The organism is Pectinatus haikarae (assembly GCF_015732185.1).
In the GTDB taxonomy this organism is placed as follows: Bacteria; Bacillota; Negativicutes; order Selenomonadales; family Selenomonadaceae; genus Pectinatus; species Pectinatus haikarae.
This window is the reverse complement of record NZ_WIQM01000004.1, coordinates 287,192-344,862: the sequence shown is the minus strand read 5'-3', so window position 1 is coordinate 344,862 and position 57,671 is coordinate 287,192. Positions and strand designations below refer to the sequence as shown.

At 39.9% G+C, this 57,671-nt stretch carries 52 protein-coding genes (2 of these 52 running past the window's edge); 36 read left to right on the top strand and 16 right to left on the bottom strand.

Going from position 1 to position 57,671, the window contains the following annotated elements:
* The 3 genes in view from I6758_RS02825 to nrdG are tightly spaced (at most 35 nt apart) and all read left to right on the top strand, a layout consistent with a single transcriptional unit that may run on beyond the window.
* Positions 1–360, top strand: the final stretch of a protein-coding gene (locus tag I6758_RS02825; protein WP_196603683.1) for an anaerobic ribonucleoside triphosphate reductase. Its footprint begins 1,914 nt before the window's first position; the window shows 360 of its 2,274 coding nt (coding positions 1,915–2,274); its start codon lies beyond the left edge, outside the window; it ends in the stop codon at positions 358–360.
* A 35-nt stretch (positions 361–395) separates the two neighbouring features.
* Positions 396–680 carry an anaerobic ribonucleoside-triphosphate reductase gene (gene nrdD / locus I6758_RS02820; RefSeq protein ID WP_196603682.1) on the top strand — a complete coding sequence of 95 codons (285 nt, stop codon included), beginning with the start codon at positions 396–398 and terminating at the stop codon, positions 678–680.
* The gene (gene nrdG, locus I6758_RS02815; protein WP_196603681.1) at positions 667–1,170 is read left to right on the top strand and encodes an anaerobic ribonucleoside-triphosphate reductase activating protein; all 504 of its coding nucleotides are present in this window, start codon (positions 667–669) and stop codon (positions 1,168–1,170) included. The genes nrdD and nrdG overlap by 14 nt, the downstream gene beginning before the upstream one ends.
* A 52-nt stretch (positions 1,171–1,222) precedes the next feature.
* Here the strand turns inward: nrdG and I6758_RS02810 are convergent, their stop codons facing one another.
* From I6758_RS02810 to ispE, 11 genes are all read right to left on the bottom strand, one after another.
* Entirely contained in the window at positions 1,223–3,967 is a 2,745-nt protein-coding gene (locus I6758_RS02810; RefSeq protein ID WP_196603680.1) for an AAA family ATPase, read from the bottom strand.
* On the bottom strand, positions 3,967–5,097 hold the full coding sequence (locus tag I6758_RS02805; RefSeq protein ID WP_196603679.1) for an exonuclease SbcCD subunit D: 1,131 nt from the start codon (positions 5,095–5,097) through the stop codon (positions 3,967–3,969). Before I6758_RS02805 ends, I6758_RS02810 begins: the two co-directional genes overlap by 1 nt.
* A 162-nt stretch (positions 5,098–5,259) precedes the next feature.
* Complete coding sequence (locus I6758_RS02800) at positions 5,260–6,141, bottom strand: CheR family methyltransferase (protein ID WP_196603678.1); 882 nt, start codon at positions 6,139–6,141, stop codon at positions 5,260–5,262.
* Positions 6,142–6,273: 132 nt separating this feature from the next.
* The gene (locus tag I6758_RS02795) at positions 6,274–7,512 is read right to left on the bottom strand and encodes a radical SAM protein (protein WP_196603677.1); all 1,239 of its coding nucleotides are present in this window, start codon (positions 7,510–7,512) and stop codon (positions 6,274–6,276) included.
* Positions 7,505–8,122 (bottom strand): aminoacyl-tRNA hydrolase, encoded by a 618-nt coding sequence (gene pth / locus I6758_RS02790; protein WP_196603676.1) that lies wholly within the window; start codon positions 8,120–8,122, stop codon positions 7,505–7,507. Before pth ends, I6758_RS02795 begins: the two co-directional genes overlap by 8 nt.
* A 52-nt stretch (positions 8,123–8,174) precedes the next feature.
* On the bottom strand, positions 8,175–9,959 hold the full coding sequence (locus I6758_RS02785; RefSeq protein ID WP_196603675.1) for a GGDEF domain-containing phosphodiesterase: 1,785 nt from the start codon (positions 9,957–9,959) through the stop codon (positions 8,175–8,177).
* Between the two features lie 215 nt (positions 9,960–10,174).
* Positions 10,175–10,990: an undecaprenyl-diphosphate phosphatase gene (locus tag I6758_RS02780; protein ID WP_196603813.1), complete on the bottom strand. Its 816-nt coding sequence runs from the start codon at positions 10,988–10,990 to the stop codon at positions 10,175–10,177.
* Between the two features lie 194 nt (positions 10,991–11,184).
* Positions 11,185–12,159 (bottom strand): ribose-phosphate diphosphokinase, encoded by a 975-nt coding sequence (locus I6758_RS02775; RefSeq protein ID WP_196603674.1) that lies wholly within the window; start codon positions 12,157–12,159, stop codon positions 11,185–11,187.
* 76 nt (positions 12,160–12,235) lie between these two features.
* Entirely contained in the window at positions 12,236–13,603 is a 1,368-nt protein-coding gene (glmU, locus tag I6758_RS02770; protein ID WP_269140320.1) for a bifunctional UDP-N-acetylglucosamine diphosphorylase/glucosamine-1-phosphate N-acetyltransferase GlmU, read from the bottom strand.
* On the bottom strand, positions 13,600–14,322 hold the full coding sequence (locus I6758_RS02765) for a GntR family transcriptional regulator (protein ID WP_196603673.1): 723 nt from the start codon (positions 14,320–14,322) through the stop codon (positions 13,600–13,602). Before I6758_RS02765 ends, glmU begins: the two co-directional genes overlap by 4 nt.
* Positions 14,323–14,334: 12 nt before the next feature.
* Positions 14,335–15,201, bottom strand: coding sequence for a 4-(cytidine 5'-diphospho)-2-C-methyl-D-erythritol kinase (gene ispE / locus I6758_RS02760; RefSeq protein WP_196603672.1), 867 nt, complete (start codon positions 15,199–15,201; stop codon positions 14,335–14,337).
* A 426-nt stretch (positions 15,202–15,627) separates the two neighbouring features.
* Here ispE and I6758_RS02755 point away from each other — a divergent pair, with 426 nt between their 5' ends.
* From I6758_RS02755 to I6758_RS02745, 3 genes are all read left to right on the top strand, one after another.
* Positions 15,628–17,826, top strand: a complete 2,199-nt coding sequence (locus I6758_RS02755) for a heavy metal translocating P-type ATPase (protein ID WP_196603671.1) — start codon at positions 15,628–15,630, stop codon at positions 17,824–17,826.
* A 98-nt stretch (positions 17,827–17,924) separates the two neighbouring features.
* The gene (locus tag I6758_RS02750; RefSeq protein ID WP_196603670.1) at positions 17,925–18,134 is read left to right on the top strand and encodes a heavy-metal-associated domain-containing protein; all 210 of its coding nucleotides are present in this window, start codon (positions 17,925–17,927) and stop codon (positions 18,132–18,134) included.
* Positions 18,135–18,169: 35 nt separating this feature from the next.
* Complete coding sequence (locus I6758_RS02745) at positions 18,170–18,844, top strand: hypothetical protein (protein WP_196603669.1); 675 nt, start codon at positions 18,170–18,172, stop codon at positions 18,842–18,844.
* 73 nt (positions 18,845–18,917) lie between these two features.
* Here the strand turns inward: I6758_RS02745 and dhaM are convergent, their stop codons facing one another.
* Positions 18,918–19,319 carry a dihydroxyacetone kinase phosphoryl donor subunit DhaM gene (gene dhaM, locus I6758_RS02740; protein ID WP_196603668.1) on the bottom strand — a complete coding sequence of 134 codons (402 nt, stop codon included), beginning with the start codon at positions 19,317–19,319 and terminating at the stop codon, positions 18,918–18,920.
* A 234-nt stretch (positions 19,320–19,553) separates the two neighbouring features.
* On the opposite strand from dhaM, the gene I6758_RS02735 reads away from it, so the two are divergent.
* The 3 genes from I6758_RS02735 to rpoN are packed head-to-tail and all read left to right on the top strand — an operon-like array spanning position 19,554 to position 22,613.
* Positions 19,554–19,916, top strand: a complete 363-nt coding sequence (locus I6758_RS02735) for a VOC family protein (protein WP_196603667.1) — start codon at positions 19,554–19,556, stop codon at positions 19,914–19,916.
* Positions 19,917–19,951: 35 nt separating this feature from the next.
* Positions 19,952–21,238 carry a hexokinase family protein gene (locus I6758_RS02730; protein ID WP_407947355.1) on the top strand — a complete coding sequence of 429 codons (1,287 nt, stop codon included), beginning with the start codon at positions 19,952–19,954 and terminating at the stop codon, positions 21,236–21,238.
* Positions 21,239–21,248: 10 nt separating this feature from the next.
* Complete coding sequence (gene rpoN / locus I6758_RS02725; RefSeq protein WP_196603665.1) at positions 21,249–22,613, top strand: RNA polymerase factor sigma-54; 1,365 nt, start codon at positions 21,249–21,251, stop codon at positions 22,611–22,613.
* 116 nt (positions 22,614–22,729) lie between these two features.
* Here rpoN and I6758_RS02720 read toward each other — a convergent pair whose 3' ends face one another.
* On the bottom strand, positions 22,730–23,947 hold the full coding sequence (locus I6758_RS02720) for an IS256 family transposase (RefSeq protein WP_196603811.1): 1,218 nt from the start codon (positions 23,945–23,947) through the stop codon (positions 22,730–22,732).
* Positions 23,948–24,083: 136 nt separating this feature from the next.
* Entirely contained in the window at positions 24,084–24,926 is an 843-nt protein-coding gene (locus tag I6758_RS15125; protein ID WP_196603664.1) for a methyl-accepting chemotaxis protein, read from the bottom strand.
* A gap of 304 nt (positions 24,927–25,230) precedes the next feature.
* Here I6758_RS15125 and I6758_RS02710 point away from each other — a divergent pair, with 304 nt between their 5' ends.
* From I6758_RS02710 to I6758_RS02625, 18 genes are all read left to right on the top strand, one after another.
* Positions 25,231–26,499 carry an NAD(P)/FAD-dependent oxidoreductase gene (locus I6758_RS02710; protein ID WP_196603663.1) on the top strand — a complete coding sequence of 423 codons (1,269 nt, stop codon included), beginning with the start codon at positions 25,231–25,233 and terminating at the stop codon, positions 26,497–26,499.
* Positions 26,500–26,606: 107 nt separating this feature from the next.
* Complete coding sequence (locus I6758_RS02705; protein WP_196603662.1) at positions 26,607–27,872, top strand: SGNH/GDSL hydrolase family protein; 1,266 nt, start codon at positions 26,607–26,609, stop codon at positions 27,870–27,872.
* Between the two features lie 25 nt (positions 27,873–27,897).
* Positions 27,898–28,059: a hypothetical protein gene (locus I6758_RS02700; RefSeq protein ID WP_196603661.1), complete on the top strand. Its 162-nt coding sequence runs from the start codon at positions 27,898–27,900 to the stop codon at positions 28,057–28,059.
* A gap of 128 nt (positions 28,060–28,187) precedes the next feature.
* A complete protein-coding gene (locus I6758_RS02695) occupies positions 28,188–28,961 on the top strand; it encodes an IclR family transcriptional regulator (RefSeq protein WP_196603660.1) in 774 nt (257 codons plus the stop codon).
* 203 nt (positions 28,962–29,164) lie between these two features.
* Positions 29,165–30,682, top strand: coding sequence for a UxaA family hydrolase (locus tag I6758_RS02690; protein ID WP_196603659.1), 1,518 nt, complete (start codon positions 29,165–29,167; stop codon positions 30,680–30,682).
* A gap of 23 nt (positions 30,683–30,705) precedes the next feature.
* Complete coding sequence (locus tag I6758_RS02685; protein ID WP_196603658.1) at positions 30,706–31,485, top strand: SDR family oxidoreductase; 780 nt, start codon at positions 30,706–30,708, stop codon at positions 31,483–31,485.
* Between the two features lie 17 nt (positions 31,486–31,502).
* The gene (locus tag I6758_RS02680) at positions 31,503–32,756 is read left to right on the top strand and encodes a sugar MFS transporter (protein WP_196603657.1); all 1,254 of its coding nucleotides are present in this window, start codon (positions 31,503–31,505) and stop codon (positions 32,754–32,756) included.
* A 12-nt stretch (positions 32,757–32,768) separates the two neighbouring features.
* Positions 32,769–33,890: an L-rhamnose mutarotase gene (locus tag I6758_RS02675; protein ID WP_196603656.1), complete on the top strand. Its 1,122-nt coding sequence runs from the start codon at positions 32,769–32,771 to the stop codon at positions 33,888–33,890.
* Between the two features lie 5 nt (positions 33,891–33,895).
* Complete coding sequence (locus tag I6758_RS02670) at positions 33,896–34,789, top strand: dihydrodipicolinate synthase family protein (protein WP_196603655.1); 894 nt, start codon at positions 33,896–33,898, stop codon at positions 34,787–34,789.
* Between the two features lie 291 nt (positions 34,790–35,080).
* Positions 35,081–36,874: a BglG family transcription antiterminator gene (locus I6758_RS02665; protein ID WP_196603654.1), complete on the top strand. Its 1,794-nt coding sequence runs from the start codon at positions 35,081–35,083 to the stop codon at positions 36,872–36,874.
* Between the two features lie 15 nt (positions 36,875–36,889).
* On the top strand, positions 36,890–37,357 hold the full coding sequence (locus tag I6758_RS02660; protein ID WP_196603653.1) for a PTS sugar transporter subunit IIA: 468 nt from the start codon (positions 36,890–36,892) through the stop codon (positions 37,355–37,357).
* A gap of 60 nt (positions 37,358–37,417) precedes the next feature.
* On the top strand, positions 37,418–38,284 hold the full coding sequence (locus I6758_RS02655; protein WP_196603652.1) for a ketose-bisphosphate aldolase: 867 nt from the start codon (positions 37,418–37,420) through the stop codon (positions 38,282–38,284).
* Between the two features lie 18 nt (positions 38,285–38,302).
* A complete protein-coding gene (locus I6758_RS02650; RefSeq protein ID WP_196603651.1) occupies positions 38,303–38,629 on the top strand; it encodes a PTS fructose transporter subunit IIB in 327 nt (108 codons plus the stop codon).
* A complete protein-coding gene (locus tag I6758_RS02645) occupies positions 38,629–39,720 on the top strand; it encodes a PTS fructose transporter subunit IIC (protein ID WP_196603650.1) in 1,092 nt (363 codons plus the stop codon). The genes I6758_RS02650 and I6758_RS02645 overlap by 1 nt, the downstream gene beginning before the upstream one ends.
* A 92-nt stretch (positions 39,721–39,812) precedes the next feature.
* Positions 39,813–40,502, top strand: a complete 690-nt coding sequence (locus tag I6758_RS02640) for a D-lyxose/D-mannose family sugar isomerase (protein WP_196603649.1) — start codon at positions 39,813–39,815, stop codon at positions 40,500–40,502.
* A 456-nt stretch (positions 40,503–40,958) separates the two neighbouring features.
* Entirely contained in the window at positions 40,959–41,837 is an 879-nt protein-coding gene (glyQ, locus tag I6758_RS02635; protein ID WP_196603810.1) for a glycine--tRNA ligase subunit alpha, read from the top strand.
* Entirely contained in the window at positions 41,837–43,882 is a 2,046-nt protein-coding gene (gene glyS, locus I6758_RS02630; protein ID WP_196603809.1) for a glycine--tRNA ligase subunit beta, read from the top strand. The genes glyQ and glyS overlap by 1 nt, the downstream gene beginning before the upstream one ends.
* 175 nt (positions 43,883–44,057) lie before the next feature.
* Positions 44,058–45,449: an amino acid permease gene (locus I6758_RS02625; protein WP_196603648.1), complete on the top strand. Its 1,392-nt coding sequence runs from the start codon at positions 44,058–44,060 to the stop codon at positions 45,447–45,449.
* Positions 45,450–45,530: 81 nt separating this feature from the next.
* Here the strand turns inward: I6758_RS02625 and I6758_RS02620 are convergent, their stop codons facing one another.
* On the bottom strand, positions 45,531–45,671 hold the full coding sequence (locus I6758_RS02620; RefSeq protein WP_196603647.1) for a hypothetical protein: 141 nt from the start codon (positions 45,669–45,671) through the stop codon (positions 45,531–45,533).
* Positions 45,672–45,840: 169 nt separating this feature from the next.
* On the opposite strand from I6758_RS02620, the gene pheS reads away from it, so the two are divergent.
* The 3 genes from pheS to I6758_RS02605 are packed head-to-tail and all read left to right on the top strand — an operon-like array spanning position 45,841 to position 50,519.
* Complete coding sequence (gene pheS, locus I6758_RS02615; RefSeq protein WP_196603646.1) at positions 45,841–46,866, top strand: phenylalanine--tRNA ligase subunit alpha; 1,026 nt, start codon at positions 45,841–45,843, stop codon at positions 46,864–46,866.
* A gap of 21 nt (positions 46,867–46,887) precedes the next feature.
* Complete coding sequence (gene pheT, locus I6758_RS02610; protein ID WP_196603645.1) at positions 46,888–49,323, top strand: phenylalanine--tRNA ligase subunit beta; 2,436 nt, start codon at positions 46,888–46,890, stop codon at positions 49,321–49,323.
* A gap of 59 nt (positions 49,324–49,382) precedes the next feature.
* Positions 49,383–50,519, top strand: coding sequence for a glycerate kinase family protein (locus I6758_RS02605; RefSeq protein ID WP_196603644.1), 1,137 nt, complete (start codon positions 49,383–49,385; stop codon positions 50,517–50,519).
* 315 nt (positions 50,520–50,834) lie between these two features.
* On the opposite strand, the gene I6758_RS02600 is transcribed toward I6758_RS02605, so the two are convergent.
* On the bottom strand, positions 50,835–51,005 hold the full coding sequence (locus I6758_RS02600) for a hypothetical protein (protein ID WP_196603643.1): 171 nt from the start codon (positions 51,003–51,005) through the stop codon (positions 50,835–50,837).
* A gap of 462 nt (positions 51,006–51,467) precedes the next feature.
* On the opposite strand from I6758_RS02600, the gene I6758_RS02595 reads away from it, so the two are divergent.
* From I6758_RS02595 to I6758_RS02570, 6 genes are all read left to right on the top strand, one after another.
* The gene (locus tag I6758_RS02595) at positions 51,468–52,514 is read left to right on the top strand and encodes a galactitol-1-phosphate 5-dehydrogenase (protein ID WP_196603642.1); all 1,047 of its coding nucleotides are present in this window, start codon (positions 51,468–51,470) and stop codon (positions 52,512–52,514) included.
* A 211-nt stretch (positions 52,515–52,725) separates the two neighbouring features.
* A complete protein-coding gene (locus tag I6758_RS02590; RefSeq protein ID WP_196603641.1) occupies positions 52,726–54,666 on the top strand; it encodes a BglG family transcription antiterminator in 1,941 nt (646 codons plus the stop codon).
* Positions 54,667–54,671: 5 nt separating this feature from the next.
* Entirely contained in the window at positions 54,672–55,139 is a 468-nt protein-coding gene (locus tag I6758_RS02585) for a PTS sugar transporter subunit IIA (protein ID WP_196603640.1), read from the top strand.
* 38 nt (positions 55,140–55,177) lie between these two features.
* Positions 55,178–55,453: a PTS galactitol transporter subunit IIB gene (gene gatB, locus I6758_RS02580; RefSeq protein WP_231038468.1), complete on the top strand. Its 276-nt coding sequence runs from the start codon at positions 55,178–55,180 to the stop codon at positions 55,451–55,453.
* A gap of 28 nt (positions 55,454–55,481) precedes the next feature.
* Positions 55,482–56,858, top strand: a complete 1,377-nt coding sequence (locus I6758_RS02575; protein ID WP_196603639.1) for a PTS galactitol transporter subunit IIC — start codon at positions 55,482–55,484, stop codon at positions 56,856–56,858.
* A gap of 87 nt (positions 56,859–56,945) precedes the next feature.
* Positions 56,946–57,671: the 5' portion of a tagatose bisphosphate family class II aldolase gene (locus I6758_RS02570; protein ID WP_196603638.1), read on the top strand. The gene runs 132 nt beyond the window's last position; the window shows 726 of its 858 coding nt (coding positions 1–726); it begins with the start codon at positions 56,946–56,948; its stop codon lies off the right edge, out of view.

Here is a 57,671-nt window from a genome sequence, read left to right as displayed (position 1 = left end):
ATTCCCGGCGTGACTGATCGCGATTATTATACCAATTCTTTCCACATACCGGTTTATTATCCGATCAGTGCCTATAAGAAAATTCAATTGGAAGGACCATATCACAGCTTGACTAACGGCGGACATATAAGCTATGTTGAGATGGACGGCGACCCACTTAAAAATTTAAAAGCATTTGAAACAATTATCCGCTGCATGCATGACAGCGGCATAGGATATGGTTCTGTCAATCATCCCGTTGACCGTGATCCTATCTGCGGCTACACGGGTATAATAGATAATGTATGCCCCAAGTGCGGCCGTACAGAGGAAGAACATATGCATCATATAGTCATTCCCCGTACGGAATGTCTGTGCTGATTTGAAAAATATTAAATAAAAAGGATGTGCTGATCATGTTACTAAAAGGCATTGAAATCAACTTAAACGGCTTAGCCGGTATATCTGAGGAAGAAATCGTAAGTTATATCGACCGTATAGAAAATCAATCTTCTAAAAGATTGAAGTATCTTTCTATAGCAGATGACGGCAACGGCAATGTCGCACTTGATTATAAGCTGCGGCCTGCAAAATTTGAACGAATCCGCCGTATTACCGGCTATCTTGTCGGCACTACCGACCGTTTCAACAATGCGAAACGTGCAGAAGAGCATGACCGCGTAAAACATGGGCTTAATTAAGATTGCCGGCACTGTTGATGATTCTGTAGTTGACGGTGAAGGCTACCGTTTCACTATTTTCACACAGGGATGCCCGCACAAGTGTCCCGGCTGCCATAATCCGCATACACACGATCCCAGCGGCGGGAAATATGCTGATCCCGATGCGCTGCTCACGCAGATCTGCAAGAATCCTCTGTTATCAGGTGTGACTTTCAGCGGCGGCGAACCTTTTCTTCAGGCCGGCGAGCTTGCCCTTCTTGCGGAAAAAATCCATGCGGTGCCTCTTAATATCACTACCTATACAGGCTACACGCTGGAGCAGCTCACAGCTATGCATAACAAGGACATCACCCGATTGCTTTACCTTACCGATATTCTTATAGACGGTCCATTCTTGCTTGAGAAGCGGGATCTGACTTTATCCTTTCGCGGCAGCAGCAATCAACGTATCATCGATATGAACGAAACCAGAAAAAAAGGAACTATTATTTTAAAAAATTTTACCTGAAAAACAAACAGGAAGCCCGTCAGAAAAATATCTGACGGGCTTCCTGTTTGTTTTAATTTATCACTTCCGCCCGGCTGCCCCCGTATGGCATTTTACTTACTTTGATCTGCTTGTCGATGCGCTGCTTCAATTCACCGACATGAGATATTATCCCGATCAGTTTATTGCCTTGTGCGAGAGTATTAAGCACACTGACTGCATGTTCCAAAGATTCTTCATCCAATGAACCAAAACCTTCATCGACAAACATAGTATCCAGCTGTATGCCTCCCGCCGATGATTGAATCTCATCGGATAACCCCAAAGCCAAAGACAGCGATGCCTTAAACGCCTCTCCTCCTGACAGTGTCTTTATACTGCGCCGGCTGCCATTATAATGATCTATGACATCCAATTCCAGTCCGCTCTGACTGCGCATATCCTGAGCTGCCGTTTTTCTTATCAATTCATACTGTCCCGCGCTCATGACCATAAATCTGGTATTTGCTCTTTCTATTATTCTGTCAAAATACTGCATCTGTATATACGTTTCCAGCGTTATTTTACTCTTTCCGCTTTGCATACCGACAACAGTCTGAGCTAAATCAAGCTGCCAGATATACTGTTCGGTCAGCTCCTCATAACTGTCCTTTTGTTCAATAATATCTTTCAGTGCCTTTTCATTTGCTGCCATCCGTATATGTATCAGCTGCTGATTTTCTGTCAATTCTTTTTTGGCTTGCGTGAGACTTGCGCGCATACTCTTCAATTTTTCCAGATCGAGCGTGCTGCTTTTTTCAAGCTGCCCGCGCAAAACTGTAAATTTAGCTTTTTCACTGCTTAAAAAGTTCTCTTTTTCCGCAAATTTTTTCTGAGCCTCATTCATTTGCTTTTCTAATAAGACTGCATGCATTTCTTTGTTTTCCAGCATTTTTACTGCTTCGGTCTTATCTTTGTAAGTGAGCAGTTTAGCCTTTTCTGTCTTTTTTTCCCCGATATTTTCTATATTAGCTGTCAAAACAGCTTTTTTCTGCTGATATTCTTTTGCTTTTTCACCGATATCATCATATTTTCCAGACAGCAGCGGCAGCTCTCTGTCCAGTTTTTCTTTTAATAATACTTCTTTTTGCAGCTTATCCATTTCCTGCCTGATAACTGTTCTTTCTCTGTCTGCATTCTTTTGTGATTCTGCCGCCTGTTCTTTTATCCTGCCGCGTTCCCGGCAGCCAAGAAGCTGTTCTGCTTTTTTAATTATCTGTCCGTCGAGCGCACTTAGCTGTCCCTTCAGATCACCTGCCCGCATACTGAGCTCAGACACTTTTTTATCCGCCATCTGTCTCTTTTTTTTAATGATATCCAGTTGTTCCTTGTCAGGTGCATTTTCCACCAAAACTGCCGGCTGCGGATGCTGCACAGATCCGCATACAGGGCATGGTCTGCCGTCTTGCAGAGCTGAGGCTATTATTCCTGCCTGTTCATCCAAATATGCTTTTTCCATCTTGTCACATTCCGCATGAATAACTTTTTGGCTGCCCTGTTCAGCCTTATATGCTTCACATGCTTTTTTATATCTATTGAGCAGTGCATTATAATCTGCCGTATTTACCAAAAGTTCCTGCAGATCTTCCAACTGTTTTTGCAGTATTCCTTCTCTGTGCCTGCATTGTTCTTTTTTCAACATCGCCTCCTGTAAAAGGCTCTGCTGTTTTTTCCCTTCTTCTATCTGCTTACTGAGAATTTTCAGCTGCCTGCATTCTGCCTCTTCTTTCTGTGCCATCACTGTCAGCTGAGAAACATATTCTTTTTCCTGTACTAAAACGGCATCATACTCATCGTATGTGCCCATATTATCCTTTATACCGGCTATAACCTCTATTGCCGCCGCATATTCCTTATCATATCTTTCTTTTGCTTCTTTATAATTTTTTTCCAGCTGTTGTGCAAAAGGAATATTTTTTTCTATCTCCGTCTTGCACAAGGCCATTTCCTGTTTTATCTTTTCCATAGAGGCAGCATAACCCAGCTGGGAATTATTCTGAGCTAGTTTTTCCTCGTTATCTGCTATTTTTTTACTTATCTGTTCTGCAGTTTTTCTATCTTTATTCGTGTATTCACTAATTTTACTGATAAGCTCAGACAGTAACGGTGAATCCTCCAAAACTGCATTTTCTGCCAGCTGGATATTTTTTTTATCGTGTTCTATATCTCTTTTTATACTTTCCAGCTTTTTTGCTGTTTCTTCCGCTTCCTTTTTTAATTTTTCCTGAAGAAAACGATATAATCCTGTATTGAATATCTTGCGGAAAATATCACTGCGTTCTTTTGTCGGTGAAAGTAAAAGCCGCAAAAAATCGCCCTGGGCGATCATAGCTATCTGAGTGAATTGTGCTCTGTCGAGGCCTATCAGCTCTGCCACAGCCTGCGTCACTTCTTTGACACCGCTTACTATTTCCCCGTCTGGAAGGAACAGTTCCGCCGCAGGTTTTTCCACAACTATTTTACTGCCTCTTTTGGCCGGACGCTCATATTCCGGATTGCGCCGCAGTCTGTAGTCGCGATTTCCATAACAAAATATAAGTTCTACATAAGTTTGCGTATCGGTCGAAGCATATTTACTGCGAAACATATTCGTCTCCCGTACAGGACCGCTGGCCTCTCCGTACAGCGCATAAACCAGAGCATCAAAGATAGTAGTTTTCCCCGCACCTGTGTCACCGCTTATAAGATAAATCCCTTTTTTACCTAATTTACTAAAATCTATATCCACTTCACCCGCATAAGGTCCAAAGGCTGACATAACAAGTTTTTTCGGCAGCATCAGTGTTCCTCCCATATTTGTTCTATCAATTTCTCGGCAAAATTCCGCTGTTTTTTACTGAATGGTTTATTATTTTGCAAGGCATAGAACTCACTGAGCATATCAATAGGCAGTTTGCTTTTTTCTGTATTTGCCGTGATGATATTATTTGTCTGCGTTCTTTTATTATCATAATCTATTTTCATTATATTCGGATAAATTGTACGTAATTTACCTATCGCGTCCGGTATTTCATTTTCGTCTGTCAGAGTAACTGCTAAATAATCCTCTGTATCTGTGCCTTCATAATTTTCCCTTAAAACCAAATCTGCATAATTTCCCCGTATCCTGCGCATATCATGTAAAGGCTGCAAATTTCTTGCACTGATATCCACCTTACCTTTTTCTTTTATATTCACAATTGCAAGAGTTTTTTTGTGCCCGCATTCAGAAAAGGAATATTTTAAAGGTGTTCCTGCATAACGTACAAATGCACGCCCGATCTGCTGAGGTCTGTGAATATGTCCAAGAGCGGCATAATCAAACGGGTAAAATATTTCTGCCGAAATATTATCCAGACCGCCTATGCTTATTTCCTCTGAATCGCTCGTCTGTGCCCCCGTAACAAATTGATGTGCAATTATTATATTGCGCGCCTCCCGGTCAATGCGCATTTTCTCCACAGCTGTCCTGACAGCATCATCATATGTCCTTATGTCTTCTTCCGGCCATGCTTTTTTTGCATATACAGGTTTCAAAAATGGCAGCATATATATATTGACTGATCCATATTCATCTTGAATTTTTATTGGTGAAAATATTCCTGTAAATACCGGAGATATATATACACCGCTTTTATTCAGGAGTCCTGTACCGAAGGACAACCGCTCTGCCGAATCATGGTTGCCGCTTATAATAAATACCTTCATTTTCAACTCTGCAAGTTCAGTAAGAAATTTATCCAAAAGACGCACTGCCTCAACGGGAGGCAGTGGTGTATCATAAATGTCACCGGCAATAAAAACAGCCTCTGGCTTCTCCTTCTGCAAAATATTTACCACTTGTGTCAATATGTATTTTTGATCTTCAAGCATAGAAAAATTATTTATTCTTTTCCCTATATGCAAATCAGCTAAATGGGCAAATTTCATAAAAACCTCCACATAAAGAAAGCTCTTATCTAAGCCGCAATTCCCGGCCTAAATAAGAACCCTTTTTTCACCAGGCAATCTGTCTCCTGATCTTATTATAACATAAACTTAGGAAATATCGGTCAATCTGAGGAAGGTAAGATAAGCCTGTTCTTACAATGGTTACAATGGCCTTCTATAAAAAAACGGCCTGTGATTTTCATATCCCATATCACGGTAATTCAGTACAGCTTCTGTTCCGCCGACGAATAAAATCCCTCCCGGTTTCAATGCCTTGAAGAATTCTTTATAAAGTTTGTCTTTAGCTTCCTCTGTAAAGTAAATAACAACATTGCGGCACAAAATAAGATCAAAACCTGTTTCAAAAGAATCCTTCAAAAGATTATGCCGCCGAAATTCAATCTTTGCCTTTATCGTCGGACTGACAGCATATCTGCCATCATCCGTTTTTGTGAAATATTTTTGCTTGCGTCCGAGCGAAATAGCTTTCAGTTCATTATCCGAATATACTCCGTCTTTAGCTTTAGCAAGAATATCTACATCCAAATCAGAGGCCAAAATCCGATGACGCGCCCCCGGTGTTTTTTCATCCAGGATCATTGCGATAGAATATGGTTCTGCACCTATAGAACACCCCGCGCTCCATATATTAAGTTTCGTGTTTTTTTGCAGCAGCTCAGGGATAATAACAGATTCCAATTCAGAAAATTTTTCCGGTGTGCGAAAAAATTCAGATACGTTTATCGTAAGGTATTCTATAAAAGAAGCAAACTCATCCTTGTCTTTGACAGCAAAATCAAAATACGATGAAAAAGTAGAATAGCCTTTACGCGTAACGAGATTATTGATGCGGCGTTTCATCTGTGCTTCTTTATATAAATCAAGATCAATTCCGGTCTTGCTTTTCAGCTTTTGTTTAAAAGCGATCCAATCACGTTCATCCACTTGACTGATCCCTCCTTCTAGATTATTTTTTAAAGTATATATCGGCACGCCCCATGTTTCATCGATCTGCAGTGCCTGTTCCCTCTTTTTCGCATCCATGCGTTTTCATCCTCACACTATACATTATAAAACTAATGTAATTTTATCATAAAACATCTGTGAAGGATAGAATGATGCTCCTATTTTGAGGAATTTTTTTAAAGGACAGCTGAATCGTTACACCAATAGCGCCTATTTATTCTGATAATGGCTGAAGCTGCCAATGGACACAGCAGAGAATTCGCCTTTCAGTCCGCCAAAAAACATTTTTGTTCCCAAGGCTGGGGAAAATTCAGGCATTATTTGCGCAAATAAATCCGGGTCTATATTTAAATTTCGCACCTGAATCATATCAACAGAAACACTGCGCAAAAATTTGCGCCATGCGGCAGCCTCGGTCTTACTGTCATTAAAGCCCGGAAAATAAAGCATGTTAAGCGATACATATACATTTTTTTTCTTTGCATACCTGATAGAGTCAATAACATCTTCCAATTCATAATTACAGCGATAATAAGCTTTATAATTTTCCGATACGGCACTTATTATGCTGACACGCATACTGTTAAGTCCCGCATCCGCAAGTCTGGCAATGCCGTCTGTAAAACCGGCGTTAGTATTTATATTTATCTGGCCTTTATCCGTGCGTGCTCTTATCATTTTCAGGGCAGGAACTATATTATCCGCTGCCAATGACGGCTCACCCTCACAGCCTTGTCCGAAACTTACTATGGCATCAGCTGCTCTGGAAAGATGATAGCTTCCTATTTGTGCAATTTCATCAGGCGACGGACTAAAATCAATACGGCTTTGCGGTGACGGACAGCATTCTGCCGCCTGCAGTGATATGCAGCCCAGACAGTCCGCATTGCAGACAGGCGACACCGGTATACCGGCTTCCCATCTTCCGTAAAAAAGATTCTGTGCCGTACAGCAATGCCATTGCAGTGAACAATTTGCCAAATGCTCCACCAAACGATTGCCGGGAACATCACGCTTGACTTTATTTATCAATTCCGGCAGATTATCCGTATTATAACGTGCGGGATCCCATTTACTATTTTCATCAGTATAAATTGCGGCCGCGTACATTTCATCCTTATACAATGCCACCGCTGTATAACCATATAGGGGAAGTGTCTGCGCAGCCTCAGTTTTCTGGAAAGCAGGCATATAAATTCTTGTATAACCCGCCGGCAGAAGTGCTGCCACTGCCTGCCCTGATACGGGGAGAAGTTCACCGTCTTTTTCTCCCACCGGCATCCGATCCGGCAGATACATCAGGTCGGCACTTTCCGGCAGAGGTATCAGATCTTCCCTTCTGAGCGGTATATTTTGATTACCGCTCCTGCCTGCGGCACTTACACCCGGTGCATCGAAAATTTCACCTTCCTCGTCAGCGTACAGAAGTGTTATTTTCGTTTTACTCATCACATTTTGCCTCACTCAAAGCATTCCTTACAGTTTTTTTCTTTTCCTTGCGCGGATTATATTTGTTCATTGCCTTATCAACAGACTCCGTAATTATACATTCAACAGCAGGAATCAGTGTATCAAAGGCCTTTTCCACAGCATTTTGATCTTCGTCTGAAAATTTTGAAAGAACATGATCATTCACTTTCCAATTCGGCAAAGGGCGCCCTATACCTATCCGGACATGAATAAATTCACTGCTTTTTATACACGATATTATCGATTTTATTCCGTTATGGCCGCCGGAGCTTCCTTTTACCCTTATTCTGATCATCCCCGCAGGCAAATCCATATCATCGTGAACGACAATAAGATCTGCCGGAGATATTTTATACCAGTTGAGTGCCGGTGCAACTGCATTTCCGCTCAGATTCATATAAGTCATCGGTTTCAGCAAAAGCACTTTTTCCGCTCCGATCATCGCTGTTGCCAGACTGCCATTGAATCTTTCCTGCCAAACGCCTGCCGATAATTTTTTGGCTAACGCATCTATAAACATAAACCCTACATTGTGTTTCGTTTTTTCATATTCTTTGCCCGGATTACCAAGCCCGGCTATTATTTTCACCGTATTACTCCTCCTGCATGACGGTTTCTCAGCCGCTGCCAAATCATATAATTTAATCGTTGTCAAAAAATTTCCCCATTGATTCAGTCACATCAAAAATAGACATATAGAAAAAACTGCGCCTGTAAAGTTCCGCGACCGTAAACAGCCTTATTTTAAACCAATATCTGCTTTTATCCCTTTTTTCCAAAGCGGCTATCATATCTACCGGCACATTTTCCAATAAAACCTTTTTCATATTCTGCTTTATTTTTTCCTGTGTTCTTTTATCCAAAAAATGGATTATATCAGTTTCAGCATTCTTCCCCAGACCTTTATCCTGTATTATGCGCCCATATTCTTCATTCGTCTGTTGAAGATGCAATTTATCATCTTTGTAAGAATAAATGGCTAATGCTCCCATTATTTTTTCCAGCAGCTGACTGCCAAGAACGTTTTCTTGTATCAGTGCGCTTATATCTATTGGCATATAATTATCATCAGACAAATAATTATTTATAGCATAATCAATGCTTTTCGGATTGCCTATAAGCTCTTCAAAAGCGCTTTGTTCCATAGGCCGATGGTAAAAAAATCCCTGTGCATAAGTACAGCCGATCTTACGCAGAAAATCCACCTGTTCCTGCTTTTCGACGCCTTCCGTTATGATGATCATATTAAGCCAGCGCCCCATATAGACCACTGACTGGATAATGTCCTTGCCTTTTTTATTTTCTGTTTCCAAAAAGCGCATATCAAGTTTTAATATATTCGCTTTTATATCCTTTAATATATTCAAAGATGAATATCCGCTGCCAAAATCATCTATCAATACTATAAATCCATAATCCATGAGCTTAGCCGATAAATTTATTATCTCCTCAGATTTATCGATATAAGCACTTTCTGTGATCTCCAACTCCAATAGCTGCGGATTTACCGCATACTTTTCCACCAATCCTGTCAATACCAAATAGACATCCATATTAGTTATATCTGTGCGTGAAATATTAACAGATATAGGTACTACATTTTCGCCTGAAGCTATACGTGTTTTCAGCCATTGCACTGTTTTTTCCCATATGTGGGTATCAAGTTTTTCTATAAAACCGTTTTTTTCAAACAGCGGAATAAACACCCCCGGCATAATCATTCCCTTTTTAGGATGCCACCAGCGGACAAGTACCTCCGCTCCTGCGATTTTTCCATTGTTCATATTGCATTTAGGCTGAAAATACAGTTTGAATTCACCGTCACTGAGAGCCTGCTCTGCAATCCCCAGCAATTCCTGCTCCTCAAGCATTTTCCCTCTTACACTGTCATTGAAAACAGCCACATGCTGAAAGTAATTCCGTTTTATTGAACGTAAAGCGAAAATAGCCCAATCGCACAGAAAGCTGACCGCTGTATTTTTCTCGGCAGGACAAATACCGATGGCCGGAACAAGTTTCATCGGCAAGGGTGCTTCAGCAAAAATCGCAAAAATATTTTCCAAAAATATTTTTTGTTGTCTTTCTTCCAAACATACAGCAAATATATCACCGCTTATACGGCCGATAACAGCCTCACCTTCTAAACTGTTTTTCAAATGTCCTGCTAAATAATGCAGGATTTCATCACCGATTTTATTGCCATATAAGGCATTAATAAAGCTGAATTTTTCTATATCTATACAAATTATTATATAGTTAACTCTTTTTTGCAGCAGCTCTGCCGTTTTTCTGTAAAAAGTACTCTTGTTATAGATCTGCGTCAATACATCATTTTCTTTGTGATATTCTAATTGTTTCTTATGATATTCTAATTGTTCTTTGAGTGCTTTTATTTGCGAACAAAGATCTGTTTCCTCGTCTGGCATTTCCTATACTCCTTCCTTTTAAAAGCTCTTTGCAACGCATTCATGCCCAAGTTTTTATTTATAGGCGCAGTATCTATGACAAACGTCTGCCGCAGATGTACTGCAAAAGCAGCATTAGGCAAAACGGACAGCTATCGACTGCATAATTTGCCGGCAGATAAAAAAAATAAAAATCTCCATTCAACAGTTGAAAGTGCTTCTTACCTCTACATATTTCAGCCGATTAAAATAAAATATGCGAAAACAATTACTCCTAAAATGATTCGGTACCAGCCAAAAGCTTTAAAATCATTTTTCTTTATATACCGCAGCAAAAATTTTATGGAGGCGATGGAAACAACGAAAGCAACTGCCATTCCCACAAGTAAGATAACAACCTCTTCCAATGAATAGTTCAGTCCGAATTTTACCATCTTTAATAGACTGGCACCAAACATAACAGGGATAGCCAGAAAAAAAGTGAATTCAGCGGCTATATAACGTGAAGCACCGAAAATAATCCCGCCCAGTATAGTGGCACCTGATCGTGACGTCCCGGGGACCAGTGCCAGCACCTGAAAAACACCGATGATAAATGCGGTCTTATAATCAAGTTCTTCCAGAGTATTTATACGCGGCTGTCTATTTTTATTGCAATTTTCCACTGCTATGAACAAGATTCCGTAGAGAATAAGTGTAAAAGCCACCACATGAGAATTCATAAAATGCGCTTCCATATAATTATTAAAAAGCAGTCCGACGACACTTGCCGGTATACATGCAAAAATCACTTTCAGCCACAGAGAAATCGTCTGCGTTTTTTCAATTGCAGTTTTACTGGCGGCAAGCGGATTGAGTTTTTTAAAATTAAGGACAACAACTGCCATGATGGCTCCAAGCTGAATGACCACCAGAAACATATCCATAAACTTAGGATCTACCGGCATTTTTATAAATTCATTGACAAGAATCATATGACCTGTACTGCTTATTGGCAGCCATTCGGTAAGACCCTCAACAACTCCTAAAAGAATTGCTTCCATTATTATCATAAAGTCCAAAGTTTTCCGTTCCTCCTCACAAATTTCAAGCCTATGGAGCAGTGCTTTATTCTCCAGACGATCTGCTGAAATTTGCATAATAATCACTGCAGTTCAAATGCCGCAGGATGTTTTTCCTACTGCACTTTTCAAAAAGGGCCTTTCCTAAAGGAAAGGCCTGAAAATCAGTACATATAACACATTTATCAAACCTTTGTCTGAACAGCATCAGCCATATCAAACAACTTACTTACAGAGGTTTGTGTATAAATGCGTGCGATAGCTTCCCCAATTGCCGGTGCCATAGACAATGATATTATCTTGCTGGAATGCTTGTCTTTTGGCAGCGGTATAGTGTTAGTGATAACCAACTCATCTATAGGTGAATCATCAATGCGCTGAATAGCAGGATCACTCAAAATTCCGTGTGTACAGCAGGCATGGATCGATTTTACTCCCCGCTGTTTCAAAGCTTTAGCTCCTTCGCACAAAGAGCCTGCTGTATCGACTATATCGTCAATTATTATAGCATTTTTATCTTTTACCTCACCGATCAGACTCATGACTTCGGCTTTTCCCGGCATTGGCCGCCTCTTTTCGATAATGGCAATAGGTGCACCCAGTCTGTCGGCAAGGCTGCGGGCGCGTGTTACACCACCCAAGTCCGGTGAGACAACTACAATATCAGAAAGATTTTTTCCGTGGACATATTTTGCAAGTACCGGTGCCGCCGCCAGATGATCAACAGGAATATCAAAAAAGCCTTGAATTTGTCCCGCATGCAGATCGACAGTAACCACTCTGTTGACACCCGCAGTCGTCATAAGATCAGCAACCAGTTTTGCGGAAATAGGTTCACGTCCACGCGTTTTTCTGTCTTGACGGGCATAAGCATAATATGGCACTACCGCCGTAATATTGCGTGCTGATGCTCTTTTACAGGCATCGACCATTATGAGCAGTTCCATAAGGCTGTCATTTACGGGCTGACTGGTCGGCTGAATAATAAACACGTCCTTGCCGCGTATGCTTTCGCTGATCATAACCTGTGTTTCACCATTGTTAAAATGCCCAACAAACGCATGGCATAACTCGACACCAATATAATCGACTACCTCTTGTGCCAGCTGCGGATTGGCATTACCGGTAAGAATACATAGTTTGTCTGTGTCCAAAATCATTAATTTTCCTCCTGCAATTCATATGCATAAATAATTTTTTTATTATAAAAGGACATATTGTCCTTTATAAACATTTCTATTCTCTTTTATCCCGCCATTTAGCAATATTAGTCTGACGTGCTCTGCCTACGGCAAGTTCTCCCTCCGGCACATCTTTCGTAATGGTAGAGCCGGCACCTATATAGGAACCCTTTCCTACTTTAACCGGAGCCACCAGATTGGAATTACAGCCGACAAAAGCATTATCCTCTATGGTTGTTCTGTATTTTTTCTTACCGTCATAATTTACAGTGATACAGCCGCAGCCCATATTTACACCTGTTCCAATATCACTGTCGCCGATATAACTCAAATGGGGCAGCTTTGTTCCTTCTCCAATATTGGAATTCTTGACTTCTACAAAATTACCGATATGTGCTCTGTCAGCAATCTTTGTATTTGGCCGCAAATGCACATACGGTCCCATCGTAACATCCGCCCCGATCTCGCATTGATGTGCATAAGTAAAAGATATCACAGAACCGCTTCCTATGCTGGTATCACAAAAACGGCTGCATGGCCCTATTTCACATTCAGCACCGACTACAGAATCTCCTTCTATCCATGTCGAAGGATATATTATCGTGTCCCGGCCAATTTTGACGTCGCTGTCTACGTAGGTAGTGTCAGGATCCATTATTGTAACACCATCTGCCATAAGCTGTCTATTTTTCCTCTGGTGCAATATTTTTTCGGCCTGAGATAGCTGTTCGCGCGAATTTATTCCCAACGTGGCTTTATAGCTTTCAGCGGCAACAGCCGTTACTTTCTTCCCTTCTGCATGAATTATTTCCAAAACATCCGGCAGATAATATTCGCCCTGGGCATTATCGTGTCCGACTTTGCACAATGCAGCGAAAAGTTCCCCTGCATTAAAGCAGTAAATTCCCGTGTTCACTTCAGTCACTGCTTTTTCCGCAATGCTTGCATCTTTGTGTTCAACAATCTTTTTAAACTCTCCGCCGAAAGTCCGGATTATACGACCATAGCCTGTAGGATCAGGCATAACAGCCGTCAGTACAGAAGCCTGTGCTTCTTCTTTTTGATGCATTTCATAAAAATTACGCAGGATCTTAGCCGTAAGCAGGGGCGTATCGCCGCACAATACCATTACCGTATCATTTTTGTCGATCATTGGTTCTGCCTGACGCACAGCATGTCCTGTTCCCAGCTGTTCCTCCTGAACAACTATCCGCACGCTGTCTCCCACAGCCTGTTCTACTTTTTCACGCCCGAAACCGACAACAACGACGTTATTTTTGGCGCCTGCACCGTTTGCCGCATCAATGACATGCTGCAGCATTGTTTTCCCGCCCACTCGATGCAGCACCTTGGGTAAAGACGAATTCATCCGCGTTCCCTTACCGGCTGCCAGTATTATAGTAGAAAATTTTTCTGCGCTCAATTGTTTTCACTTTCTCCTTCTATATTTTCCATATCCTGTTTTATATCTTTCATACTCTTCAGCAGTGTCTGTTCTGATTTTTCCATATGCTTTTCCGCTGCCTTCTGAGCATCCATGACATTCCCCTGCGCAATAGTATCCACGATACGTCTGTGCTCCTCAAGCGTTTCACGCAGCCGCCCCGGATAGGACATTGATTTAGTACGAAAACTGGTGAGCTGTTCACGCAAATTGGATATTATACCTACCAATCGATTATTGCGGCTTGCTTTATAAAGTAAATCATGAAATTTGGTATCCACTTCAACAATTTTATTCATATCGTTTTCTTCAATATATTCGCCGATTTGAACCAAAAGCCGCTGCAATTCTTCCAGCTCGTCCTCTGAAATTCTTTCCGCAGCCAAACCGCTGGCCAGTGAATCGAGCGCCGTGCGTATTTCAAAAACCTCATTGACATCACGAATGGACAAATTGGCCACATAAGTGCCTCGGCGCGGCATCATTATCACATAGCCTTCCAGCTCCAGCTTTCTGATAGCCTCACGCACCGGTGTACGACTGACGCCAAGCTGCTCAGCCAGGTGTATTTCCATAAGACGCTGACCCGGTTTTAATATTCCGGTCCGTATAGCATTTCTTAAGGTTTCAAAAACAACCTCACGCAGCGGCTGATAGCTGTCCAGCTTTATCGGCATGAGCTTCTTGCTGTTTCCCATAATAACTTCCCCCTATTTATCCGCACTCGCCGGTACTGCCTCATATACTTCCAACTCTTCATACTCACGGCGCATTTTAACTGCAATGCGTCGTGCGGCTGCCGCATCCCCGCATACAGCAAAAATACTTGGCCCGCTGCCCGACATCAAAGCTGCTTTGGCACCATACAAACAAAGCTTTTCTTTGTAAACCGCCAGCTGCGGATAGGTTCCAATAGTGACGCTTTCAAGAACATTACCCAGTGAACCGCAAATTCCATCAAGATTTTTTTTAGCCAATTCCCCCATCATCAGATTACTGTCCGGATGTTTTTTTACCAGCTGCTCCCTGTAATTTTTATACACCCATGCTGTAGATATTCCCAGTTTCGGCTTTATAAGAACAAACGCACAGTTTGGCAGTGATGCTATCGGAGAAATCTTTTCACCTCTGCCTTTAGCCAGCATTGTCCCTCCGACTACACAAAAGGGAACATCTGATCCCAGCTCAGCTGCCAATATACAAAGTTCCCTCGCCGGCAGAGCAAGATCAAAAAGATCGTTCATACCGCGCAGCACAGCCGCTGCATCAGTACTTCCGCCGGCTAGTCCTGCCGCCACAGGAATATTTTTTTCCAGAGATATTTTCACGCCACAGCTTATATTATAAGTACGTAAAAATAATTCGGCAGCTTTATAAATCAAATTATCTTTTTTATCTGACACGCCTTCTACAACACAATCAAGTATTATATCGCAAATATCAATTTTTTCAATTGTGAGTTTATCACTAAGATTTATTGACTGCATGATCATTTCAACCTCATGATAACCATCATCTCTTCTGCCGAGAATATCAAGTGTCAGATTGATTTTCCCATTTGCTGTAATTGTAATCAAAATTTTCCACTCATCCTATGATAAAATCCCTTTTCAGGCAAAACTTATTCTCCATCGAAATACATTGTTTTTCCATGCAACTATGCACATGTATATGCTTCCTATGAAAGAAAATACAATAAGATTGTAACAATTTTTTATTCAAACAGCAATAGTTTGAGTCTTTCTTCTTGACATTATTGGTAATAAATCGCATAATTGAGGTGAAATTAATAATTTAATTTATTAAATTTATTGTTCATAATTATGTTAAATTTATAAATTCAGCATAATAGTATTCTATTATTCCCCAAGTTCAGATACAGTTGTTTTATCCGGGGATAAAAGCTTATTTATCAGTGGTTTCGTTAAATTTTGCATTTTTCGCCACATGCTTCAAAATTTATCGAAACCACTGATTTTATTATAATCGAAGGAGCTATTTCCATGTCTCTGCATACCATCTCACTGGTCGATATAAGCAATGATGCCACGGCAGATCAATTTACAGCTATTATTCAATCTGTCATCGGCGCGAAAATAATAGCATTCGACGCATCTGTTCCTGCCCTGATTGTCAGTTGTTCAGACAATGATCTTGCCGCTGTCGTAGAGCTTCTGCAAAATTCCGGATATTGTGTAGGCGCTCTGCCCAGAGTTCGTTTTTATACTATCAAATATCCGCTGCAAATATTGCTGATTTCTATAACAGCTTTACTTTTTCTAATATATCTGAACCTTGCACAGGCTGCAGCATTGCCTCTGCCTGTGATCATAGATCCCGTTCATGATCAGGGTGCATTTATTACTGCCCGTTTTTTCATTATCATATTTATTATGCTGATCAATATCCAATATTTTTTCGGCAGCACGAAAGGCCCCGCCGGTCTTTTAAGTCCTGACCTATTGATATGTACCGGTATCATAATAGTATTTTTACTTGGTCTATATGAAACTATTCCTGTATTCATGGGCATAAACCCCTCTGTCGGCAATTTCTACGGGGAAACATCGTGCCTCATCATTATTCTTGCAACTGCTCTTAAAGTATGTGAAACCAGCCATATAGAAAGGTTAACTGATTCTTTGCGCCAAGATGCTGATTTTCCTGCCTCTGCTGCTGTACTTGATCTTGATACTGACGAAGAAAAACAAGTTTCTTCATCTCACCTGCAGCCGGATGATATTGTAACGATTAAAACAGGACAGACGATTCCCGCCGATGGGGAGATTTCCTGGGGAGAGGGCAGTGTTGATGAATCGAAGCTTACCGGCAGTTTTGACCTTATTGATAAAGCTCCCGGTGATAAAGTATTCCTTGGAACGATAAACACAAAGGGGACTTTTCATTATCGCGTATCGGCAGCTGTGAACGAGTCCGTATTGCTGCAGCTTACAAAATTGCAAAAAACAGCTGCAAATATGAATACGGATATCGAACATACTACAATAAAAATAGTGAGAGCATCTGCTGTTTTTACTATTTTTTCCAGTCTTTTTGCTGCTGCTCTGGCTATTTACATAAAAGAATCACCTGCATTTATCTTTTCTGTTCTTGCATCAATTCTAGTTGCGGGCTATCCACCGTCTGTCATCAGCTCTGCACGCATCCCTTTTTTATTGGCTGCAAGGCAATGGTATACCTGTGGCATTTTTTTCAAAAATATAAGAATCATTGAACAGATATATCATATAGACACCGTCATACTTGGCAAAACAGGCATACTTACCGAAGGGATGCCTGCTGTTGCTGCTCTGCAGGCAGAAGGCATAACTCCCAAAGTTCTGTTATCTCTCGCGGCAAGCACAGAAAAAGATCTCAAACACACGCTGTCTAAAGCATTACTCGCCTCATCCGTAAAAAATCAGGCTCATCTTCAAAGGATATCTTCCTCACAGTTGATAGAAGGCAGCGGCGCAGAAGCGCTTGTCAACGGAGATATAGTCCGTGTAGGCAAAGCTTCATGGCTAAAGGAAGAAGGCATCAATATCAGCAATGAACTTCAAATGAAGGGGTTTCAAATTTCCAAGGAGGGAAGCACTCCTATTTATATTGCTTTAAGAAAATACTGTCACGGTGTTTTGACAATGACGGATTCTATAAAATATGGCAGTAAGACAGCTCTTGCCCATCTGCACAACATGAAAATAAATACAATGCTTTTCACCGGTGATAATAAAAATACCGCCAAATATATCGCGGACCAGCTGTCTATAACTCAATATAAAGCTGAGCTGCTCCCAGATGATAAGGCACAGGAAATTGAACTGCTGCATACACACGGACTTACTGTAGCTGCCGTTGGCAATGCCGACAATGATTTACCGATGCTGAGGGCAGCAGATATAGGGATATTCCTAGACCACAATGTAAATCCAGCCGCAGTTTCCGCTGCTGACATAATATACCCAGGCGGCAGCTTGCAGCGGGTAGCTGAAACAATCAAATTTTGCAGATATATGATGAAGCATATACATTGTAAACTTATTTGTGCTGCTGTTTTCTTTTTTCTGGTGCTTGCCAGCATATTTATTTTTCCTTATTATTTGGGTTCAGCTGAATTCTTTCCTGCTGCTGCCGCCACTGCCATGACTTTGCTGGGATTCTTAGTAATCAAAATCCCTCTTTTCCTGCATAAGCTTTAAGTTACTCACATCCACAGATGATTTATTTTTCAATATCCAACGGACTGATCCTGCCCGTTAGAATAACTACTTTATCATTATTTCAGGAGGTCTTTATTATGTTGAAAATCTATATTGACGGCATGATGTGTGAACACTGCATATCCTATATCAAAGCAGCCTTGGGTGATCTTGAAGGAATGCATGAGATACGAGAAATAAGTCTGAAAGATAAGTATGCGCTCGTCAGCTGCAGTACTGATGAAGATATTTTGCGTAATGCTATCAAAGATGAAGGATATAGCGTTACTAAAATAGAACAGTGTTAGTAATACAAAATTTTCAGCAAAGGGATTTTATTTTCATGAAAAAGATATTATTGTTTCTGTTTCTTGTCCTGTTTTATGTTCCTACGAGTGCACATGCCGAAATTCGCCAGACAGAAAGCGGCAATGTCGTTGCCAGAGAAAGTGCTTTCACCTATATGCAGGCTCCGGAGCCGCTGCCCGATGCAGCATCAGCCGGTACGAATAAACCATCTTCAGTTAAGCCTGAAAATATTTTTTCTGTTTACGTAAAAACAACACGTTTTTATAATCGCAGTAAAACACATTATCGTTTACTCAGAGAATTGTCTCTTACCTCTCATACTGAGTCTGTTGATTTATTATTTGATAAAGATCAATTGCCCAAAATAGAATATACCAAGGACGGTTCAACTAAAACGCTGCCCCTGAAAAAAGTCACTTATACCAATTCTTATTTCATGTCATTTAAAGTTACGCCTGATTTATTAACTCCGCTTTATGATGCCGACAAAGTGGAAGTAGTATTTCCAGAAATAGTGAACGGCAGCAATGTGGGCTATACCAAAGACAAGAAGGGTAATAAAAAACCACATTACCAAAAAAAAGACTTAAAGAAGGATTCTATATTAACTGAGCAGCGTTATGAACTTCCCAAAAACCTTATAGCCGAATGGCAGCTTGTATTATCTTCCGATTTAACTCCTGGTACTGTCGAAGATACTCTCCAATAGAAATGTATTCCTGTACCTGACATTTCGTACAGAAAATAAATTAAAAAGAATCATGCGTTATGCATGATTCTTTTTAATTTATTTTCTGTATTTTTGATATATCTTTAACTTTGGCTGCTACTTCCAGGATTTTTTCCATAGAACTGCCTAGTGATGCCTCCACTGCCGCTATGACAGCCCCTTCCAAAACAGGTGCATCCGCTATGCAGATTTCCTTTTCATGCAATTTTCTTCTGTTCTTTATCATATCTGCACAAATTATCGCACTGCCCAAATCGACAAATAAAATCACGCCGTGCCCTTCATCAACCGCTTCGATAGCACGTTCTACCTTATCAAGATCTATTCCTAAACATCCGTCATCACAGCCCCCCGTTGCCGCAATCGGCTGCCCCGGTTTTCCCATTTCGACAGCTATTTCTCTGATGCCTTCTGCTGCCTTCAGACTATGTGACACTATCACAATTCCTACCATCTACATCCATCCTTATCCGATAAAATGCAAAACTTAGAATTTTTTAAACAGTATTCCGTATCCTCTATCGGCGCAATACATTTTTCTTTATTATACCACAGTCAGCTTCTACATAAAGCATATTTTTGCTTTTATCACTTTATATGTGTATATATCGCTCAGACAGCAAAATCGATTGTTAATATATATTTAATCTGCTAAAATAATATATATTAACATCAGGAGGCTGACATCATGAATTTTAAATTTACTCACAATAATATCAATGTCTTTGATTTAAAAAAATCAATAGCTTTTTATGAAGCAGCGCTCGGACTCAAGGAAGTGCGCCGCAAAGAAACTCCCAATTTTACACTTATATACTTAGGTGACGGAAAAAGCACACACGAACTGGAATTGACATGGCTTAAAGATCGCAAAGAAAAATATAATCTGGGGGACAATGAAGTACATCTCGCTTTCACTGTGGATAATTTTGACGAAGCACATAAAATGCATGAAGAAATGGGCTGTATCTGCTATGAAAATAAAGGAATGGGCATCTATTTCATAAGCGATCCTGACGGCTACTGGCTGGAAATTCTTCCCATAAGATAAACGGCAGTAAGTTATCATAAAATGGAAAAGAGAGCATGACGATGAAACACAGCTATTTTATGCAGGCAATCAATGAATTTGACATACCGGGAACTGCTCTGGCACAGGCAGCAGCTTGTGTTCGTTACGATATTGAGCAAGGTTTATCCGGTAATCCCAGCTCTTTAAAAATGCTTAGATCTTATATAGGTCTTCCCACCGGCAATGAAACAGGTGAGTATCTGGCGCTGGATTTTGGCGGTACAAATTTGCGTGCTGCCTTAGTGCATTTAGATGGCAATGGTAATTTTAAAATCAGCAAAAAAGTTGCTAAACCATTAAAGTTTTCCGGTCTGTATGATTTTATCGGTTCCGGTTCCAAGGGCAGTGAGCTTTTTGACTTTATTGCATCTGTCATCGACGAAGCGATCGACGGCGATCGAAAGAAAAAATACTATCTTGGCCACACATTTTCCTTTCCCTCAAGGCAGACAAATATATATAACTCCAGCTTGATGACCTGGACAAAGGAATTTGCCACCAGAGATGTCGAGGGAAAAATAGTCAATGATCTTCTTAAAGAGGCACTGCAGAGACAGAATATCGGCAATGTGGAACCTGTTGCAGTAATAAATGATACGGTAGCCGTACTTCTATCGGCAGCCTATAAATCTGCAGACACTTATATAGGCTCTATCTATGCTACAGGTCATAATACATGTTATTTTGAAAGAAGCACTGATTCAATTCCATCACCTATGATCTTAAATCTTGAAATAGGCAATTTTGATAAATTGTCTGTTAATAAATATGACAGCCATCTTGCCGCTGCCTCAGAATATCCTTATCAGCAGCGCTTGGAAAAAATGGTATCCGGGCGCTATCTTGGTAAATTATTTTCCTACTGTGTTCAGGATATATATGATATGCATACATTACCTGCCTTCATCAGTGAGGACCTTTCTTTTGTTCTGAATGTTTCTGATACAGATTTTTCTCCTGTAGTAAAACTTTTCAAAGCCCGCTCCAATATTGATCTTTCTTTGGAAGATGCCCTATTTATCCAAAAACTGGCTGCATCTATAGTAAATCGTTCAGCCCGCCTCACCGCCGCGACCTATTGCGGTATTTTATGGCACATATTTCCAGATACACTTCCGCCGCACAAAATAGTCATAGATGGTTCACTTTTTGAAAAAATGCCCGGCGTAGAAGGCAGCATGTATAAAGCTCTCAATGAAGTGCTCGGTGCTGATGCTGCCGGGATCACTTTAGCGGCAGAAAACGGCGGCTCCATTTTGGGTGCAGCTATAGCAGCGGCTATGAGCAAAAAAAGACAATGAGGACAGCGAAATGAAACAAGATCTGAGTCTCAGCATAAAACAAAAAATGATCATGACGCCGAGAATGCAGCAGGCCGTAAAAATTCTTCAAATGTCTTCGCAGGAACTTCATGAGACCATTGAACAGGAATACAATGAAAATCCTACTTTGGAATTTGCAGAACCTGCCCCTGATATTTCTGCCGACACTCCCGAAAAACTCAATGCCGAGGATATTAAAAAATTAGCTGAATTTCTTGAAGGCGGCAGCACTGCCCATCACACCGCAGCATCCGGTGAAGGCTATGATTTCAAAAGATTGCCGGCGCCCTGCAAAGACCTTGCCGATAATCTTTATGAACAAGCCGGTATGACTTTCAGCAGCGAGCAGGAACATCGCATCGCTGATTATATCATAGGCTGCATCGATGAAAAAGGCTATCTTACAATTTCTGCGGAAGAAATAGCAGCTCTCACCAAAACAGAACTGCAGTCGGTAAAAAACATTCTCAGTATCATTCAAACCTTTGAACCAGCCGGCATAGGCGCCCGTGATCTGTCAGAATGTCTGCGTCTTCAAGCCTGCAGCCTTGGTCTTTATAATGGTCTTGTAGCTGTTATCATCGACAAGTATCTTCACAATCTTGCCAAAAATCAGTTGAAATTAATAGCTGAAAAAGAAAACTGCCCCATTATCGACGTGCAAAATGCCGCTGATACAATAAAACAGTTCGATCCTAAACCGGGTGCAGCATACGGCAATGAAGAAATAGAACATATAATCCCCGATGTTACTGTCCGAAAAATTGATGATAAATATATCATTTTTGTAAATGAATACACCGTTCCCAGTCTGCGTATCAGTGATCTTTACCGCAATACACACAGTATGGACAAACAAACAAAAAAATATGTTGAGCAGCGTGTCAACTCAGCTATATGGCTGATAAACAGCATAGAGCAGCGCAGACAAACCCTTTATAATGTGGCCTCCCAGATCGTTTTCCATCAGAAAACCTTTTTTGACAAGGGTTCCTCTTATCTGCGTCCTCTGTCTATGAAAACGATAGCAGAAATATTAAATATACATGAGTCTACGGTAAGCCGGGCCATAGCCAATAAATATATGGAAACACCGCACGGCATTATAGGCATAAGAAAATTTTTTACCGCGAACGTCGTATCCAAACCCACCGGTGAAGAAGTTATCGCCATCCAAATAAAACAGCTTATTAAAGACTTTATTGACAACGAAGATATTACCAAGCCATTGAGCGATCAGAAAATATGTGACTTACTGAAAAAACAAGGTATAGATATATCTCGCCGAACAGTTATGAAATATCGTGAACAGCTTGGTTATCAGTCATCTCCCAGCAGAAAACAATATAAATAAAAACAATGCCGGATAAACACATCCGAGAGCTCTTCAAGTTTTGTGTAAACACTAAAAGCTAATATAAAATTAATAGTAATATAATTTAAGAGTATTGCTTGTAAAAGTGATGCCCTTTAAACATCTCTTTCTAAAAGGCGTTCTTCAAAATAGATATCTAGCTGTGCCCTTATTTGACTCCAGTCTTGTCGCCGTCCAGTCCATTTTTTAGTAATGTCCATCATTGCTAAATACAACATTTTTAGGAGGCTGTCGTCTGAAGGGAAAATGGTCCTGGATTTAGTGACTTTTCTAAGCTGCCTGTTAAAGCCCTCTATGGTATTTGTAGTATAAATGAGTCGCCTAACGGCGAGTGGATATTTAAAATATGTTGCTAAAACAGCCCATTTTTCATGCCATGATTTATAAATTTTAGGATATTTACTATCCCATGTTTCTTTAAAATGATCAAGCTCAGCTAATGCTGTTTCTTCTGTTGGAGCAGCATATACCAGTTTTAAGTCTGACATCAGAGCTTTTATGTCTTTGTAAGATACATATTTTGTTGAACTGCGTATTTGATGAATTACACATTGCTGTATTTCTGTTTGAGGGTACACTGCTTCAATAGCTTGTGGGAAGCCACTGAGACCGTCAACACAAGCTATTAGAATATCTTCTGCCCCACGATTTTTCAACCCGTTCATTATGGACAGCCAGTATTTTGCACTTTCATTTTCGCCAACATACATGCCTAAAACATCTTTATGCCCGTCCATATCTATGCCAAGAGCAATATAAACAGCTCGTTTTACAATATGCCCATCACAACGAACATGGTAATGAATGGCATCCATAAAAACAACGGCATATACCTCTGCTAATGGTCTTTCCTGCCATTCTTTAACTAAGGGCATTATCTTGTCTGTTATACGACTGATGGTGCTGTCAGATATTTCCAGGCCATATAAATTTTGCATATGAGATTCTATATCACTGGTAGTCATTCCTTTGGCATACATAGAAATAATTTTTTCTTCCATATCCTGAGTGACAGTGTTCTGATATTTCTTTACAATCTGTGGTTCATATTCGCCATTACGATCTCGTGGAACAGCAAGATTCATATCTCCATAACTCGTATGCATTGTTTTATTGGAATGTCCATTTCTGGAATTGTCAGTTTCTTTATTTTTATAGTCATATTTACTGTAGCCAAGAGATTCATCCAATTCACCATCAAGAGCACCTTCCAATAAAACAGACATCATATCCCTCATGACATTTTTAACATCTGCACCATCACGAACATTGGTATTAGTATCCTTTAAATAATTTTTCATCATTTCCCGCATTGCTGCTTTTTGGGTACTTTCATTTTTCCTGCTCATAAATAAAACCTCCAAACTGATTTTATATTACATCAGCTTGAAGGTTTACACAATCTATGAAGAAGTCCCACACATCCGGCATTGTTTTTATTTATTGAGGTCATTTATAGCTTTCCATAAAACCATCCAAATCATCCGCTGCTTTTGTAATATGACCAAGAGTGGCCGTTATCTCCTCTGTTGAGGCAGCCTGCTCTTCACTGATCGCCGCTACCGTTTCTATCGACTTGAATATCTCAGCCACTGCATGATTCATTTCTTCCAGAATAGAATTAATCTGCTCAGTCGCAGTCTTGGACTGATCAGCAAGCTTACGTACTTCCTCGGCAACAACAGCAAAACCTCTGCCATGCTCACCGGCTCTTGCCGCTTCTATAGCTGCATTCAATCCGAGCAAGTTTGTCTGCTGTGCAATATTATTGATAAACTCAATAACTTTTGCGGTTTCACCGCTTTTTCTCTTCAGATTGGTTGCCTCTGTTATCGAACCCTGCCCTGATTTTGCCAGCTCACTGGCACTGTTTGCCACCTGTTCTATTGATTGATAGGCCACCTGCGCGGACTTGGCCACATCCTGAACAGCTTTCAGCAGTTCAACATTTGACTTCATATCTATGCCGCTGCTGACTGTGCCGATTACTTTATTATCAATTCCGTAAATCGGAGAAAAAATTGCTCTTATTGGCACACCATACACATGTTCTTCCGTATCTTCCTCTACGATCGATCTGCTGTTTATACTCTTCTCAATAGCTGTTGTGATCGGTTTTCCCGGTTCAATATCTATGTCGAATTTTTTGCCTTTTTCATAGCTTATATATTTTTCATGATCGGTAAGCGCCACGACCAAATCTTCACGAACAATATTTTTAATATATGGCATAACCACTTTAAATGCATTCAAAATATCTTCATTTGTCTTTATATTTTCCGGATAATTCATTACGATTAGACATCCTCTCTACACAAGTCCCTTATCAATACACAAACTGCTGAATAACACAATTATCGTCTCTTGATTGTAATTTATTCATACAAAAAAGTCAATTTTTTATATTTTTAATACGAAATGATTCTTTTTTTCTCCTTTCATGCATATCCCTAAAAAAGTTATTTTATTCACAAATATACTTGTTATTTTATTCACAATCGTTTATAATAACTTTGTGACAAAAGGTACGTATTTATCGTACCGCACTGCTGCCAATAATTGCAGTTAATCAGATTTTATTCTAGGAGTGGGAAATATGTCAGAAAAAAGACCTCATGTAGTAATTGTAGGCGCCGGATTCGGGGGAATTAAGGCAGCCCAGTTACTCGCTCAGGAAAATGTGGATGTAACATTGATTGACCGCAATAATTTTCATTTATTTCAACCGTTATTGTACCAGGTATCTACCTCTATGCTGTCAATCGACGAAATTGCCTATCCGACAAGAGCATTTTTCCGCAAGCACAAAAATGTCCGTTTCATGCTTGCCCATGTACAGGGTTTTGATGCAGAAAATAAGGAAGTCATCACACCGTATAAACGTGTGAAATATGATTACCTTATTCTCGCCGCCGGCTCAACGACCAATTACTTCGGTATGAATAAGCTGGCATACTCTACCTATGGGATGAAAACCTTACGTGAGGCAATTCATATACGCAATCACGTACTCCACATGTTTGAACGTGCCGAACGCGAAGCGGATCCTGAAGTACGCAAGAGAATGCTTACTTTTGTCTGTGTTGGCGGTGGTCCTACCGGAATCGAAGAAGCCGGATCATTATCTGAACTGGTTCATATTGCCATGAAAGATGAGTATCACGGTCTTGACTTAAATGAAGTTTCTATTATTCTTATTGAAGCCACGGACAAGGTTCTGCCTATGATGCCGGAAAATCTTCGCAACGAAACTGTACGTGTCCTCCGTTCAAAAAATGTCGATGTCCGTCTTAACACACAAGTAGTCGACTGTGACGAAAATACGCTCACATTGAAAGATGGTACGAGCATCTCGACTAATACAGTAATTTGGGCCGCCGGTGTAAAAGCTGTCCCTGTTATAGAAAAATTTGGTTCTGAAGTGGACCGTGCAGGGCGGGTAGTCGTCGGAAAAACATTACAGATCCCCAATCATCCGGAAGTTTTTGCTATAGGTGACTGTTCCCATTTTGAACAAAGCGGTCGTCCCCTGGCAACCATCGCTCCCGTTGCTACACAGGGTTCTGTCGTGTGTGTTGAAAACATAAAGAAACTTATAAAAGGTAAAACCGATTTAAAAGAATTTGTTTATCACGATGTAGGCAGTATGGCCACAATCGGAAGAGGTCAGGCTGTCATGTTTAAAGGCAGCATTAAAATGAAAGGCTTTTTCGCATGGTGTGCATGGATGCTCATTCATCTAATGAGACTGGCCGGTACACATACCAACATGACTGTTGCTTTGAAATGGGGCTGGAATCTTTTATCCGGTATCCGTATCGGACGCATAATCACCAATATTCCTGACAATCGTAATGAACAATAACTACCGCCTTTATTTATCTATAATTTTGTACCAAATCGACTTATTCGGTTTGGTACTTTTTATGTTATAATAAATTTAAAAGTTTTTTAAAGGATGTGCTTTTATCTTTGTTTAAGGCAATATTTGCATTCTGCGTTTCTGTTTTGCTTGCATCGCAGTTTTCTTATACCTGTGCCGCTCTTCCTGCACAAAATGTGGCTGATGGTATAACAGTAAAAGAACAGCCCCTCAAAATAAGTATCTTGTGGTCACCTGTTCCCAATGCGGTTCAATATGAGCTTAATATCAGCAATGCGCTCACAGGTCAGCAGATAACTGCTGTACAGTCCATCTACGCGACAGGATACGAATTGGATACAGGACTTTTACCGGAAACTCCCGATCAGCTGCAATGGCAGGTGCGCGGACTGGATTACAACGGCAATCCCATAAGTGATTACAGTCCCTATAAAGCTCTGGGCAATTCTATTATCAACAGCGACAGACCTATTCCCACCACTCAGTTCGATAAAATGGCTTATACTCCGCTTTATCCCGTTTATTCATGGATTCCCTACCTTCATGCCGCAAAATATACTCTACGCATATATTATGACGATGACAGCAACGTTCCGACACATGACAAATTACTTAATGAATATCAGACCGACGATACATTTGATTTTTATGATCCGGCAGCTTACACACAGGCGGGCAAGTATTATTGGACTGTCCAGGCGCGTGATGCTGATAATAAGCCTATAAGCCGTTGGTCCGCACCATCCTACTTTTCTGTTACCGACAAGAATATAAAGGTAGCCGCATTGGGTGACAGCATAACTCACGGCGGCGGTGCTATCAGCACTCCTCCAGGATATACCATGTACAATTGGCAGACCTATTCCGTCGTACCGATTTTAAACATCGGTTACAGCGGTGATACCACAGGAGCCATGCTGCATCGTTTTTCCAAAGATGTACTGCCTTTCCATCCTCGTATATTAGTCATCATGGGCGGAATAAATGATATACGTGCCGGAATCAGCGCAGATGAAGCTATTCAAAATCTTTCGGCAATACGCAGTTTATGCCTTGACAACAATATAATCCCTGTTATGGTCACTGCCAGTCCCATCTATCCCGAAAAAATGCAGCGTATAGATATCACACCCGCACCTGACTGGCAAAGACAACTTTCCTTATTAAATCATTGGATACTTTCCTATCCCGACTCAATAGACACGTATCTGCTCCTTGCCGATAATCAGGGGCTGCTAAAAAGCAGTTTTACTACTGACGGACTCCATCCTGACGCTGCAGGCAAAAAAATAATCGGCGAAACAATCAGTACTGCGCTGTTAAAAAAATACCCGGTAATCCTCTCTCGGCTATAAATCTTTAAATAAAGAGGCTTAACTGATGGAAAATAATGATGATCTGCAAAATATTGAAAAAGCTATAGAAGCCATTAACAAATTATGCAGCCGCTGCTCTGTCTGCACTCCAGAGTGCCATGTGGCTGCGGCTAAACGGGCCATGGAAGCACTGCGTTACGACCTCCAACAATCATACAATGAATAATATTCCCGCGAATTCAGAGTCTTAATATTTTTACCGTAAGAAAAACAACATTGTTTTTCGCATCTGCTCCTGATATTTCATCATAAAATTATGATTTCTACAATAAAATTTATGAAACGGCGATAAATATGGATAAATTACATATGCCTACACTTCGCGTCTTAGAAGTTTTTAAGGCAATATATGATAATGAAAAGGGACTTACTTTAACTGAAATTTCACGCAGCACCGGCATAGCAAAAGGTACGCTGCATCCCATAGTTGCAACACTTTTAGAAAAAGAATACCTTGAAAGCAACGGCTCATTTATTTCAATAGGCAGAGGGGCTTTTAAGCTCGGATATTCTTACGCTCATTCGCTCAGCTATCTGTATATACTCAAACCGCATATGCGCGAAATCGTCACTTCCTGTGATGAAATATGCCAGTTGGGCATTTTAGACGGGAAAGATGTTCTTTATATAGAAAAAACTGAACCAAAGCAGGCTATACGTATTGAATCATCTGCCGGAAAAACTATTGCTGCTTATGCCACGGCTCTGGGCAAATGCCTCTTAAGTGGTCTGACCGAGAAAAATATCACCATATTGTATCCGGAAAAGCTCTTTTCTTACACAGCAAACACTGTTGCCAGCAGAACTGGTCTCTTAAAAACTTTGCAAGAGGTTCGGAAAAAAGGGTATGCGCATGAAATCGGCGAGACAAATATAGACATTGAATGTCTTGCCGTTCCTATTAAGATAGAAAATAAAATACAGGCTGCCATCAGTGTCAGTCTGCCTATATTCCGCTCCACACCAGAAAAAATAGAACATATTATAAATGTATTACGATTTCACGAAAGAGCCATCGAAACAGAAATATCTTCTCTACCCGGTGGCATAAAATTATTCTCTGATTAATATCTTATTGTATAATACAAAATAAAATTTTTACTAAACAGATCACTGCACGTCGAGTGGTCTTTTTTTTAGTAATGACAGAAAATTGATACTTAACGAAGTTGTCAAAATATTATCTTGACCTATATTTTATGCTTTGATATAATATGTTTGTAATTATATACGAACTAAGTTTTTATATACTAACAAAAGGAAGTGTCTCGATGAAAGCATTGCATGTAAATGTGGCAGATAATGTCGCAACAGCATTAAAGTTTCTGCCAAAAGGCGACATTGCTCTGGACACCGTTCTTCTCCAAGATATAAAGCAGGGTCATAAATTTGCCACGACAGACATTCGCCAAGGGAAAACCATCATTAAATATGGTTCGCATATAGGCGTTGCCGCAAGTGATATAAAAGCAGGTCAGTGGGTGCATATCCACAATCTTGAAAGCGAGCGCGGCCGGGGCGATACCGATTCCAAGGTAAGAAAAATCATACAGAGCCGCCTCATCCATCCCGAGACTGCACACAGCGATAAAAAATATTCGCTTATGGGCTACCGCAGAGGTGATGGCAGTTTTGGTTTTCGTAATCATATCTTAGTAATTCCCAGTGTCCATTGCGCAAACAAAACCGTTGAACAAATAGCTAACTCTATTATTTACAGTGATCTATCCGCCACTCAGGAAACAAACGTAGTTTATGTGACTCATCAGCATGGCTGCAGTGAATTATCCTATGACGCCGCTCAGACAAAATCTGTGATAGTCGGCACAGGCGCAAATCCGAATGTGTATGGCGTTCTGGTAGTGGGACTCGGCTGTGAAGGTGTCCCAGCCGAAGACGTAGCAAAAGAAATCAGTGAACGCGCGCCTTATAAAAAAGTTCACCATCTTGTAATTCAGGAAGTTGGCGGTGTCAATGAAACTATAAAACAAGGTGTGAAAATCGTCAAAAAGATGCTTGCGGAAGCTGTTCAGGGGAAAAAAACCGAAGGTACCCTGGCTGATGTTATTCTCGGTACAGAATGCGGTGGCAGCGACAGTTTTTCAGGACTGAGCGCCAATCCTAGTCTGGGTGCAGTTTCTGATATTGTTATCGAACATGGCGGAAGCGTGATCTTAGCCGAAACTACAGAATTGATCGGTGCCGAACATCTTTTGGCGGAGCGGGCTGAAAATGAAAAAGTAAAAAAAGATATACTTGACACAGTCCGAGGTTTTGAACAGGCTGTTATAGACGCACACGCGGATATTCGTGGTGCCAATCCCAGTCCCGGAAATATTGAGGGTGGACTAAGCAGTATAGAAGAAAAATCATTGGGCTGCATTTATAAAGCAGGCAGCCAGCCGGTAACTGCTGTAAAGGCATATGCCGAACAAATCACAGACAAAGGGCTTACTATGATGAATACTCCGGGCAATGACATTGAACAATTGAGCGGAATGGCCGCGGGCGGCTGCAACATATGCGTATTCACCACGGGGCGCGGAACACCTACCGGCAGTCCTATCGTACCTACTATCAAAGTATCTTCAAATTCTGAAACATTCAGAAAAATGAATGACATGATAGATCTTGATGCCGGTGCTGTCATAACGGGTGAAAAAAACACTTGTGAAATGGGCGAAGAAATATTGGATTTTATCACAGCAGTCAGTAATGGCATGCTGACAAAAGCCGAAATAAATAAACAGAATGATTTTTCTATCTGGCGTCTGGCTACTACAGTTTAAAAAATATAGGGAGGGACTTTTAGATGGATTTACAGTTAAAAGACAAAATAGTTTTTGTTACGGGCGGAGGTAAGGGAATAGGCAGCGGCATCAGTATCGCTCTTGCCAGAGAGGGGGCTGTTCCGATAATTCTTTCCCGCTCAGCAATCACTGCCGATTTCAAAGAAAAGTTGGAGAAATATACCAACAATTATGAATTTATTAAAATTGACTTAAATGAAGCAGATAAAATAAAACCTATTGTTGATGATATCGCGAAAAGACATGGCAGTATTTACGGTATCGTCAATAATGCCGGTGCAAATGACAACAAGGATTTGGAATCTACCTCATGGCAGGAATTTGAAAAAAGTCTGCATGGCAACCTGACCCATTATTACGAGCTTGTCCATTCAGCTGTACAGTATTTGAAAGACAGTCATGGTTCAATCCTAAATATTACTTCAAAAACAGCACTGACAGGTCAAGGCAAAACAAGTGCCTATGCTGCCGCCAAAGGTGCTATTCTTGGGCTGACACGAGAATGGGCTTCAGCTCTGGCAAAGGATCATGTCCGCAGTAATGCTGTGGTAGTCAGCGAATGCTGGACGCCTCTTTATGCTAACTGGATCAAAACTTTTGATGATCCGGAGACCAGAAAAAAAATTATTACCGATAAAATTCCTTACGAACATCGTTTCACCACTATTGAAGAAATTGCTGACATGGCGGTTTTCGTGCTGTCGCCGGTCTCCTCGCATACCACTGCACAGTGGATATTCGTGGACGGCGGTTATGTTCATCTTGATCGGGCCTTGACCTGAAAACGGAGGAAGGAAAAATGGAAAATAAAATAAGCAGCAAAAGTATAAAAATAGCTTTTTGTCTGGTCACTACCTTATTTTTTTTATGGGGTCTGAGTTATGGGCTGCTTGATGTAATGAATAAGAATTTCCAGAACCAGCTCGGCATAACCAAAGCCACTTCCGGACTTTTACAGGCAGCTTATTTCGGCGGATATTTCGTATTTGCCACACCGGCATCGCTGGTAGCAAAAAAGTACGGTTTTAAAGGCGGCATCATCATGGGTTTGTTTTTGTATGCCGTAGGAGCGTTATTGATCATACCGGCAAGTAATGTACACAGTTTTTATATGTTTCTCGGCGCGTTTTTTATTCTTGCCTGCGGTCTTGCCAGTCTGGAAACGAATGCCAATCCATATATAACAAAACTTGGTCACGATGAGGATGCGGCTTTTCGTATAAACGTAGCCCAGAGTTTCAACGGTGTAGGGCAGTTCATCGGCCCGATAATAGGCGGCAGCTTATTTTTGTCCATTGCCAACGGTTCCGATATTGCCGCAAATATGCGCAATGTCCAAATGGTTTATGTCGGAATAGCAGCCATAGTCATATGTTTGCTCATAACTTTTCTGGCAGTAAAACTCCCTGAAGGTTCCGAAATATCCGGGGGTGAAGACGCGGCAAAGGGCAGTGGGACATACGGACAGCTTTTCAGTTACCGTCATTTCCGGCTGGGTGCTATGGCACAATTTTTCTATATTGCGGCACAAGTGGGAGCCGGAGCATTTTTTATAAATTATAGTGTTGAGCATTGGCACGGGTTGTCGGACAGTAAAGCAGCTTATTTTTTTGGTATAGCCTTGATCGCCTTTATGGCAGGCAGAATAGTAACCACTCCATTGATGAAAAAATTCAGTGCCAGTAAAATACTCGGTATATATTCTATAATAAATGTATTTATAATGCTGCTCCTCAACATCACATCGGGCAGCGTAAGCGTATTTTTACTTATTGCTTCTTTTTTCTTCATGTCGATCAGTTTCCCGACTATTTTTGCGTTAAGCATTGTGCATATACCGGAAAATCTCGTAAAAACGGCTTCCAGCATAATCATTATGAGTATCGTTGGTGGTGCTATAATGCCTTTTTTCATGGGACATGTGGCAGATAATTTTGGCACCGCAGCCGGATACCTGCTTTTAGCTCCCTGTTATTTGTTTGTTACATGGTACAGTTTCAAAGGCTGCAGTATCGAACTTGATGCGGCTGAACACCATCAAGTTGAAGTATAAGGAGTGGGCAAAATGCTGGAAATTGTAGACAGTCATTTTCATATCTGGGATTTAAATGTTTTAAATCTGCCCTGGCTTGAAGCTTACCCGTCATTGAAAAAAAACTATACTATGGACAATCTTTGCAAAATCTACGGCAGTCATGATGTGCTTTTCAAAGGAGGTGTCTACGTAGAGGTAGACTGTGATAATACCGCAAAAGAAGATGAATTTATATTCAACCTTAATCACCCTCTGATACTCGCCAAAATAATGCGGGCACAGTTATGCAAAAGCATGCGGCTGCCTTTAGGTGTGGCAGGTGTCAGAGAACCGCTTCACACTGTGCAGTCACCGCGTGGGCGCTGCTTGAAAAAAGATTTTATCGAGGGTCTTGAAATTTTGGCGGACAATGATCTGATTTTTGAAAGCTGCAACCGAGTGGAAGAGCTGACAGATCTGCATAAAGCTCTTTCTTCCGTACCTCAGGTAAAGGCAGTTATCAATCATTGCGGCAATATAACAGAATTTAATACCGATTATCAGCAAATCATGAAAAAGCTGGCAAGCCTGCCAAATGTATATTGCAAAGTTTCCGGTTTTCCCACCGGTGATACAGTATTTCTGAAAAAACTGCTTGATTTTCTGACAAGCATTTTCCGTACCTCAAGACTACTCTACGCTTCAAATTTTCCTGTTATTAGTCTTTATTCATCTTTTGATGAACATTTAAACACATTAAGAAAATATTTTAATGATAATGCCGATTTTTTCAGCAAAAATGCAAAGAAACTATATAAAATCAATAAACCTCAGATCAGGGCCAGTGTCATACGCCTTCGGACTGAAAAAGCATCATATTATAAAAAACTGCATGCCTCTCCTTATCCGAGTGTAAATGAAATGATCAGGCAGTGCGGCATAAACCAATACAAAATCTTCAATCGTGATGATCTGCTTTTTTCAATCATGGAATACTGCGGTGATGACTATGAATACGATATGGAAAAGATGGCACATGATCCCGAAACCATACAATGGTGGAAGGAAACAGATCCATGCCAAACACGCATAGAAGGTGCCGCTAAGGATGAATGGTGGGCTGATATGCAGCCCGTATATGATCTAAACAAAAAAATACCAAAGGGAGACTAAAATTTATGGAGTGCAAATATATATGTCCTATTTTAACGTCAATAAATGAATCTGGCAGTGTGATTTATGAGGATATGCACGTACTATATGACGGACTTGTAGAAGCCGGGATAGATGGTGTTTTAAGCGGCGGCAGTGCCGGTGAATTCTATGCCTTTACCTATGATGAAATCAAGTCACTGCTTCTTGATGCCGTAAAATATATCGATCACCGGGTAATTGTCCTTGCCGGCACAGGACGTATGGCTAAATCCGAAACAATCAGTTTGTCAAATGAGGTTCTGGCAGCAGGTGCCGATGCAGCAATCATAGTAGGACCTTATTACAGTGCCTGCAGTCAGGAAGATGTATTCAATTACTATGATGATATACTCAGCAAAATAAACGGCAATGTTCTCATTTACAATTATGCCGATCGGACAGGCTATGATGTATCCAGCGACACTATTTTACGACTGCTGGCAAAGCACAAAAATCTTGTCGGCGTAAAAGATACCCATCCTGTGCTGCGCCATACCCAAAAATATATACAGGATATCAAGCCCAATTATCCCGATTTCAAAATTTTTACCGGATACGACAATAACTGCATTGCCTCCGTAATATCCGGCGGCAACGGCTGCATAGGAGCTATTTCCAATGTTTATCCCAAACTGTGCCATGAAGTTATAGAATCTCTCCGGCAGGAAGATCTTGAACGGATAAAGCAGCTGCAGCGGCAAATAGATAAATATATGAGTTTCTATGAAATCAATTCCACTTTTAATCCTGTTATGAAATGGGCCATGAAGGAAATGCATAAGCCTATACAGGAATATTGCAAGGAACCCTTGTCTGCACTGACTGATGAAAATAAAAAAAAATTAAGCGCAGCAGCAGATAAATTATGGCGCAGATAAATTTGAAATTAGATTGAACAGTAAACACATCATTGATCTTATTTATATGAAGATCGTCCTGCCGGCTAAACTTTTTACTGAATCAAAATTTATAGTTTATTTATGAACCTTGGCATTTGCATCTGCCAAGGTTCATTTTATGCTTTCATGACGTATATTATAAGTTTCCATATTACTTATAGAAAAAATAGTATACTAATTTATGGAATATATTGTAGAAATATTTTGGTATTTTTGTAATATCAGAAAAATGATATTATAAAAGCACAGAAAGAACAGGGAGAAGATCAGATGGAAAACTTATATGACAGACAAAAAATACTATTAAAGCATTTACTCCAAACTGATAATTTTACACCCGTTAAAGTTTTTGCAAAAATTTTATCATGTTCTGATAAAACAATTCGTAATGATTTAAACTATTGGGAAAATCAAGGCATAAAGATAGAAAAAATATCCGGCAAGGGAATAAGAATAGTTGATACACAAAAACATATGGTAAATACTATATTAAATCAAAAGCAAAGCAGCAATACTCTAAAAGAACGCCGCATGAAAATAGTATTTGATCTGCTTGAAGGGAAACAAATACGCTTATCTATCCAAGGATTATCAGATAAATATTTTGTGAGCAAAACCTCTATTGTAAATGATTTGCAAATGATCGAAACACAACTGGCTGCATATGAACTTAAGCTGCATAAAGATGTTAAGGGAACTTCTCTGGTTGGCTCCGAAACAAATATACGCCGAGCATTAGTAGATATAATAAATCAATTTATAGAAACAAACGAAAATACTTTACCAAACGATTATCCACGAATAAATTATGGTACGCTGCGGGAACTTGAAGAACATTTTGGTCAGGGTAGTGTAAAAAAAATTGAAAATATTATAGAAAAAATAGAAAGTTTCATGAATTACAAAATTATAGAACCTTATTATATAAATCTTGTAACTCATATTTTAATACTGATAGAACGAATACAATACGACAAGACAGTATATGCTGAATTTGGATCAGACCCGCCTCACTATGACAGTAAATTTTATATGGCCGCAAAATTAATGAGGCAATATATAGAAAATGATTTTAAAGTTTTTTTAAATTCTGCCGAGACTTTTTATATTTATCAGTACCTGACATCCTCCGGCGGGATAGTCAGCATAGCCGATTCAAATAATGGTCTTGATGACAATATTTATGTTCAGACAATTGCCACAGACATTATCGAAATGAGTTTAAACATATATCCCTTGAAGTTTTCTTTTAGCCAAAGCTTATATAAAGCTTTGTTACTGCATTTGAGACCCATGCTGAATCGTATAAACTATAAAATTTATATTAAAAATCCTATTCTTGAGCAAGTCAAATCTGAATTTCCTGAAGCTATGATTTTACTAAAACTTATTATGCTTAAACTCCAGATAAAATATAATCTTCCAGAGATCAGTGAAGATGAAATAGCTTATTTGACCGTATACTTTCAAAATGCTGTAGAAGAAATTATAAATAAAAAAAATGTTGTGATAGCCTGTTCCAGTGGAATAGGTACATCGCATCTCCTAAAAAAGCGCATAAAAAAATTTTTCCCAGAATGGAATATTGTAGACGTAATTTCGGCCAAACAAGTTGAAAAAGTCATCACAGACAAACAAATTGATTTAATAATTGCCACTGTAAAGATCAATATAAAAATAGGTATACCAATTGCTTATGTAAGCGCGCTATTCAATGAAGTTGATGATAAAAATCTAAGAAAATCTTTTACGAAACAGTTTCCTATGATCAGTAATGACCAAAAGGATTTTTCCAACGATTTTTTTCATGAACACAAAGAAAAAATACCTATAGAAAAAATTGCTAAGGACGCGTGCATAGTGCAATATACGACTATAGTACCATCCCTGCATGTGGCAGTTTATACAAGTAGTCTAATAACAAAAACAAGAGTTGACATTTATAATCTTGCCATCGCAGAAAACAAATATGACAAAACGATAAATATTTATCTGCCAAATAAAAATGATCTTTCTGAAAACGTTATAAAAAAGATTTATTATTGGATATTGGCAAATAAATAACATGGGGGTCTTTTGATGAGTATAACCAGAGTTGATGAAGTTTTTAATGAACGTCTTATTAATTTAAATATGAATGCAGTTAATAAAAAAGAAGCAATAGAAGAATTAACTAAAAATCTATATAAAGAAGGGCACATCAGTGATTCTAAGATTTTCATAGATGATGTTTATCTCAGAGAAAATGAGGGTCAGACCGGTCTGGGAAATCATATTGCTATCCCTCACGGTAAATCTGATACTGTAAAAATAACTTCTATTGCCTTCGGAAGAACCAAAAATGATTTGATATGGGAATGTCCGGATGATAAGCCAGTGCATGTAGTAATTCTTTTTGCTGTACGCAATGTTGATAAAACGACAGTCCATTTAAAATTATTATCGCAAATAGCAATGGCTCTGGCAGACGATGACATACTGAATAGATTATTAAAAACAAATGATAAAGCAGAGATCATCAGCTTATTATCGCAGGAAATAAGTTAACATTTTAAACTGGTCCTAATTAAACAATTGTTTAAATAAATATAAAAGGGGTTTTTATTTATGCTGATTACCATGAAAGAAATGCTTGAAACAGCTCAAAAAAATAAGTTTGCAGTTCCTGCTTTTAATGCCGGAACGGGTCAATTGCTCACAGCAATGATGGAAAGTGCTGAAGAAAAACAAGCACCTGTCATCATGGCCATTCATCCTGATGAATTAAAGTTTCTGAGAGACAGTTTCATCAGCAGTGTTATTTATGAAGCCAACCATACCAAAATACCTGTGGTAATACATCTTGATCATGGTGCCACCTATGAGCAATGCATTCATGCTATCCGGTTGGGATTCACTTCCGTGATGATCGATGGGTCACTGCTTCCTTTCACTGAAAATATTGCTCTGGCTAAAAAAGTTGTGAATACAGCTCATTCTGTGGGAGTTTCTGTTGAAGGGGAATTGGGAACCATCGGGCAAACAGGCGATTCCATAGAAGGCGGCACCACTAAAATAACTTATACCAAACCGTCTGATGCAAAAGCTTTTGTGGAAAAAACAGGCGTGGATTCTTTAGCCATAGCCATTGGTACCGCACACGGCATCTATCCGAAAGGTTTTGTACCGAAACTGAAACTGGAATTATTATCAGAAATTAAAAATATTATTGATATTCCTCTTGTCTTACACGGCGGCTCCAGCAATCAAAACGATGAAATAGCAGAATCTGTAAAAAGAGGTATTTGTAAAATCAATATATCCAGTGATATTAAATTCAGCTTTATGAAAGGTGTAGAACAATATTTGCAAGAAAAAGGCTTTGAACGAGAACCGAATGTTATTTATCCAACTTGTATCCGCATGTGTCGAAATACAATTGAAGAAAAAATGGCTTTGTTCAACGATATAGATAAAGTAAAATGCTTTTGCTGAGTGAAGGAGAGGATCATAATGAATATCATTGGTGTTGCCGCATGTGTGGCAGGAATTGCCCATACTTACATTGCGAAAAAGAAATTAATTTTGGCAGCTGAAAAGGCTGGACATACTATTCACATAGAAACCCAAGGAACAATTGGCATAGAAGATAAACTTACGGACAATGATATAAAAAGTGCTGATATTGTTATATTGGCAATAGATATTCAGATAAAAGGAAAAGATCGGTTCATCGGTAAAAAAATGGTAGAAGTTCCAACAGAAGTAGCCGTCCATTCACCTACAGCCTTGATAAAAAAATTACAGGAAATTGTTGAATCTGTGGAGGTAAAAAAATAATGGGCAGCCTTCAGATAAGAAAGCATATTATGACCGGCATTTCCTATATGATTCCCTATGTCTGTGCCGCAGGTATGTTAATGGTTATTGGTAATATTTTTGGCGGACGCACAATTACTGATTACAGGCAGGGATTTTCCATTGCCGATGCATTAACAACGTTGGGGGGCGATGGTCTGGGACTATTACCCGTATTTATTTCCACATTTATTGCATATTCTATTGCCGACCGTCCAGGTATTGCTCCAGGTTTTTTATTGGGACTTCTTTGCAGAGCAAATGGATTCGGGTTTTTGGGTGGTCTTTTTACAGGGTATCTTGGAGGTTACTTAGTTAACTATTTGAAAAAATCGATTAAAGTACCAAGCTTCATGGAGGGAATAGTTCCACAAATGATTCTGCCTCTTTTAACGACAATAATTGTCGGATTATTTATGGAATATATTGTGGGAATCGCTATTCTTGCACTAACTGATGGTGTATACACTCTTTTAATGAGTATGCAAAATAGTGGTGGTTCTATCGTTTTACTTGGAGTAATTCTAGGTATTCTTTCAGCTGTAGATTATGGCGGACCTATAAATAAAATAGTATTCGTTTTTGTCATGCAGCTTATGACTCAAGGAATAGGCACTCCCATTTCCGTACTTATATCTGCTTCTATGATAGCACCATTCGGACTTACAATAGGTTATTTTCTGAGCCGGCTTTTTAAACATAATATTTTTTCAAATCAAGAAATCAATGCTTTAAAATCGGCTTTCCTTATGGGATGTTGTCAGATCACTGAGGGTTCCTATCCTATTATTTTAAATGATTTTGTACGTATCACAATCTGCACAGGTATAGGGGCCGCTGTAGATGGTGCACTGGTAATGTATTGGCAATGTGCCTCTACTGTACCTGCCGGAGGTTTTTTTGCATTACCCGGTATAGCTAATCCAGGCTTTTGGCTGCTGAGCCTGCTTATCGGTTCATTTGTGTTTGCTATATGCCTGCAATTTTTAAAAAGAAAGTCTACCGAAGAAACAATTGAAGAAGAACTCGAACAACAATTAGACTTATCTAGCTTAAAAATATCCGGATTATGATTTTCAATTAAAATTTTATACCTTTATAAAAATAATAGCAGTAATGATTTCCACTTATACATTTTCAAGTCAGTCATAAAAGAAAGGGAAAAATGAAACGTTCAGAAATAAATAGTATTATAATATATACAATAGAAGCTGCAGAGTATTTCAAAATTCCATTGCCGCCATTTGCTTTTTATACTGTGAAGAATTGGCAAATGCTGCAGGATAATGAAAAAGAGTTGGTAGATAATATGCTTGGCTGGGATATTACTGATTTTGCCACAGGAAACTTTTCACAGACAGGGCTTACTGTTTTTACTTTTAGAAATGGTAATTACAATATGAAGGACCTCTACCCAAAACCCTATTGCGAAAAATTGCTGTTTGTACGCGATGGTCAAGTTCTGCCATTTCATTTTCATTGGTACAAAATTGAAGACATCATTAATCGCGGCGGCGGGACATTAAAACTCACCTTATACAACTCTGATAAAACAGAGCAATTTTCTAATACTGATGTAGAAACAACCATAGACGGTAAAAAAGTTATCCTTCCTGCAGGATCAGATATTTTCTTAAAACCTGGACAAAGCATTACATTGAAGCAAGGACAATACCATCAATGGCAGGGCGTCCCCGGAACCGGTGATATCGCATTGTTTGAAGTTTCTACTACAAATGATGACAGGGCAGATAATCGTTTTTACAAAGCCCAGTCACGATTACCTGATGTCGAGGAAGATGTACTGCCCAAATATCTTATGTTCAAAGATTACAAAAATCATGTTGGCTTCTAAAATTTATTGAAAGATCAACTGTATAAAAATCTTTTTCCGTAATCCTATCACATTTTTATAGTACTTCTTCATCACTGGTCGGAAAACTCTGAATAAAGTCTCTGCTTCGCGCTTCTTTAATTTAAAAGAATATTTTATCTTTGATTGACAAGTATTATTTTATCTGCTAGACTGAAAATGTTTGGCGATGAACAGTATTATTCGGCTGCAAAATAAAGCGAGGCGTGACAGTGAAAGACGCCGCTGAAACCGGTGGCAGACTGTGAGCATAAAAATTGCATATTAAAAGCGGGCATATTTGCCAATCAGGGTGGAACCGCGGATTATAAAAAAATCCGTCCCTGTGATGTCAACATCACAGGGACGGATTTTTATTTTACTCTCTTCCTGAAAAACAGTAATAATCGCATAATTCTCGCTTTAAAATTTTATTTTATCAAGGAGGTTTTTATTTTGATGACATTTCAGGAAATTATCCTGACATTGCAAAAATTTTGGTCTGACCAGGGCTGTATTTTAGCTCAGGCTTATGATGTAGAAAAGGGTGCCGGCACAATGAACCCATCCACTTTTTTACGAGTATTGGGTCCCGAACCGTGGCATGTTGCATATGTGGAGCCATCCCGCCGCCCTGCCGACGGACGCTACGGAGAAAATCCCAACAGACTTTTTCAGCACCATCAGTTCCAGGTAATTATGAAACCGTCTCCTGACAATATACAGGAACTATATTTAGCCAGTCTGAAAAAGCTTAACATCAATCCTGAAGAACACGACATTCGTTTTGTTGAGGATAATTGGGAATCACCCACACTGGGTGCTTGGGGCCTCGGCTGGGAAGTATGGCTTGACGGCATGGAAATAACGCAATTTACTTATTTTCAGCAGGTCGGCAGTGTTGATATAAAACCGGTAGCCTCAGAAATAACTTACGGTCTTGAACGTTTGGCAATGTATATCCAGGGAAAAGAAAACGTATTTGATATTGTTTGGTCCGGCAATTACACCTATGGTGATGTATTCAAGCAGAACGAATTTGAGCAATCCACCTACAATTTTGAATTGGCCGATACCACCCTTCTCTTCGATTTATTCGACAAATACGAAAAGGAAGCCGTACGTGTGATCAATCTGGGATTTGTCCATCCTGCTTACGATTATGTATTAAAGTGTTCCCATACTTTCAATCTGCTTGATGCCCGCGGTGCTATAAGCGTGTCGGAACGTACAGCATTTATCGGTCGCGTCAGAAACCTTGCCCGCCTGTGCGCAAAATGCTATTTGAAACAAAGAGAGGATCTTGGCTATCCAATGTTAAAACGAGGTGACAAATGATGAGCAAAGATTTATTAATGGAAATAGGCACCGAGGAAATACCCGCCCATTTTATGCCTGCTATTTTACAACAGCTGAAAGAAAAAGCCGAAGAAAAATTCACTGAGCTGCATATCGATTTTTCGGAAACTAAAACTTATGGCACCCCGCGCCGCCTTGCTTTGCTTATAAAAGACTTGGCAAAGAAGCAGTCTGATATTTCCACAGAGCATAAGGGACCTTCCGTAAAAATTGCATTTGATAATGATAATAACCCGACAAAAGCAGCCATTGGTTTTGCCCGCGGCAAAAATATAGATGTTAACGAGCTTACGGTCAGAGACGGCTATATTTATGCTGTAGTCCACGAACACGGCAGCCGTACAATTGATCTTTTATCAGAAATTTTACCGCAATTGATCGAAGGTCTTAATTTTCCCAAAAACATGCGCTGGGGGACCCTTGATTTTCGCTTCGTGCGCCCTATTCGCTGGATCGTAGCTCTTTTTGACAGCGAAGTTATCCCTTTCACAACAGCAAACGTTCATTCCGGCAATAAAACCCGCGGACACAGATTTTTAAGTGACGGTGAGCATATCATAGAAAATGCTTCAGATTACAAAAAGACAATGAAAAAACTTTTTATCATCGTCGATCAAAATAAACGCCGTGATATGATTAAAGAACAGATCAACAGACTCGCCGCAGAAAATAACGGACACGCACAAATAACAGAAGACTTACTGGAGGAAGTAACATATCTTGTTGAGTATCCTACTGCACTTTGCGGTAAATTTGAAGAAAAATATCTTAATTTACCTAAAGAGGCAGTTATCACTCCTATGCGTGAACATCAACGCTACTTCCCTGTCACTGATGCCGCCGGAAAGCTGCTGCCATTGTTTATTACTATTCGAAATGGCGGTGACAATGCCTTAGCAACAGTTCAGCATGGCAATGAACGTGTTCTGCGGGCACGTCTTGCCGATGCACAATTTTTCTTTGACGAAGACAGGAAGAAAAAACTTGTCGATTATTTAGACAAATTGAAAACTGTCGTATTTCAGGAAGGACTCGGCAGTATTTACGACAAAGCTCTGCGTCTGCAGAAATTGACCGCTTATTTAGCTGACGCATGTAAAACCGCCCCTTCTGTAAAAAAATCCGCCGAGCGTGCCGCGCTCCTTGCCAAAGCTGATTTAGTCACCGGCATGGTATGCGAATTTACAGAACTGCAGGGAATAATGGGACGTGAGTATGCCTTGCTCGACAATGAAGGTGACGAAGTAGCCAAGGCCATAGATGAACATTATATGCCACGTTTCGCCGGTGATAAGCTGCCTTCAACCGTTTCCGGGCAGCTGGTCAGTCTTGCCGATAAAATAGATACGATAGCTGCTACTTTCAGCCGCGGCCTCATCCCCACGGGCTCGCAAGATCCTTTTGCTCTGCGTCGTCAGGCATTGGGTATTGTAAATACTATCATCAATGCCAAAATGAATATTTCGCTGAATTCTTTTATAAAAGAATCATTAAACCTGCTTTCTATAGATGAAGATAAGCAGAAAGATTTATCCGCCAATATCATAAATTTTATAAAACTGCGTTTGAAAAATGTGCTGGCAGAGGCAAATATACGTTATGATATTGTAGATTCTGTTCTTAATAATATCAATGATATCTATGCCGTTTATAAGAAAGCTCTGTCTCTTGATAACAAATTAACTTCTGCCGACCTCACCGGTATTGTTCAATCCTTCGTACGAGTCAGCAATATTGCCAAACAAGATGTTCTCAATATTGACGAATCATTGTTCACCTGCCCTGAGGAAACGACATTATATCAAAACTACAGCAAGGTAAAGGATGCCGTCAGACTATCAGGTGATGATTATGATGCTGTTATAGATAAATTGGCACTTCTTTCTGCTCCCATTGATCGCTTCTTCGATGCAGTAATGGTCATGGATAAAGACGAAAAAATTAAAAATAATCGTCTTGCCTTGTTGAAAAATATTGATAATTTGATCAAGGCAACTGCCGATTTCAGTAAAATCGTACTCTAAAACTACTAAATTTATGCTTCAATAAATAAAGCGAACTTCGTATTTACTGTTTTCTCTATGAGCTGTACCGTATTTTCCCTTATTTTGTGCAAATTACGTATTGCTCATCCTGTTGTGCATAGTAAAATGCATCCCGTATTATATTTGCGAAGTTTGCATAAATTAAGGTGAAATGATGGAAGAAAAAAGTTTGCAGCGCAATCTCAAAGCGCGCCACGTGGAAATGATCGCTCTGGGCGGAACAATAGGTGTGGGACTTTTCATGGGATCAGCCAGTACTATCCAGACTGCCGGTCCGTCTGTACTTTTTTGCTACGGAGTTGCCGGTCTTGTTATTTTTTTCATAATGCGCATCATGGGAGAAATGCTTTATCTGGAACCGGTTACCGGATCTTTTGCTTCTTATGGCTACAAGTATATTCATCCCTTTGCCGGATATCTGACAGCATGGTGCTATTGGTTTTTATGGGTAGCAGTCGGTCTGTCGGAAATAACGGCCATCGGCATTTATGTAAAATACTGGCTTCCCTTTATTCCCCAATGGATATCGGCATTCGGCGGCATGCTCATCGTTGCCCTGGCCAATATGGCAGCAGTTAAATATTATGGAGAATTTGAATTTTGGTTCTCCATAATAAAAATAACTACCATTATCGTAATGATAATAGTAGGCTTCGGCGTCATTCTTTTTGGTTTTGGTTATGGCGGACAGCCTCTCGGTTTTGCCAATCTCTGGTCCCACGGCGGCTTTCTGCCAAATGGCATGTCAGGAATGCTCACTGCCCTGTGCATTGTAACTGCTTCTTTTCAAGGGGTGGAACTCGTTGGCATAACTGCGGGTGAAGCGCAGAATCCTCGCGAAACATTAAAAAAAGCCATAAAAGGTATAGTATGGAGAATACTTATTTTCTATATCGGCGCTATTTTTATTGTTATCACGATTTATCCCTGGAACCAGCTTGATATGCTTGGCAGTCCTTTTGTAACGATTTTTGCTAAGATAGGCATACCGGCAGCAGCCGGCATAATCAATTTCGTAGTATTGACGGCCGCTCTTTCAGGCTGTAACAGCGGTATTTACAGTGCCGGACGTATGCTCTATACATTATCAGAAAATAATCAGGCACCAAAATGGTTCGGGAAATTATCAAAATCCGGCATTCCGAAAAATTCCATTATTTTCACGATGACGCTCTTAATTCTCGGTGTCGTTCTAAATTATTTGATCCCCAATTCAAAGTTATTTCTCTATATATACAGCGCCAGTGTTTTCCCCGGCATGATTGCCTGGTTTGTACTGGCGATAGCTCAAAAAAATTTCCGCCGGAAATATGGGAAAAAAGTTATGGAACAGCATCCTTTCAAGTCACTTCTCTATCCTTACAGCAACTGCTTCTGCATAATCTTCCTTATTCTCGTAACAATCGGCATGTGGCTCAATAACGATACGAGGCTGTCACTGATCATCGGCTGGATATTCTGTGCTCTTCTGGCAGTGTATTATTTCTTCAGACTGGCAAAAAAAGAAATCCCCTATAAAGAACAGGAAGCAGAAAAAGCAAATTGACGTCGATTGTCTTCCATTCCTTTTTATGATATACTTTTTGTTAATGCATTGATTTATTTATTACTGCATATCATACAGCTATTATTGACGATGATAAAGAGAGTATGTTCCTTCCTTTTGCACAGAAAGTATTGTTTTAGCTGAGAGCAATGCCAAAAAACCGAACAGAAGTTCACTTTTGAGTCCCGCAGTGAAAATTGAGACAAGCTTTTGGCACGACATTCGCTGTCATGTCTGCAGCTCTGACTTATTTATATAGCAGCGGCGCCGGCGGCGTTAACGCATTTAAAGTATCAATTAGGGTGGTACCGCGAATTTTTACCTTCGCCCCTTGCAGGGCGGAGGTTTTTATTTTATCTGAATATATTCAATTTCATCAGGAGGCATCATTTTGGAACAGCAATTAACCCAAATTAAAGAAGACGCTCTGACAGCCATAAAAGCTGCCGGTGATCTCAACGAACTCAATGAACAAAGAGTAAAGTATCTTGGTAAAAAAGGTTCCCTGACCGCTATTCTGCGCGGTATGGGTAAAGTAAGCCCGGAAGACAGACCGCGTATCGGCCAATTAGTCAACGACGTTCGCAGTGAACTGGAAGCATCATTAGAGAACAGACAGTCTGCCTTAAAGGCCGATGAACTTTCCACTCGTCTTGCAACAGAAAAAATAGATGTGACACTTCCCGGACGCCGCCACGAAATAGGTCATCTGCATCCGCTCACACTGACTTTAAATAAACTTAAAGGTATATTCAGAAACATGGGCTACTCTATAGCGGAAGGTCCTCAGATAGAAACTGATTATTTCAATTTTGAAGCTTTGAATCTGCCAAAAGATCACCCCGCACGTGATATGCAAGATTCTTTCTATATAACTGAAGATATTCTGATGCGCACACAAACATCTCCTGTCCAGGCACGAACCATGCAAGCTCACGAACCCAACAGCCCCATACGCATAATAGCACCAGGCCGTGTTTTTCGCCGCGATGATTATGATGCCACACATTCTCCCATGTTTACGCAGGTCGAAGGACTATGTATAGATAAAAATATCAGTTTTTCCGATCTTAAGGGCACTCTTACGACAGCTATGCGTCAGCTGTTCAGCGATGATCTTGATCTGCGCTTTCGTCCCAGCTTCTTCCCTTTCACGGAACCAAGTGCCGAGGTCGATATAACATGTGTGATGTGTCACGGCAAGGGCTGCCGTGTCTGCAAAGGTACTGGCTGGCTGGAAATTTTAGGTTCAGGCATGGTCCATCCGCATGTATTGGAAATGAGCGGCTACGATCCCCATAAAGTCAGCGGTTTTGCTTTCGGCCTTGGTGTCGAACGCATAGCAATGCTTTCTTATGGAATAGAAGATCTGCGTTTATTTTTTGACAATGATGCACGTTTCTTAAAACAATTTTAAAGGAAAAGGAGATTATCATACATGCAGGTATCCATAAAATGGCTGAAAGATTACATAGATTTCAAGGAAACACCGGAAAAACTTGCTGATATGCTGACAATGGCAGGTGTTCCCGTAGAAAATATAATTGATCCGGGAATCGGACTGGAAAAAGTGGTTACAGGACGTATTGAAGAACTGAAGCCGCACGAAAATTCAGATCATCTGCAGATATGCACTATAAATGTCGGTGCCGATGAAAATATAATAATAGTCACGGGAGCAAAAAATGTGGCACAAGGACAAATCGTCCCCGTTGCCATGATCGGCGCTCACTTACCCAATGGTATGAAAATATCAAAAGGAAAGCTGCGCGGCGTAATGTCCTACGGTATGCTTTGTTCCGCACAGGAATTAAAGCTGGATCTTGAAGCTTTGCCTGACGATCAGAAAACCGGTATATATATTCTCCCGCCAGATACTCTTATTGGTATGCCTGTAAAGGATCTGCTGGGATTGAATGATGTAATTTTAGAATTTGAGCTTACCGCCAACAGAAGCGATTGCTTCAGCGTTTTTGGTCTGGTGCGTGAAATAGCTGCATTAACCGGCAATAAACCAAAATGGCCTGTTATCACGTTAAAAGAAAACTCCTCTGACAAAATAAATGATCTTATCTCAATCGAGATTGCAGACCAAGATCTTTGCCCGCGTTTTTCCTGCCGTATGCTCAAAAACATAAAGGTCGGGCCCTCTCCTGAATGGATGCAGCAGCGTCTTGAAGGCGCAGGGATCCGTTCTATAAATAATGTTGTCGATGTGACCAATTTTGTTATGATCGAACTGGGGCAGCCGCTCCATGCCTATGATTATGATGCGATAAAGGGACACAATCTTATCGCCAGACGCAGTATAGAAGGTGAACTGCTTCACACACTTGATGACACTTCACGCAAAGCAAAAAAAGATATGCTCGTCATAGCAGACACTGAAAAGGCGGCCGGACTCGCAGGTATTATGGGTGGATTTGAAACGGAGATAACTGATAAAACCACCACTGTTGTACTGGAAGCCGCAAAATTTTACGGAGCCGGAATACGTCGCACTGCCCGCTCCTGCGGTCTTATTTCTGAAGCTTCAGGGCGTTTTGAACGCGGCACCGACATAGAAAATACCATCCGTGCACTTGACCGGGCCGCACAGCTGCTCACACAGATGGATGTAACTTGTGCTGCCGTAACAGGTGTCCTTGATGTATATCCGGAAAAGAAAAAACCCGTCACAATAGATTTTACGGCAGAAGCAATAAACAAACATCTGGGAACCGGCCTTGACAGCCGGATTATGGTCGACATTCTTCGAAAGCTTGAAATAAAAACCGAGGAAAAAAATGGCATTATAACTGCCTTTATTCCTTCATGGCGCGGTGATATAAGCTGCATGCAGGACATCTCTGAAGAAATATCCCGCATTTACGGTTTTGATAAAATAGAATCTACACTTCCGTCCGGACTGGCTTTACAAGGAAAGCAGTCGGATAAACAAACTTTTGTGGATAAACTCAAAAATATCATGGTCAGCCTTGGTCTTTGCGAAACTGTTTCCTTTAGTTTTACTCATCCCTCCATCTTGGATAAGCTGAATGTACCTGCCGATCATTTTATCCGCAATGCCATTCCTATCATGAATCCGCTTACCGATGAATATCCGCTTGTTCGTACCTGCCTGCTGACTTCTGTAATGGAAAATCTGACACGGAATTTTTCCCGTAAAAACAATGACATAAAAATATTTGAAATCGGTTCTATTTTTCTGCCGAAGGCTCTGCCTGTCACCGAACTTCCCTCAGAACATTTAGAAATCGCCGGAGCAATATCCGGCCGCAGAAACACCTTCAGCTGGAGTGAAGATAATTCTCTCGCAGATTTTTATGATGCAAAGGGCATTATTGAAGAATTATTGCAAAAATTATCTATCAGTCGATGCACAATAGAAGCCGGAGAACAATTTGCTATGCACCCCGGAAAAACTGCCGTTTTCAAAAAGGGACGCGATACTGTTTTCACTGTGGGTGAACTTCATCCGTCTGTTTCTTCAGCCTTCGGTATAACAAAACCGGTTTACATTTTCACTGCCGACATAGATATTTTGATGAAATACACAGCCAAAACCATAAAAAGCAGACCATTACCCAAATATCCTTCAACCTCCCGTGATCTTGCCATACTTGTTGATACATCTGTAGAGGCCGGAATCATTGAAAAAACCATCACTAAATCAGCTGGGCAATATCTATCATCCCTTGATTTATTTGATGTTTATGAAGGCAAACAAATAGAAGGCAGCAAAAAAAGTCTGGCCTTCTCTCTGACCTTTCAGGCCAATGACAAAACATTAACTGATGCGGAAATAGACGCTGCTTTTCAAAATATTGTGGAAGCACTGCAGAAAAATTGTAATGCCTCTTTGCGTGCTTGAGAAATTTTATTACTATCCCGATGCCATACTGCTTAAGAATACACGATGAGGTGTCAATAATGAATATTGTTATTGCAATGGATTCCTTTAAAGGGAGCCTTTCTTCTGTGGAAGCCGGCAGCATAACTGCCACAGCCATTAGGACCTTGCTCCCTACAGCCGTCATTAAAATTTTTCCGCTGGCTGATGGCGGAGAGGGCACAGTAAATACATTGACGGAAGGTCTTGGCGGTCATATAATAACTACTCCGGCTACCGGACCTCTTGGGCAGAAAATCATCTGCCATTATGGAATTATTAAATCAACTCGTACGGCAATTATTGAAACCGCCAATGTTGCCGGTCTTTCCCTCATTCCTACCCAAAAACGTAATCCGTTATATACCACCACCTATGGACTGGGCGAGCTCATACTTCATGCCATAAATAATGACTGCCGAAATTTTATTATCGGTATAGGCGGCAGCGCCACTAACGACTGCGGAATTGGTATGCTGACTGCCTTAGGCGTACAATTTTTTAACAATTGCGGTCAGCCAGCCGGCATCAATGGACAAAACCTCGCCGATGTGGTATCCATTGATCTGTCACAGCTCTGCCCAGACATAAAAAACTGCAGCTTTCACATAGCCTGTGATGTATCCAATCCGCTTTGCGGTAATGAAGGTTGTGCAGCAGTATATGGTCCTCAAAAAGGTGCTGCATCTGAAACCATTGAGTTTTTGGATAAAGCCGCCTCTAATTTTGCTAAAAAAATTCATCAGCAGCTTGGATGCGATGAAGCCGACAAACCAGGTGCAGGTGCTGCCGGTGGATTGGGTTACGCTTTTGCTACTTTTTTGCCGGCAACCTTGGAACCCGGTGTTAGTCTGGTACTTGATGCCATTAATATTAAAAGTGCCTTAAAAAATGCCGACATAGTAATTACCGGTGAAGGATGTCTTGACGAACAAACGATTATGGGTAAAGCACCTGTAGGCGTTGCACAACTTGCAAAAAAAATCAACAAAGAAACTCGTGTCATTGCTTTTTCCGGAGGTGCCAAACCAATGGCTGAAAAAGTAAACCAATATGGTATTGATGCTTATTTTCCGATCCTGCATTTACCTATGGATACTCAAACCGCCATGCAGCCAGAAACAGCACGCCTTAATCTCCGGCAAACAGTTACTCAGGTTTTTCGCCTGCTGGTATGATTTTCTACCCAAGCTAACTCATTTATCCTCTTTACCGCCCGCATTTTTGCTGCACACTGTCTGATTGCTTCTTTACATTCGATCGTTAAAAACTAACTACTTAGAAAGCCCGCAGTAACAATGTTTATGTTTGTTACTGCGATTTTTTTATTTATTTTTTATTTTTTATAAAATCGCTTAAAAAATAAAGCATATATGCTCTTTATTAAATATGAGGCAAATTTTGGGGAATCACAATTCAGTTCTACAAATTGTATTTTTTTATGCCTGTCTATTTTTTCAGATAAAATATCTCCATGCGTTTTGGTGAGATTATCAAATACCACATGCGTAAGAAACTCCCTTGATGTCAAAATTATTGGACAAACCATAATTGAACAAGCCACCGGAGACAACCAGCATCAGATGATTCTTTTGAATCTCAATCCCACTTTGCGTATTAAAATTAAGGATGATAATATCCTCGGATTCTGGAAATTGTTTCACTCGACAACCTCTTTTTCTAAATCTGTATCGACATCAAATTCTGAACAAAACCAATCCCTTTCATAGTCTTTAAAAAGTTCATCAAATGCAGCTTCTTTTTTCTGTATAAGTTTTTTTTAAACGATTTAATCTCCATTGACTGTAATTATAACTTTATCGTTAGGCTGTAGTTTTACTTGTGCAATAAGCTCTTTAGCCAGCCGGATTGCGTTACACAAAAACATTGTAATTTATATTTCAAAAGAACGGCATATTTCTCATATAACAAATTACTCACAAATGTAAAATAAAGAAAATAATAATTATCATCTTGAGCGATGGTCAAGTTACTAAATATTGGAAAATCACTTTAGCCATTCATCAATAATTTCCTCACTACACGGAAATTTTCAAACTATGGGAGATATGATGCTTTTGGTATACTAATTTTGTCAGAATTTATCGGCAAAGGAGATAATGACCATGGGTACAATGAAAGCTCTTGTTGTTGAAGGTATAAAAAAAATAAATTATAAAAGCGTTCCTATACCAGAGATTAACGATCATGAAGTATTAGTGAAAGTTCATGCCTGCGGCATTTGTGGTTCGGATTTACCACGTGCCAGAGATGGTGGAGTACATTCTTATCCTATTATTATCGGACATGAATTTTCTGGTGAAATCACTCAAATTGGCAGTAAAGTTAAAAATCTGAAAACAGGTCAGCGTGTTACCGCTGCTCCTCTTATTCCGTGCACTCATTGCGCCAACTGCTCTGCCGGGCAGCCTGCAATGTGCACCCAATACTCTTTCGTCGGCTCCCGGCAATCAGGCGCGATGGCCGAATTTGTCTCTGTTCCTTCTATAAATATTGTTCCCATTGCGGATAATGTAACATATGAACAGGCTGCCTGCATAGAACCGCTTACCGTTGCTATCCACGGTGTTGAGCGGGCTGGCATTTTAAAAAGCGGTGCTTCGGCGATCGTATATGGCTGCGGTACTATCGGTTTATTGACAATGCAATGTTTACTTGCAAAGGGTTTGGAACGCATCTATATTATCGATATTGATGATTCAAAACTTGTACTTGCTAAAAAGCTGGGGGCTCATAAAACACTGAATTCGGCTAAAATCAATATATCAAATTATTTTTTCGAGCATGGCAAAGTTGATTACGCCTTTGAAACAGCCGGAGTTAATATCCTGCAGGCGCAGATTCCTGCATTGGTAAAGAAAATGGGACATGTTGTATATATAGGAACAGTGCCGAGAGATGTCACTTTTCCGGCAGAAACATTTGAGCTTATTTTACGCGGTGAATTGAATGTCACGGGTTCCTGGATGAGTTATTCTGCCCCATTTCCTGGAGGAGAATGGAGCGGCGCTGCCGAATATCTTCAGGCTGGAAAAGTGAAAGTGGACGAACTTGTTACCCATAGATTTCCTCTTTCAGCCGGTTATCAGGCTTTCGAAACGCTGCTTGATAAGAAGCAAGAAGCCATCAAAGTTATGTATGTTATGGAATAGATATTGAAATAAAAAGCGGACATGTTGTCAATAGCATGTCTGCTTTTTATTTTAATCAGCAACCAGTAAAATAAGTAGGAGGAAAAAGAAATATCTTTCTTAGGAAATTACTAAAACATATTTAAAACATTTCCGCTATTATCGGAAATAGATGAACTATGTTTGACACCGTTTTTTTGTTATGCTTGATTCAGATAGAGAGGATGATAATATGCTAAGCAATAGACAAGAAAAGATTATCAAACTTTTGCAAAAGCATAAAAATGGTCTTACTGGCGAAGAACTATCAAAATATATTGGTGTTTCTTCTCGAACAATTCGCTCCGATATAAAAAACTTAATTTTACCAGCAGATGAGTATGGAATTAAAGTTCACTCTGGCACACGTTCCGGTTATGTATTGGAAATTATAAATTCTAAACTTTTTCAATTTTTTTTGCAAGGAGCAACTGTTTCTCATACAGCTTCTCTGGAAGACAGAGTTGATTTTATCATCCAAAAATTTCTTCAATGCGCATTGAAAAATACTTCTCTCACTCAACAGGAATTAGCTGATGAACTTTATATCAGCCTTTCTACTCTAAAGCTTAATATCAAAGAAGCTTCAAAAATATTAGCTCCTTACTCGCTTGAATTTGCTTCTTATAAAACAGAAGGAATGCGGCTTATAGGCAATGAGGCAAAACTCCGCTATTTTATATCAGAATATATTTCGCAAAAAAAGAATCCTTCCTTTTTACAAAGTAATGCATTTTACAGCAATGTTTTCAAAGGAATTGATTTGTCATTGATTGAACATATTATTTTTCGTGTTATCAATGCCTATGAGCTTCATTTAACAGATGTTGCCGTACAAAATCTTTCCATGCATATTGCAATCGCCCTTAAGCGGGCCGGACAGGAAAACTATATCGTTTATACCCTCAATCAAAGCAGATTCATGGAAAAAACCAAAGAATTCGAAGTTGCATCTTCCATATTTGAAGAGCTTTACCGTGCGACAAAAATTGATGTGGCAACCAGTGAGGTCTACTATCTTACTCAGCATCTCATGGCAAGCAAAAAATATATGGAGGCAGATGATTCTTCTATTCAGAGAATGACTGAATTGGTCAGAGAAATCATTAGCAATATTAAGGAAAATGTAAATATTGATTTTTCTAAAGACAATACTCTAATTCAATGGCTGGCATTACATCTTAAGACATCTATTCCAAGAATGAAATTCAAAATGAATATTCGCAATGATGTCATTGACATTATAAAATCCGAGTATCCATTGGCTTTTCAAATTGCTGTAATTGCCAGCAATTTTCTCGAACAAAAAGAACACATTATTGTCAATGAAAATGAGATAGGCTATATTGCCGTACATTTTGGTGCAGCTTTAAATCGGCAGGATATAAAAACTGATGCTTGTGTAAGGCGTGTTTTGCTTGTTTGCGCAAGTGGCATGGGGACCGCAGTGCTTTTAAAATCCCGTTTAGAAGAACATTTTAAAAGCCGCATAGTCATAGTCGATACAATTCCTGGCTATCAGCTTACTGAGGATATGCTCAGAACAGTGGACATTGTGATCACCACGGTTCCAATAAAACACATTGACTCAGAAAAGATAATTTGGATAAAACATTTATTGAACAATAAGGAAATATATCTTCTGGAACAGCATTATTTTTCTTTGCATCAAGGTATAGGAATAGGAACAGAAATAGAAGATTTTTTCCGTAAAGATTGCTTTAATATGCATATGCAGTTCAATACAAGGAATGAAGTTCTTGAGTTTCTCACCGAACAATTGAAAAGTAAAGGCCTCATGGATGATCTTGCCAAGCACTCCGTTTTTGAACGTGAAAATGCATCGCCTACAGAAATCGGCAATTTAGTGGCCATACCGCATCCCGTTTACAACGATCCTCCAAAATCATCTATCGCTATTCTCATTTTAGATAGACCGATCTTATGGGATGAACAGCCTGTTCAGCTTGTTTTTTTAATCAGTATTGCTAAATCTCAATTTAAACTTTGGGAACCTATTTTTCTGAAACTATTCAATTATCTTGTAAAAAATAATGGTGTCAAAGAAATATTGCACGAGACTTCGTATGACACCTTTATCAAAAATTTTAAAAAACAGTTCCCTCAGGAGTGATATTAATGAGCACGCACACTTTATTTAATGAGAAGTTAATTTTTTTTGACAAAATCCCCAGTGACAATTTTTCAGCAATAAAAATATTAGGGGATGAACTTGTCAAAGCTGGATATATTCTTCCGGCCTATATAAAAACCGTTTCAAAACGGGAATTTGATTTTCCAACAGGAATTGCCCTGCGATCGTCCGGCGTTGCTATTCCGCATGCTGCCCCGGAAAATAATGTGTTAAAAGATGGAATCGCTGTCCTGCGCTTAAAAAAACCCGTTATTTTTCATAGCATGGAAGATTCGGAAGATAAATTATCCGTTTCCATAATTTTCATGTTGGCACTGAGAGAAGCCAATGGCCATATTTCAATGCTGCAAAAACTTTTTAGGATCTTTCAGCAAAATGATTTAATGCAAAAGTTATTAATTGCTGATAATACCGAAAAATTTCAAACACTTATGCTCGAAAACATGCAATAAATTATTCATTTTAAAATTGAAAAAGGTGGCAGATGATTATGAAAAAAATTATCGTAGCTTGTGGTGGTGCTGTTGCTACTTCAACAGTTGCCGCAACGGCAATAAGAGAACTTTGTAATAAAAATAATATTCCTATAGAAATATTACAGATTCGCATGAATGAAATTGAAAATAATCTCAGTGGTGTGGATCTTATCGTCACGACGATGCGTATAAAAAAAGATTTTGGAAAACCTTATGTAAACGGAATGCCCTTTCTCAGCGGTATAAATGTGGAAGAGACAGAAGAAAAAATACTTTCATATTTGCGGTGATTTTCAATAAATTTCAGGAGGTAGTTTCATGGATATTTTATTAGCCTGTGTAAAATATTTTGTTGATCTCGGTCCGGCCGTTATGTTGCCAATTGTTATTTTTATAGTCGCATTGATTCTGGGACAATCATTTGGCAAAGCTCTAAAATGCGGTCTTTCCATAGGTATTGGATTTATAGGAATAGGATTGGTCATTGGTCTTATGTTAAGCAATCTTGCACCAGCCGCCAAAGCAATGTCTGCAAATTTCGGCCTGTCTATGAATGTTATTGATATTGGCTGGCCGGGTGCAGCTCCTATGACCTGGGCGAGCAGTATAGCCCTCGTCGCAATTCCGATAGCAATTCTTGTGAATATTATTATGCTTACACTTCGTATGACGAGAGTAGTTAATATAGATATCTGGAATATATGGCATTTTGCTTTTACCGGAGCGATTATCAACATTGCAACAGGAAGTTATGCATTAGGTGTTTTGGGAGTGGCACTGCATGCTGCCTATGCTTATAAAATTGGGGATTGGTTCGCACCTGTTACAGAAGAATATTTTGGCTTGGAAGGTATAGCGATGCCGCATGGGGACAGTGGTTGGTTTGCTCCAATTTCTGTGCCTGTCAACTGGCTGCTCGATAGAATTCCCATTATTCGTGACATTGATATAAATCTCGAACATTTCCAGAAATTTGGTGCATTGGGAGATCCTTCCATTATGGGCGGAGTCCTGGGTGTGATCATCGGTATTCTTGCCGGATATGATCTTCGCGGTATTCTCACGCTTGGTGTTCAAATGGCCGCAGTTATAATTTTAATGCCGCAAGTCGTAAAACATATCATGGCAGGCCTTATGCCCGTATCAGAAACAGCTAAGTCTGTCCTTAAAAAACGCTTTAAAAATTCTACATTCTATATCGGGCTTGACTGTGCCTTACTCCTTGGCGATCCGAGTGTCGTTGCCGCATCACTTCTTTTTATTCCCATAACTATTTTTATTGCTGCCATAGTCCCCGGCAATCAGATTTTACCGTTTGGCGATTTACCTACCATTGGCTTTTTTATTGCTTTAGCTGTTGGTGTACACAAGGGAAATCTATTCCGTACATTGATTACAGGAATAATTGTCATGTTCATGGCAATTTGGATTTCCAATCAAATGATCGGTCTCCATACTATTTTGGGTGAAAATGCTGGTCAGATAAGCGCCGGTGTATCTCAGGTAGCTTCGCTTGATCAGGGCGGCAGTCCGATAACTTATATTCTTTCGCAAATCATGCATAATACAGATATGGGCGGTCTTCTTATAATCGGAATATCTTATATCTTCTGTATCATATGTACCTGGGTCTGGCACAGAAATCAGATTGCCAAAACTACGAAAAGCAGCCATGAAATTCCCAGCAGTGAATAATCCAAGCGGTACACAGAAATTTTGCTTATATATTATTTTAAGACTTTTTCCTAAAAAATTGCTAATTTTTATATGGGGGACTTTATCATGCACACTATTTTATCAACAAGAGAAATGTTATTAAAAGCGCAAAATGAACATTATGCAGTACCTGCATTTAATATTCATAATATGGAAACAATGCAGGTAATCGTTGATGCTGCCGTGCAACTCCGGTCTCCTCTGATTATTGCAGCTACACCTTCTACTGTACAATATGCTGATCGGGATTATCTTGTCGCAATGGCACAGACAGCAGCTAAGCAAACTGATCTTCCCATTGCTGTTCATCTTGATCATCATGAAAATATTACTGACATAAAAGCATCAATAGATGCGGGATTCCGCTCTGCCATGATTGATGCTTCCCGCGAACCGTTCGAAAAAAATATTGCCCTTGTCAGAGAAGTGACAGCCTATGCGCACAGATATGATACCACGGTGGAGGCTGAGCTGGGAAAATTAGTTGGTCAGGAAGATGATCTGATCGTAGACGAAGCAGCCAGCGCTTATACAGATCCGGAGCTTGCTGCCGAATTTGTTTTGGCTACCGGCATTGATTCTCTGGCTGTTGCTATCGGTACCGCTCATGGACTTTATAAAGGAGTGCCGAAATTAGATTTTGATCGTTTGAAAGATATACGTGCTAAGGTGGACATTCCTTTGGTACTGCATGGAGCTTCTGATGTTCCTGATGAGCTGGTACAAAAAGCAATAGCGTTGGGAATATGTAAAGTGAATGTGGCGACTGATTTAAAAATACCTTTTGCTGAT

What these genes read in the sequence shown, in the direction of transcription:
- nrdD (WP_196603682.1), top strand. Translation starts at nt 396, where the DNA reads ATGTTACTAAAAGGCATTGAAATCAACTTAAACGGCTTAGCCGGTATA.
- nrdG (WP_196603681.1), top strand. Translation starts at nt 667, where the DNA reads ATGGGCTTAATTAAGATTGCCGGCACTGTTGATGATTCTGTAGTTGAC.
- I6758_RS02810 (WP_196603680.1), bottom strand. Translation starts at nt 3,967, where the DNA reads ATGCTGCCGAAAAAACTTGTTATGTCAGCCTTTGGACCTTATGCGGGT.
- I6758_RS02805 (WP_196603679.1), bottom strand. Translation starts at nt 5,097, where the DNA reads ATGAAATTTGCCCATTTAGCTGATTTGCATATAGGGAAAAGAATAAAT.
- I6758_RS02800 (WP_196603678.1), bottom strand. Translation starts at nt 6,141, where the DNA reads ATGGATGCGAAAAAGAGGGAACAGGCACTGCAGATCGATGAAACATGG.
- I6758_RS02795 (WP_196603677.1), bottom strand. Translation starts at nt 7,512, where the DNA reads ATGAGTAAAACGAAAATAACACTTCTGTACGCTGACGAGGAAGGTGAA.
- I6758_RS02785 (WP_196603675.1), bottom strand. Translation starts at nt 9,959, where the DNA reads ATGCCAGACGAGGAAACAGATCTTTGTTCGCAAATAAAAGCACTCAAA.
- I6758_RS02780 (WP_196603813.1), bottom strand. Translation starts at nt 10,990, where the DNA reads ATGATAATAATGGAAGCAATTCTTTTAGGAGTTGTTGAGGGTCTTACC.
- I6758_RS02775 (WP_196603674.1), bottom strand. Translation starts at nt 12,159, where the DNA reads ATGATTTTGGACACAGACAAACTATGTATTCTTACCGGTAATGCCAAT.
- I6758_RS02765 (WP_196603673.1), bottom strand. Translation starts at nt 14,322, where the DNA reads ATGGGAAACAGCAAGAAGCTCATGCCGATAAAGCTGGACAGCTATCAG.
- I6758_RS02755 (WP_196603671.1), top strand. Translation starts at nt 15,628, where the DNA reads ATGTCTCTGCATACCATCTCACTGGTCGATATAAGCAATGATGCCACG.
- I6758_RS02750 (WP_196603670.1), top strand. Translation starts at nt 17,925, where the DNA reads ATGTTGAAAATCTATATTGACGGCATGATGTGTGAACACTGCATATCC.
- I6758_RS02745 (WP_196603669.1), top strand. Translation starts at nt 18,170, where the DNA reads ATGAAAAAGATATTATTGTTTCTGTTTCTTGTCCTGTTTTATGTTCCT.
- dhaM (WP_196603668.1), bottom strand. Translation starts at nt 19,319, where the DNA reads ATGGTAGGAATTGTGATAGTGTCACATAGTCTGAAGGCAGCAGAAGGC.
- I6758_RS02735 (WP_196603667.1), top strand. Translation starts at nt 19,554, where the DNA reads ATGAATTTTAAATTTACTCACAATAATATCAATGTCTTTGATTTAAAA.
- I6758_RS02730 (WP_407947355.1), top strand. Translation starts at nt 19,952, where the DNA reads ATGACGATGAAACACAGCTATTTTATGCAGGCAATCAATGAATTTGAC.
- rpoN (WP_196603665.1), top strand. Translation starts at nt 21,249, where the DNA reads ATGAAACAAGATCTGAGTCTCAGCATAAAACAAAAAATGATCATGACG.
- I6758_RS02720 (WP_196603811.1), bottom strand. Translation starts at nt 23,947, where the DNA reads ATGCGGGAAATGATGAAAAATTATTTAAAGGATACTAATACCAATGTT.
- I6758_RS15125 (WP_196603664.1), bottom strand. Translation starts at nt 24,926, where the DNA reads ATGAATTATCCGGAAAATATAAAGACAAATGAAGATATTTTGAATGCA.
- I6758_RS02710 (WP_196603663.1), top strand. Translation starts at nt 25,231, where the DNA reads ATGTCAGAAAAAAGACCTCATGTAGTAATTGTAGGCGCCGGATTCGGG.
- I6758_RS02700 (WP_196603661.1), top strand. Translation starts at nt 27,898, where the DNA reads ATGGAAAATAATGATGATCTGCAAAATATTGAAAAAGCTATAGAAGCC.
- I6758_RS02695 (WP_196603660.1), top strand. Translation starts at nt 28,188, where the DNA reads ATGGATAAATTACATATGCCTACACTTCGCGTCTTAGAAGTTTTTAAG.
- I6758_RS02690 (WP_196603659.1), top strand. Translation starts at nt 29,165, where the DNA reads ATGAAAGCATTGCATGTAAATGTGGCAGATAATGTCGCAACAGCATTA.
- I6758_RS02685 (WP_196603658.1), top strand. Translation starts at nt 30,706, where the DNA reads ATGGATTTACAGTTAAAAGACAAAATAGTTTTTGTTACGGGCGGAGGT.
- I6758_RS02680 (WP_196603657.1), top strand. Translation starts at nt 31,503, where the DNA reads ATGGAAAATAAAATAAGCAGCAAAAGTATAAAAATAGCTTTTTGTCTG.
- I6758_RS02675 (WP_196603656.1), top strand. Translation starts at nt 32,769, where the DNA reads ATGCTGGAAATTGTAGACAGTCATTTTCATATCTGGGATTTAAATGTT.
- I6758_RS02670 (WP_196603655.1), top strand. Translation starts at nt 33,896, where the DNA reads ATGGAGTGCAAATATATATGTCCTATTTTAACGTCAATAAATGAATCT.
- I6758_RS02665 (WP_196603654.1), top strand. Translation starts at nt 35,081, where the DNA reads ATGGAAAACTTATATGACAGACAAAAAATACTATTAAAGCATTTACTC.
- I6758_RS02660 (WP_196603653.1), top strand. Translation starts at nt 36,890, where the DNA reads ATGAGTATAACCAGAGTTGATGAAGTTTTTAATGAACGTCTTATTAAT.
- I6758_RS02655 (WP_196603652.1), top strand. Translation starts at nt 37,418, where the DNA reads ATGCTGATTACCATGAAAGAAATGCTTGAAACAGCTCAAAAAAATAAG.
- I6758_RS02650 (WP_196603651.1), top strand. Translation starts at nt 38,303, where the DNA reads ATGAATATCATTGGTGTTGCCGCATGTGTGGCAGGAATTGCCCATACT.
- I6758_RS02645 (WP_196603650.1), top strand. Translation starts at nt 38,629, where the DNA reads ATGGGCAGCCTTCAGATAAGAAAGCATATTATGACCGGCATTTCCTAT.
- I6758_RS02640 (WP_196603649.1), top strand. Translation starts at nt 39,813, where the DNA reads ATGAAACGTTCAGAAATAAATAGTATTATAATATATACAATAGAAGCT.
- glyQ (WP_196603810.1), top strand. Translation starts at nt 40,959, where the DNA reads ATGACATTTCAGGAAATTATCCTGACATTGCAAAAATTTTGGTCTGAC.
- glyS (WP_196603809.1), top strand. Translation starts at nt 41,837, where the DNA reads ATGAGCAAAGATTTATTAATGGAAATAGGCACCGAGGAAATACCCGCC.
- I6758_RS02625 (WP_196603648.1), top strand. Translation starts at nt 44,058, where the DNA reads ATGGAAGAAAAAAGTTTGCAGCGCAATCTCAAAGCGCGCCACGTGGAA.
- I6758_RS02620 (WP_196603647.1), bottom strand. Translation starts at nt 45,671, where the DNA reads ATGTCGTGCCAAAAGCTTGTCTCAATTTTCACTGCGGGACTCAAAAGT.
- pheT (WP_196603645.1), top strand. Translation starts at nt 46,888, where the DNA reads ATGCAGGTATCCATAAAATGGCTGAAAGATTACATAGATTTCAAGGAA.
- I6758_RS02605 (WP_196603644.1), top strand. Translation starts at nt 49,383, where the DNA reads ATGAATATTGTTATTGCAATGGATTCCTTTAAAGGGAGCCTTTCTTCT.
- I6758_RS02595 (WP_196603642.1), top strand. Translation starts at nt 51,468, where the DNA reads ATGGGTACAATGAAAGCTCTTGTTGTTGAAGGTATAAAAAAAATAAAT.
- I6758_RS02590 (WP_196603641.1), top strand. Translation starts at nt 52,726, where the DNA reads ATGCTAAGCAATAGACAAGAAAAGATTATCAAACTTTTGCAAAAGCAT.
- I6758_RS02585 (WP_196603640.1), top strand. Translation starts at nt 54,672, where the DNA reads ATGAGCACGCACACTTTATTTAATGAGAAGTTAATTTTTTTTGACAAA.
- gatB (WP_231038468.1), top strand. Translation starts at nt 55,178, where the DNA reads ATGAAAAAAATTATCGTAGCTTGTGGTGGTGCTGTTGCTACTTCAACA.
- I6758_RS02575 (WP_196603639.1), top strand. Translation starts at nt 55,482, where the DNA reads ATGGATATTTTATTAGCCTGTGTAAAATATTTTGTTGATCTCGGTCCG.